We start from the raw sequence: 57,671 nt of genomic DNA, 5'->3' as shown, positions 1-57,671 counted from the left end.
TGATCAAGATGACCGGGGTGGACCGGGAAGTGATCGAAAAATGGCTTTATGTCATTGTGTCGCTTAGCCTGTTTACCGGCATTCTTGGCACCGGCCATCATTACCTGTGGATCGGAACACCCGGTTACTGGCAATGGATTGGCAATGTATTTTCCACCCTGGAAATTGTGCCGTTTTTCGCCATGGTTGTGTTTTGTTTTTACATGGTGTGGAAAGGGGGCCGGGATCATCCCAACAAGGCGGCCTTGCTGTGGGCACTGGGATGTTCGGTAATGGCCTTTTTCGGGGCCGGGGTGTGGGGTTTTATGCACACCATATCTTCGATCAATTATTACAGCCACGGCACCCAGATTACAGCAGCACACGGGCATCTGGCCTTTTACGGGGCCTATGTAATGCTTAACCTGGCAATCTTTACCTATGCCATGCCGTATTTGCGGGGCCGGGCACCCTATAACCAGCAGCTTAACATGTGGGGTTTCTGGATTACGACCAGTGCCATGGCCTTCATGACCTTTACCCTGACTTTCGCCGGGATCGTCCAGGTGCATTTGCAGCGGGTTCTGGGCATGGCCTATATGGAAGTACAGGACCAGATTCAGTTGTTCTACTGGATGCGGCTGGGGGCCGGGGTGATGGTTTTGATCGGTGTCACCCTGATTATCTGGTCGCTGGTGGTTGCGCCGCGCGTGCAACCGGCACGAGGTACGGTCCGCCAATCGGGCATATGACCGTAAACAAGGCAACGTGTCGCCGTCCATGCTCCCCTTGGTGATAGACACGTCGCAGACAATGGCCGGTTAACATGGGGAACCGGCCATTGTCTTTTGATCCCCCCTGCTTTGTCGGATAAATGCAAATGTCTGTTATTCTTAAAGACAGCCCTGTTGCCGATGATATTCCGTTTTATCATGTAACGGGCAACGAAGAACGCCTGTTTGAAACCGCTTTTGCGCAACATCTTCCCTTGCTGTTAAAAGGGCCGACCGGGTGCGGGAAAACCCGGTTTGTCAGCCATATGGCAGCCCGGTTGGGCGTGCCACTTTATACCGTTTCCTGCCACGATGATTTGACCGCCGCCGATTTGACCGGGCGATTTTTAATCAAGGGTGGCGAAACCGTGTGGGTGGATGGCCCGTTAACGCGCGCCGTGCGCACCGGCGGTATTTGTTACCTTGATGAGGTCGTCGAGGCCCGCAAGGATGTAACCGTGGTATTGCATCCCCTGACCGATGACCGGCGTATTTTGCCGCTGGACCGCACCGGCGAACTGTTGCAGGCCCCGCCCGGTTTCATGCTGGTGGTATCGTATAATCCCGGTTATCAAAATCTGTTAAAACAGCTTAAACCCTCCACCCGGCAGCGTTTTCTGGCAATGGAATTTGATTTCCCCGACCCGGAAAGCGAAACGGTGGTGATTATGCGCGAAACCGGGATCGACCGGGCCCGGGCCACCACGCTGGTGCGCATTGCAGGTAATATTCGCAAACTTTCGGGCATTGATCTTGAAGAAGCCGCATCAACACGCCTGTTGGTTTATGGCGCAACATTGCTGATGGCAGGGGTTGATTTTGATACTGCTGTTGGCGCTGCCATTATCGAACCCTTGTCAGATGATGCCGACATCAAGGCCGGGCTGCGTGAAGCGATCGCCATTATCCGGGGTTAGGAGGCGAAAATGAGCTTTGATTTTCTGGAATTTGAAGAACAGATCGGCATGATCTGGCACCGGCTGGCTTCTCGCAATCAGGAAAGCTATGTCGAATATAAATCCTGCGCAGTAACATTTGCCGAAATGCGTGGATTTTTACCAGTCATATTTCGTGCTCTTGGCGGTGATCCGGCACTTGAATTTGCCCGGATCGACAAACGGGTGTCGGCCCATCGCCTGAACTGGCGCCAGAAAATCGGCCTGGTTGACGAACAGATCGCAATGGCCGAAATGACGGAAATGGCCGTGAAGCTGCCACCGGAACTGTCGTTATTTCCGGCACAGGCGCTTAATCGCGATCTTTATATCTGGTTGATGGCGTGGTTTGCCGCATCGGCACGTCATCCGCTTCCTGTGCAGGCCACATCGGACGCGCTGGCGATGGATATTTTGCGGTTGCGTCGCGTCTGGCATATCGATAAGGCGATTTGCATTTTGTTTCCCGGCATTTTGGCAATGCGTAACCGGTTATATGATGCCTTTTTGCAGGTCCGTCCTGCCCGGGTTTTGCCAAAGGTTGAACAACAGGTTGAAGAATGCGTTTTAGCGATTTTACGCCCGGCCCGGACAAGCGTAAAACCTGATTTATGGCATTTTGTGACCTGCCCGCTGAATGAACTTGACGATATCGGAATGCTGCCAAAAACAGCGGAACGCCTGCAAAGCCGATATGCACCGTTTTTGCCGGTTCCGTTATGGGGTGATGTGTTTTTTACCGGCACGACGGTGCGAAAACACAATAATGATGACGAAGACGATATGGAAGCAGCCGACGGCGACCAGGACCGGAAAAAAAGTGCTCGCCGCCGTAAGAACGACCAGGCCGGGCGCGATGATCCGCTGGCACTTAACCGGTTCGAAAAAATTCTGTCGATTGCTGAAATGGTCAATGTGAACCGTCCGATGGACGATGAAGATCCTGACGATGCCAAAAAGGCCGCGAACGAACTGGAGGAAATGGAAGTTTCCGACTGCAAGCGTAAAACAGCAACCAGATTGCGTTTTGATCTGGATTTGCCGCCAGCAGGGGCCGAAGACGGGCGGATTAATGGGGAATGGGTTTACCCGGAATGGGATTATCGCCGTCAGGCGTATCGCCCGGATTATTGCAAAGTTATCATGCAGGGTGCCAGTGACGTACAGGATGATGCCAATCTGTGGTATCCCGATGAAACTGAACGCCGCCAAATCAGCCGTGTTCGTCGTCAGTTCGAGGCATTTCGCCCCCGAAACGAGATTTTGCGCGGCCAGTTGGAAGGCGCGGAGCTGGACCTGGAAGCTTTGGTGCGGGCCCGGTGCGACCAGAATGCTACGGGCGAATTAAACAGCCGCGTTTATCTGGATCATGTGCGTCGCGCGCGTGATTTGTCGGTTGCGGTATTAATTGATGTGTCATTATCCACCGACGCCTGGGTTAAGGATCATAGGGTGCTTGATGTTGAAAAACAGGCATTGTCGGTTCTGGCAAGCGGGCTGGATGCCTGTGGTGATGAATTTGGTATTTTCAGTTTTACCTCGCGCCGTCGCGACTGGGTGCGCATAAATGCCATCAAGGAATTTGCCGAGGAGTGGTCCCCCCGGTGTCAAAAACGTATTCAGGGATTGCGGCCAGGATACTATACCCGGTTGGGTACGGCGGTTCGCCATATGGGAAAGCTGTTGGCGGATCGGCCGCATCAGAACCGTTTGTTGCTGGTGATTACCGACGGCAAACCCAACGATGTTGACCATTATGAAGGGCGCTACGGGATTGAAGATAGCCGCCGGGCTGTCCGGGAATGCCGACGTGCCGGGCTGGGTTTGTTTGGGGTGACGGTCGATCACCAGGCGCAGGATTATTTCCCTTATATTTTCGGGGCGGCGGGCCATGCCATTGTTGGTGCACTTGAAAATCTGCCCGCCGCCCTGCCACGTATCTATCGGCAGCTTGTGCAATGACCCGCGATATGGAGAGCCCCCAACCGCCCGAACCGGAAACAGACGCAGATACAGGCAATTGGGGCGGTTTGGAATTTTTGCCGGGCCATCCGCTAATGTGGGTTCTGATTTTATCGGAACTTGTAGTGTTCGGGGCGTTTTTGCTGGTTTTTTCGGCGGTGCGGATATCGGATCCGGGTGGTTTTGCCGCTGACCAATTGCATTTAAGCCCTGTGGTCGGCGGGATAAACACAATTGTTTTACTGACCAGCGGGTTAAGTGCGGTTTTTGCCCTGCGTGCGGTCGAACAGGGAAAAATTGCATATTGCCGGTTATGGCTGGCGCTAACGGCTGTGTTGGGGCTGGTTTTTCTGATTGTAAAGCTGGCTGAATACGGGGCGAAAATTAATACCGGCTTCACGATCGACACCAGCACATTTTTCACCCTTTATTTTCTGATTACGGGGTTTCACGCCCTGCATGTCGTGCTGGGATTGGGGATTTTGGGGGTGGTCGCTTTGTGGCCCAGCCGGATCAATCTCGAAACCGGTACGGCATTCTGGCATATGGTTGATTTGATCTGGGTACTGGTTTTTCCAGTGATTTATCTGGTGCGGTGATGGCACATAAAATCATTTCTGTACGGATGGCGACGTGGGTCTGGGCGGTGGCAAGTGTTGCCACGATGATTGCCCTGGGGGCCAGCCTTGATCATTTACCCGGTCAGCATATGCTGCCGCTTTTTTTGCCTGTCGTCATTATCATGCTGGTGGCAAGTATCAAGGCCTGGCTGATTTTACGGTTTTATTTGGGGTTGCGAAATGCCCAGGGTAGCTGGGCAGGATTATTCGTCGCCTTTTTAACGGTGATTGTAATGGGTGTTGTTTCGGCACAGGGCGCAATCATTTTGATCGGCCAATAGGGGGGATCGTTATATTCCCTCAGCCGAAATAATATGGCGATTATCATGCCTGAAACCTGCGGCAAGGTCTTGCCAATTTGACATGGAACAAGTTTGCGGTGCCCGAATGATGTTAGACTAATTTTAGATTGCTTGTCGTCGTTTTCGCATCACGGACCATGTCATGACAAATAATATAGCGCGTATCGCCGATGTTCTTGGCGCAGCGCCTTATTTTCGCAGTTGGCCGACGCAAGATATCCTTGACCTGGCCGGTCTGTGCCAGTGGGTCCGGCTTGAGGCCGGCACTGCAATGATTGCGTCGGGGCAACCGGCTGAGGCCCTGTATCTGATTGTGAATGGCCATGTTGAGCTGTCTTTTGAAGATCGTGATGGCAAAAATGGCCTGATCGATCTTCTGGGCAATGGGCAACTGGTTGGTGAATGTGCGTTGGTCCCGGGCGGACTTTACGAGGTTTCGGTTCGGACTCTTGATGCGACCACCGCAATTCGCATTGACGGGCCTGGTTTTTCCAATTATTTGGCCGATCATTTTGACCGTGCCCTGACCATCATGACGGCAATCACCGAACGGTTATGTCAGATGTTACGACAGGCCGAAGAATTGAAATGCCGTTCAGCCGCCCAGCGCCTGGGGATTTATTTTCTGGCCGATGCCGTGGCAATTGACGGTGTATATGAAACGCCGCTAACCATTGAAAAATCGGCCTTGGCGCGCAAACTGGGCATGACCAGCGAAACCATATCACGGGCCTTGAAAAAACTTGCCGATGTCGGGGTGTCGCAGCATTCCAATGGGCATATTATCCGGATCGCCGATGCCGAAATGTTGTCGGAATGGTGCGGGCTTGCAGGCAACAAGGGAGACGAAAATGCGTTCAAGACCGCTGTCTGAAACGGAATATGATCTTGTTGCAACGGCACCGTTATTTACCGCCCTTGGCGATGACCGTTTTCGGGAACTTGCAGGTAAATGCCGGATCGAACATCGCGCTGCGGGCGATCATTTGTTTCGCGCAGGTGATATTGCGGCCAATTTGTACTTTTTATTGTCCGGTCAATTGCGCCTGGTCAAGATTTCGGCCCAGGGTGACGAAACGGTTATGCATTTCCTGACCCTCCCTGGTGCCTTTGCCGAGGCAATTTCGCTGGCCGGGCGGGCGTTTCCGGTAAATTGCGAAGTGATGGAAGAATGTGAAATTGTCGTCGTCCCGCGCGACGCCTGTATTGCACTTTTGCGCAGTACACCGCGGGTGGCAACGGATGTTCTTATTCGCCTGATTGAATGGGAACGTTTCCTGTTGGGCGAAATTTATCAGCTTCGTCATGCAAAACCGTTACAGCGGATTGCATCTTTTCTGATTGATTTTGAAGATCGTAGCAGTGAACAGCGACCGGATGATAATCTTACCGCTTATCCGGAAAAACGTCTGATCGCCAGTCGTATCGGTGTTACACCCGAAACATTTTCCCGGTCCCTGCGCAAGCTGGAGGCCGCTGGCGCAATTGCCAAGGGCCCGCATCTGAAAATTCTGGATCGCCGGGTTCTGGAACAGGCCGCCTGCAATACCGCGCCCTGAAATTCACCCGCCATCCTCTTGTCAGGTGAGGATGGCGGGGTAACCTTGCCGATATTGGCGGGCTTTAGTTGGTTACAAGGGCCTTGTGCGCCAGACACCAGTCCATAATATCATTCACGTCATTTGCCAATGGCTGGGCAAGGCCATCGGTAAATGTCTCAAATGCTTCGCGGTTAAGCGCATTTATCCCGGTGATTACCGGAATGCCGCGCATCAGCGCGTCGCCAATCAGGGTGCGAAAACCACGTCCTTCGGCTTCGTGTTTGCCAAATTTGTTCAGAACCAAAAAGTCAATCGGCGACCCGTCGGCAAACATGGTTTCAACGCTGGCAACTGCTGTTTCAAGCGCATTCGGGTCAAGACGGCACCCGTGCGATTCTGCCCCCAGATTTTGCGAAATACGCACGACCGGCCCTTTGGGCAGAACACGGACATCCATATCGCAATGATGGGTGCCGGGGCGATCAAAGTTGGTTTGAACAACGCCAGCCAGCCGAAAACCCTGTTTTTCAAGTTTGGTGGCAACCTGGGCCAATACCCTGTCCGTCCCCCCGCGTTCGCTGGAACTTATGAATGCGATTTCCATAATATCATCCCTTTTCTGACATCGTTATTCCGGGCGCATATCGATGCCCGAAATATCGGCATGGCTGACAAGATCGGTGACAAATTCGTTGGCGGCACGCGTCCATGCAGCTTTTTCTGTGGCTTCGGCAATGCGGGGTTTGGCATTTTCAAATGGCAATATGTCGCCCGGTGCTTTGGCATCAAGCCGCAATATGTGAAAGCCGAAACGGGTTTCAATCGGTTCCGGGGCGATGGTGCCCGGTTCTAACTGGTCGAGCATCCGGTCAAATGCTTCGACGGTTTCCCCCCGGCTGATTTGCCCCAGGCGACCGTCTGACTGGCGCGATGTACAGTCGCTTTCGTTGCGGGCCAGGTTTCGGAACTGGTCGGGGTTATGCGTAAGGATGCCCAATGCGGCAACCGCCCGGATGCGGGCTTTTTCGCGCGCAGGGGCTGTTTCATCGGCTGCAAACAGAATATGCGACGCCTCGTATAAGGCCGGTGCCCGGAACCGTTCGGGGTTGGCATCGTAATAGGCGCGTAACGCTGTTTCGTCCGGGGTGGTTTCGGGCAGGGCCTGTTCAAGCAAGGTCCGGATCAGCGCTTCGGTCTCGGTCTCGTTTTTACCGGGGCCAATATCGTGGGTGTTTGCATCAAGATTGCGCTTTTTTGCTTCTTGCAACAGCAAAGCCCGGATGGCCAGGGCCCGTGCGGCCCGACGCCATGCCAGGGCCTGTTTGCCCTGTGGGACATTGTGATTTTGCAGTTCTGCCGATACGTCACTTGCCGGAATCGTATCGCCATTGACCACGATATCGGGAAAAAATGCGTCGCTCATGATTTTACTCCGCCGGTTTGGTCAGATTGGAACGCGAAGGCCGTGGTGTGGTCGCGCGGCGCGGCGGCAGGGGAGTTTGACGGCGTGACCGAACCACCTGATAACCGGGACGCCAGAAAAACCGGACCGGCACCGACAGCATGTGCACCAGCCGGGTGAAGGGGAACAAAACAAAGATCGTCAGCCCCAGCACCAGATGAATTTTAAAGATCCATGCCACATCGGTAATATGGCTGGCAGCATTGGATTGAAGGGTGAAAATACCCTGTGCCCAGGCCATGAATTTGGTCATTTCATGACCATCAAGATGTTGTAGCGACACGAAAATAGTGCTGATACCCAACACAAGCTGGATAAGCAAAATGACCAAAATGCCCGTATCGGCAAAACTTGACGTCGCGCGAATGCGCGGGTCGGTCAGGCGGCGGTGCAACAGCATGGCACCGCCGCTCAGGGCCATAATTCCGGCAATGCCACCCGCAGCAACCGCCAGTATCTGTTTGGCACCATGGCTGATGCCCAAGGCGTCAAACAGTGCAATCGGGGTTAGCAAGCCCACAAGATGGCCGGCAAAAATCGTTAGCACCCCGACATGAAACAGAATTGACCCGGCAATCAGTTGTTTGCGGCGCAATAACTGACTGGAGGACGATTTCCAGGTGAAAGGATCACGTTCATACCGCGCAACGGAACCCACGATCAGCACGGTTAACGCGATATAGGGATAAACACCGAAAAGAAAATTGTGCATTGTGTTTTCCTTTACTTCAAACCGGTTGTCGCGTGCTGGGGCGAAGCGCGATCATCCATGCGGTTCAATATGTCGCGGACCTGGGGGCAATCCCCGTTGGGATCCGGCCCAAAGACGACTTCGCTTTCTTCCCAAACCGCATCAAGGGCGGCGAGATCATCGGGGTCGTCTTCAGTGATCGCCAAAAGTTCGGCAAGGGCGGTTTTGTTGGTTTCGCCAAGGGCAAGTTCGTTCAGGGCCTGAAAAACCCCGGCATAGGGACTGTCGCGCCGGGAAAGACGGTCGTGCAGGGCTTCAAGGATATGGGCCGCATCGGCCAGGGTTTCGCGCCCTTCATTTAGCGGACGGGTTGCCAGAAATTCCAGCAATACCGGTAAATGGTCGGGCAGTTCGGTGGTGGCGGGTTCAAATCCGCCCGCCCGATAGGTTTCAAGCAAATCAACCATTGCCCCGCCGCGGTCACGGCTTTCGCCGTGAACATGCTCGAACAGATTAAGCGACAGCGTGCGGGAACGATCAAACAGGGTCACAAAACGTTCCTGAAGGTCATAGATATCGGATGTCGCAAGCTCGGTTAACAGCGGCTCGATCTGGCTTATGGTGGCAGGCGACAGCAGTTTTTCATTGCGCAAAACAGGCACAATCTCTGCGCACGCGTCCTGAAGCTCCCGACCGGGATATGTTAACAGCGCCGAGAGGACCTTGAATGTCATGATCATCAGAATGCCTCCGAGGGAAGGGTCATCGTTTTCTTTTTGCCGCCACCAAACAGCGACGCCTGGCTGATCCCGCCCGAACAGCCATTGCCATCGGTAAAGCCGCAGCCTCCGCGCAGGTCATAGGCTTCTTCAACAACTTCGCGGTGCGTGGTGGGAATGACAAAACGGTCTTCGTAATTGGCCAGCGCCATGATTTTATACATGTCTTCTATCATCGCCGGGCTAAGGCCGACCCGGTCGGCAACGCCGGTATTGATAACGCCGTCAATGGTTTTGGACCGCATATAGGTGCGCATCGCCAACATGCGTTCCAGGGCCGAAATGACCGGGGCTTCGTCACCTGCCGTTAGCATATTGGCAAGGTAACGCACCGGAATGCGCAGGCTGCGGACATCGGGCATTTCGCCGTCATGGCCAATTTGGCCTGCTTCGGCGGCATTTTGAATGGGCGAAAGGGGCGGAATATACCAGACCATTGGCAAGGTGCGATATTCCGGATGCAGCGGGAAGGCCACTTTCCAGTCCATCGCCATTTTCCAGACGGGCGAGTTTTTGGCCGCTTCTACCCATGCCGCCGGGATGCCATCGGCAAGGGCCTGTTTTTGTATTTCCGGATCGTTCGGGTCGAGGAAGATATCAAGCTGGGCCTGATACAAATCTTTTTCGTTTTCAGTGTTGGCGGCACTTTCGATGGCGTCGGCATCATAAAGCATGACACCAAGATAACGGATCCGCCCGACGCAGGTTTCCGAACAAACAGTGGGATTGCCACTTTCGATGCGCGGATAGCAAAAGGTGCATTTTTCCGACTTGCCGGTCGACCAGTTATAATAAACTTTTTTGTAGGGGCAGCCTGAAACGCACATGCGCCAGCCCCGGCATTTTTCCTGATCGATCAGGACAATGCCATCTTCTTCGCGTTTGTAAATTGCACCTGACGGGCACGACGCCGCACAGGTCGGGTTCAGGCAATGCTCGCATAACCGGGGCAAATACATCATGAAGGTGTTTTCGTATTGTCCGTAGATTTCCTTTTGAATGCCTTCAAAATTGTAATCCTGCGACCGTTTGGAAAATTCGCCGCCCAGGATTTCTTCCCAGTTGGGACCGGAGGTAATTTTTTCCATCCGTTCGCCGGTGATTTTTGAACGCGGGCGCGCAGTTGGAAATGCCTGCATTTCCGGGGCGGATTTCAAATGGTCGTAGTCGAAATCAAACGGTTCGTAGTAATCGTCAATTTCAGGCAGCGACGGGTTGGCGAAAATATTGGCAAGGATGCGCCATTTCGCCCCCTGTTTTGGCTGAAGCTTGCCCGATTTGGTCCGTTCCCAGCCGCCATTCCAGCGTTTCTGGTTTTCCCAGTCATGCGGATATCCCATGCCGGGTTTGGTTTCGACATTGTTAAACCAGGCGTATTCAACGCCATCACGGCTGGTCCAGACATTTTTACAAGTGACAGAACAGGTATGGCAGCCGATACATTTATCAAGGTTCAGCACCATGCCGATTTGTGCGCGAATTCTCATTGTGCGGCCTCCTCGATGGCGGCGGGCTGGTCGAGCCAGTCCACGCGGTTCATTTTGCGAACGATGACAAATTCATCGCGGTTGGAACCAACGGTGCCGTAATAGTTAAAACCGTAACTTTGATGGGCGTAACCGCCGATCATATGGGTGGGTTTAAGGGTGGTGCGTGTCACCGAATTATGGATGCCACCGCGTTTGCCGGTTTTTTCCGACCCCGGGGTATTCACAATTTTTTCCTGCGCGTGATACATGAACAACGTGCCGTCCTTGATGCGCTGTGACACCACAGCCCGCGCCGTTAGCGCGCCGTTGATGTTGTAAACTTCCACCCAGTCATTATCGACAATCCCTGCTTTCACAGCATCGGTTTCGCTGATCCAGACAACAGGGCCGCCCCGGTTGAGCGTCAACATCAGAAGGTTGTCGGTATAAGTGGAATGGATGCCCCATTTCTGGTGCGGGGTAATAAAGTTCAACACCACATGGGGTTGCCCGTCACGCGCATCGGAATTGACTTCCCTGGTGACGCTCATGAGATCGACCGGCGGGCGGTAACAACACAAACCTTCGCCAAAGGCCCGCATCCATAAATGATCCTGATAAAGCTGCTGACGGCCCGTCAGGGTGCGCCACGGGATAAATTCATGGACATTTGTGTAACCGGCATTATAGCAAACGTCCTCGCTTTCGATCCCCGACCAGGTCGGGGACGAAATGATTTTACGCGGTTGGGCCGCAATATCGCGGAAACGTATTTTTTCGTCTTCCTTGGCGCGTGCCAGATGGGTGTGATCGCGCCCGGTAAATTTACCCAGGGCTTCCCATGCCTTGATGGCGACTTCACCATTGGTTTCCGGTGCCAGCATCAGAATGACTTCGGTGGCATCAATATCGGTGACGATTTTGGCGCAGCCTTTGGCCGGGCCTTCGGTCCATTCGCCGTTAAGGTCGCGCAGATGCTGTATTTCGGTTTTGGTCGGCCACGAAATACCTTTGCCCCCATTGCCCATTTTGTCGAGCAACGGGCCAACGGCCACGAACTGGTCATAAAGGGCGGGATAATCGCGTTCGACAGTAATATAGTTGGGGGCTGTTTTGCCTGGAATAAGGTCGCATTCGCCTTTTTTCCAGTCGCGAACCTGGTCCTGTGCGATTTCGGCCGGGGTGTCGTGCAGGATCGGCAAGGCAACGACATCGGTTTCCACGCCCAGAATTTCCGGCGCAACCTCGGAAAACTTTTTGGCAATGGATTTAAAAATTTCCCAGTCGGACTTTGATTCGTAGGCCGGATCAACCGCCGCCTGAAGCGGATGGATGAAGGGATGCATGTCTGATGTATTCAGGTCGTTTTTTTCGTACCAGCTGGCCGTTGGCAAAACGATATCGGAATAAACGGCCGTGGTGGACATGCGAAAATCAATGCAGACCAGAAGGTCAAGTTTGCCTTCCGGGGCTTTGTCATGCCAGGTGGCTTCTTTGGATTCAACGACGCCCTCTTGCCCCAAATCCTTGCCGAGAACACCATGATCGGTGCCCAGAAGGTGCTTGAGGAAATATTCATGTCCTTTGCCCGAAGATCCTAAAAGGTTCGAGCGCCAGACAAACAGGTTGCGCGGCCAGTTTTCCGGGGCATCGGGGTCCTCGCAGGACATTTTCAAATCGCCCGATTTCAGATTCTGGACGATATAGTCCTTAACATCGACCCCGGCGGCCTTGGCCAGTTTTACCACTTCAAGCGGGTTGGTGCGCAATTGCGGGGCGGATGGCAGCCAGCCCATGCGTTCGGCCCGGATGTTATAGTCAATCAGGCTGATATCCCAATCCCCGGCAGGGGCGGTTGGCGACAGGATTTTATCAGCCTTAAGGGTTTCATAACGCCATTGGTCAGTATGGGCGTACCATGCCGATGTCGCGTTCATATGGCGCGGCGGGCGGGACCAGTCCAGCCCAAATGCCAGCGGTTGCCAGCCGGTTTGCGGGCGCAGTTTTTCCTGGCCGACATAGTGGCTCCAGCCACCGCCAGACTGCCCGACACAGCCGCACATCACCAGCATGTTGATGATGCCACGATAATTCATATCCATATGGTACCAGTGGTTCAGACCGGCCCCCAGAATGACCATCGATTTGCCACGGGTCTTTTCTGCATTCAGGGCGAATTCGCGGGCAACCATCGTAATTTTTGCCGCCGGAACGCCGGTAATTTTTTCGGCCCAGGCCGGAGTATAGGGTATATCATCGTCATAGCTGTTGGCGACCCAGCCCCCTCCCAGCCCGCGATCCAGGCCATAATTGGCACAAAACAGATCAAATACCGTGGTGACTTTGGCCGTGCCATCGGCAAGCTCAACGTTTTTGACGGGAATGTTGCGGGTCAGAATATCGGGATGTTCGCATTTGACAAAGCTGTCGCTGGCGGCTCCGCCGAAATAGGGGAAATCAACCGCGGCAATTTCGTCATGATCCTGGTCGAGAATCAGCGACATTTTCAGGTCGATTTCGCGACCATCGGCACGGTTTTCCAGGTTCCAGCTACCGTCTTCGCCCCAACGAAACCCGACCGACCCATTCGGGGCAACAATGTTTCCCGATTTTTGGTCAATCGCCAGGGTTTTCCATTCCGGATTGTTGGTCGTGCCAGCTTTATTGCTTAGGTCATCGGCGCGCAAAAAGCGCCCGGCGATCAGTTTGCCGTCTTTTTCCTCCAGGCGGACCAGCATTGGCATATCGCTGTAACGGCGGCAATAATCTTCAAAATATTCGGCCTGCCGGTCCAGATGAAATTCACGCAAAATCACATGGCCCATTGCCATAGCCAGGGCGCTGTCGGTTCCCTGCTTGGGGGCAAGCCAGATATCGCCAAATTTGGCGGCTTCCGAATAGTCCGGGCAAATAACGGCCGACTTTGCCCCGCGATAACGGGCTTCAGTATAGAAATGGGCATCGGGCGTGCGCGTTTGCGGCACGTTTGATCCCCATAACAGCAAAAAGCCGGCATTGTACCAGTCGGCACTTTCGGGAACGTCGGTTTGTTCGCCCCATGTCATCGGGCTGGCCGGGGGCAGGTCGCAATACCAGTCATAAAAGCTCATGCACACACCGCCCAGTAACGACAAATAGCGTGAACCAGCGGCATAAGACACCATCGACATTGCCGGGATGGGCGAAAAGCCGAACACCCGGTCCGGGCCGTATTTTTGGGTGGTATAGGCGTTGGCGGCGGCAATAATTTCGGTGGCTTCGTCCCAGGTGGCGCGCACCAGACCACCCTTGCCGCGCATTTTGACATAAGATGCGCGCAAGATAGGATCATTTTGTAATGCGGCCCATGCCTGGGTGGCATTCATGGTCTGGCGCATTTTACGCCAGGCCCGCAAAAGCCTGCTGCGGATCAGCGGATGTTTGACCCGGTTGGCCGAATATAAATACCAGCTATAGCTGGCACCACGCGCACAGCCGCGCGGTTCGTGGTTGGGCAGGTCGGGGCGGGTGCGCGGGTAATCCGTTTGTTGGGTTTCCCAGGTAACAATGCCGGATTTAACATAAATTTTCCACGAACACGACCCGGTGCAATTTACCCCGTGGGTCGAGCGCACAATTTTGTCATGGCGCCAGCGATTGCGATAGGTATCTTCCCAGTCGCGGTTTTCACGGGTGACCTGGCCGTGACCATTGGCAAATGTTTCGAGTTCTTTGGACTGAAAAAAGTTCAGCCTGTCGAGCAGATGGCTCATTTTTCTCTCTCCTGTAGGCGGGGGCGTGGCAAGGCGGGATTTGCCAGCGCAGCATCAGCAGGGAACCGATGCCCCTTTGCGGGCATAGCAGGCCCAGGTAATGACGACGCAAATCGCGTAAAAGGCGGCAAACAGCCAAAGGGCAGCTTCGGGGCCACCGGTCAGCCCGATTGACGTGCCATAGGCCTTGGGAATGAAGAATGCGCCGTAAGCGGCAATCGCCGAGGTGAAGGCAATAATCGCGGCACTTTCGCGTTCGGCCTGTTTCAGGGTTGCTGCCTCGTTAAGGGTGGGCATCAAACGCGGGATTTCCTGGCGCATGATCGACGGGATCATTTGAAAGGTGGAGGCATTGCCAACCCCGGTCAGGAAAAACAGCGCCATGAAGCATATGAAAAAGCCCCGGAAGTCACCTGGTACATTTCCGGACGGCAGGTAGTGCAAAACGCCGATTACTGCCACGATCATGGCAATAAATGTCCATAAGGTGACACGCCCGCCGCCAAAACGATCCGAGATCCAGCCGGTGGCAGCGCGTGACAGCGCACCAACAAGCGGACCTAAAAAGGCAAAAGCCAAAACATCGACGCTGGGAAACTGGGTTTTCATCAGGAGCGGGAAACCGGCAGAATAACCGATGAACGAGCCGAAAGTGCCCGTATAAAGGATGCACATGATCCAGTTATGGCGGCGTTTAAGGATCACTGACTGTTCTTTGAAGCTGGCTTTGGCATCGGCAATATCGTTCATGCCAAACCACGCCGCGATAGAGCCGATAATTAGAAATGGCACCCAGATAAAACCGGCGTTTTGCACCCATAGCTGCCCGCCATCGGGAAGCGGTTGTCCTTCACCGCCCAGCACGCCAAAGACACTGGTGGTAATGGCCATCGGTACGGCAAACTGCATAACCGATACACCCAGATTGCCCAGTCCGGCATTTAAGGCCAAGGCATTTCCTTTGCTTTTTTTAGGGTAGAAAAAAGCAATATTGGCCATTGACGAGGCAAAGTTGCCGCCGCCCAACCCGCAAAGCAGGGCGAGGATCAAAAAGATATAATAAGGCGTATCGGGGGATTGCACGGCAAAACCAATACCGATTGCAGGCAGTAACAGCGAGGCGGTTGACAGGGTTGTCCACAAACGGCCACCGAAAATCGGAACCATGAAGCTGTAAAAAATACGCAAGGTCGCGCCAGACAAGCCGGGCAGGGCTGCCAGCCAGAACAATTCGCCTGTGGTGTAGTTAAATCCGATGGCAGGCAATTTCGCCACGACCACGGACCAGACCATCCAGACGGAAAAGGCCAGCAGCAGACAGGGAATGGAGATCCACAGGTTGCGAGTGGCAACAGAGGCCCCGGTTGTATGCCAAAAACCGCGATCTTCCGGGCGCCAGTCGGTCAGGACATAGCGACTTTGGCGGGTTTGAGTATTCATGATAATTTTCCTTTTAGCGCGCAGTTGGCCGCCCCGTGGCCGTGCTGGTGGAAACAGGGTTTGATCCGGAGGGGGAGACCGGAGCGTCCAGGGGACGGTCGGGCAGGTCGGAAAGATATATTTCGTCGGCAAGGGCCGGGTGACGGCGATGTTCCATCTTGCGGATCACGACATGCATCCACACCGTTGAAATTGCGACGATGGCAAATAACAGCATGAAAGGTGCCGTCCAGACCCCGGTCGCATCAAGCAGCATTCCAAAGGCCACCGGCAGAAAAAAGCCGCCCAGCCCACCAATCATGCCAACCAGACCACCAACGGCACCGACATGGTGCGGGTAATAAACCGGTATATGTTTGTAAACGGCAGCTTTGCCCAAACTCATGACAAAACCAAGCACGACGGTAATGGCGACAAAAACGGGCAAAGACATCCCGAATTCAAACGCGATCGGCCCGTGAATGCCCGAAATTGTATAGGCGGTTGTAGGATAGCTTAGAAAAAACAGGCAGATTAACGAGACGATGAAGGTAAGATACATCACCGCCCTGGCACCCCATTTATCCGACATCCAGCCGCCAAGAGCCCGAAACACAGACCCCGGCAGGGAATAAAGACCGGCAAACACGCCAGCCATTGTCAGTTCAAGGCCATATGCCCCGACATAATAGCGCGGCAGAAATGACGCCAGCGCCACAAAGCCGCCGAAAACGAAGAAATAATAGATCGAAAAACGCCATACCTGCATATTTTTGAGAGGGGCGAGTTGAGCACTGGTCGATACAGGGCCTTCACCGGAGCGTTTGCGTGCCTGGTGTATCGGGTCTGTTTTGGCAAACACGAAAAAAAGCACCGCGATGATTGCCAGTACAATGGCATATACTTTGGCCGTACCTTGCCAGCCTAAAGCAACGACAAGGAAGGGGGCGGCAAAATTGGTAACGGCGGCACCGACATTGCCTGCGCCAAAAATACCCAGTGCGGTGCCCTGATGTTCTTTGTCAAACCAGCGCGAAACATAGGCCACACCAACAATGAAAGATCCACCGGCCAGCCCAAGGCCAAGGGCGGCCAGCAAAAATACCGCATAGCTGTGAACGGATGTTAACAGCCAAACCGCAATGGCCGTAATCAGCATTTGCAACGGAAAAATGATCCGGCCGCCAAATTGTTCGGTCCAGATGCCCAAAAAAATGCGGCTGATCGACCCGGTAAGGACCGGCGTTGCCACCAGCAGACCAAACTGGGTATCGGTCAGGCCAAGTTCACCTTTGATTTTGACACCAATGATGGAAAAAATGGTCCAGACGGCAAAACATGCAGTAAATGCGAAAGTGCTTAGTCCCAGGGCGCGGCCCTGATCGGTGCGGGTTACTCCGTCGAGAGTATGCATTTTGATCCCCTCTTGTCCGTTGGCGCGATGTCTGTGCGCCCGTCGGAATGCAGTAATGCGTCAGAGAGAGGTGAAAAACTTGATCAGTATCAATTAATAATTTTCGATTTACAAAATAATTGATGATATGAAACATGACATGCCAAAGTAATCATAGCGTGATTTACTGTTAAATATATTTCGTGTACTTGATTGAATTATTTGTTATTTATACTTGATAATTATCAAGTTATAAGGAGGACGACCCCATGCGCCCCTCGGATGTGCCCGATTTACGGGATCTTGAATTGTTCCGCGAAATGTCGGAGGAACGATTCGATGAATTGATGCGCGGGGCTTATGTGCAGACATTTCCGCCAATGGTTGATCTGATCACCGAGGGCGACATGAGTGATTTTTTGCATGTGGTGTTGGAAGGGCGGGTTGAGCTGTTTGCCTCCTGGAATGGCCGTGAAACCACAATTGACACAGTGGAACCGATCTCGACCTTTATTCTGGCTGCAACGATCAAAGATGCCCCTTATCTTATGTCGGCACGAACATTGGAAAAATCGCGATTGATTTTATTGCCCTCGTCAGATGTGCGCCGGGTATTTGATGCTGATGGTGCCTTTGCGCGCAGCGTGGTGAGCGAATTGTCCGCCCGGTATCGGGCCGTTGTGAAAAATATAAAGAACCTGAAATTACGCAGTTCGATTGAACGGCTGGCAAATTACATTTTGCACCAATATGAAATACACGGTCAGGCCCCGGTATTTGATTTGCCAATTGAAAAACGCAAGATTGCGTCATTCCTGGGAATGACGCCGGAAAACTTATCCCGGGCCATTCGCGGCCTCAGGCCTTTTGGCGTTGAAATCGAGGCCCAGCATGTCACGATTGCCGAGCCTGATACCCTTCGGAACCTGGCAAAACCCAGTGCCTTGATCGATGAATCCGATGCCCCGTCAATGAGATAACCTTGTTCGCTGGTTCATTCTTGCGGCGGCAGGATGTTGTTTTATGTGGTTTCAGGCAGTCTTGTTGAAGGAAATATGTTCTAGCCGACGTCGGAAAAATGGCCAAAGTCAAGTGATACCATTTCGCGTGATCGATGACGGATAGGGGATTCCCAAACGGTCAGATATTTGATTCAATAGCCGCCAACCATAGGGAGGTTGGTGACGGCATCAGCAATTGCGCTTCGAGGTGATTTTACGGCGGCGGGGGTCCGGACAAGGACAGATCAAACAAAGCCCGGCAGGAGATGACCCGCCGGGCTTTGTGAATTGATTGGCGCTGACGGATCAGACGCCCGGTTTAACCGACGCACCGGTCTTAAGCGATTGAACCGCCGCATCGGCCAGTTCAAGGGCCTTCAAACCATCATGCCCGCTGGGGAAGGCAACGTTTTCGCCGCTCAGCATATTGCAGAAGGTTGTCAGTTCAAAGCGGTAGGCATCGGCATAACGCTGCATGAAAAAGTCCAGCAGTGGTTCGGTGGTATAACCATCGCCATTGGCAATCGTTACCGATGTTGCCCGGTGGTTTTCGGCCTGCACCATGCCCTTTGACCCGTGCACTTCAACGCGCTGATCATAGCCATAAGTTGCCCGGCGCGAATTGGTAATGACAGCCATTTTGCCGCTGGCCGTGCGTAGCGTTGCGGTTGCCGTATCGACATCGCCGGTTTCCTTGATCGCCGGGTCGGTCAGAACGGCACCAGTGGCAAAAACGTCGGTCACTTCTTCGCCCAGCAGAAAACGCGCCATGTCAAAGTCGTGGATCATCATATCGCGAAACAGGCCGCCAGAGCGTTTGATATAATCAACCGGCGGTGCCCCTGGGTCGCGCGAGGTGATTTGCACCAATTCAACATCGCCAACATTGCCAGCGCGGATTTCGGCATGTACACGGGCAAAGCTGGGGTCGAAGCGGCGGTTGAAACCAACCATCAGTTTGGCACCGGTTTCTTCCACCACCTTCAGGCACGCCCGGACACGTTCGGACGAAAGATCGACCGGTTTCTCGCAGAAAATCGCCTTGCCAGCCCTGGCGGCCAGTTCGATCTGATCGGCGTGAAGGTCGGTCGGCGTGGCAATAATGACGGCACCAATGTTGGCATCGTTCATAATTTCCTCGACCGAGGCGCGTTTGGCCCCGGTCAGGGCAATGGCAGCGTCGGCCGCAGCATCCACCGGGTCATATACCGCAGCGATTTTCGCATTGGGTACGCCCAGTACGGCTTTGGCATGGGTGATGCCGATACGTCCGGCACCGAGCAGTCCGATATTAAGCATGGCTATTTTCCTTAACCAAGGGTCGGCATGGTGAATTCAGGGTCGGTCCGCTGGCCGGTCGGCCACCGGGTGGTGGTGGTTTTAAGGCGGGTAAAGAAACGAACGCCTTCCATGCCATGCATGTGGTGATCGCCAAAGATTGATGATTTCCAGCCGCCAAAGGAATGGAACGCCATCGGCACCGGGATCGGTACGTTAATGCCCACCATGCCGACTTCAATATCCTGGCTAAAGGCACGGGCAACATCACCATCGCGGGTGAAAATCGCTGTGCCATTGGCATATTCGTGGCTGTGGATCAAATCAACCGCCGACTGGTAATCCGCGCGACGGACGATGGACAAGGCCGGGCCGAATATTTCCTCGCGGTAAATTTTCATATCGGGGGTGACGTAATCAAACAGGGTGCCACCAATATAATAGCCATTTTCATAGCCTTGCTTGTCCTGGCGGAAGGTGCGGCCATCAACAACAATTTTGGCCCCTTCGGCTTCGCCACTATCGATATAGCCACGTACCTTTTCTAAATGCTGCTTGGTGACCAGCGGCCCCATATCCGATGCCTTGTCCGACGCCGGGCCAATTTTAAGGGCCTGGATTTTCGGCACCAGTTTTTCGACCAGCGCATCGGCAACCGCATCGGTTACGGGCACAGCCACCGAAATCGCCATGCAGCGTTCCCCGGCCGAGCCATAGGCTGCCCCCATCAGGGCGTTCACGGCCATATCAAGGTCGGCATCGGGCATTATCACCATGTGGTTTTTCGCCCCGCCCAGCGCTTGGACGCGTTTGCCATTGGCCGTGCCGGTTGTGTAAATATATTTGGCAATCGGGGTGGAACCAACAAAGCTGATCGCTTTGACATCGGGGTTGTTCAACAGTGCATCCACTGCTTCCTTATCACCCTGAACCACGTTGAAAACACCGGCAGGCAAACCGGCTTCGGTTAACCAATCGGCCATCAAAAGCGATGCCGACGGGTCCCGTTCGGATGGTTTCAGGATGAAAGTATTGCCGCACGCCAGGGCGACGGGGAACATCCACATCGGCACCATGGCCGGGAAGTTAAACGGGGTAATCCCGGCAACCACGCCCAGGGCCTGACGGACGGAATGGCTGTCAACACCGGTGCCGACATTTTCGGTAAATTCGCCTTTGAGCAGGTGCGGGGCACCGGTGGCAAATTCCACCACTTCCAACCCACGGGTCACTTCACCCAGGGCATCTTCGTGGGTTTTGCCGTGTTCGGCACTAATGGCTTGTGCCATTTGGCCGGCGCGTTCCCACAAAATGGTTTTGAACCGGTCCAAAATGCGTGTCCGGCGCAGCGGCGGGGTTTTAGACCAGTCGCGCCATGCCGCTTTGGCGGCGGCAACGGCCTGATCAATTTCGGCGGTCGATGCCAGGGCAACGGTTTTTTCAGCATCCCCGGTGGCGGGGTTAAAAACATCCTGCGACCGGCCCGATGTGCCAGCAACATGTGCGCCATTAATGTAATGGGCAATCTCGGTCATGGGTAAAATCCTTTGGTTTTGGGCATTCGCGCCAGCTTATTTGCTGTCGCGCTGATAGATCCAGTCATGATCGGGGTGGTTCTGGAACCGCCATTTACGCATCGGCCCGGCCATGACATTAAGGTAATACATCTCATAGCCATAAGGTGATCCGCACGGGTGATGTCCCTTGGGCACCAGCACCACATCACCGCTTTGCACGGCCATGGTTTCGTCAAGCGCGCCGTCTTCGGTGAAAACCCGCTGAAAGCCAAAACCCTGTTCGGGGCTCAAACGGTGATAATAGGTTTCCTCAAGATAGGTCATCTCGGGGAAATTATCTTCATCGTGGCGGTGCGGCGGATAAGACGACCAGTTGCCTTGCGGGGTGAAAACCTCGGTCACCAGCAGGCTATCGGCCACATCCGATTCCTCCATCGCAATCGGATGGATATATCGGGTATTGGCCCCTTTGCCGCGTTCCACCATTTGCACGTCGCGAATAACACGGGCAGGGTAATTGCCTTTGCCCGGTGCCGTGCAAACCGCAAGGGTGCATTTGGTGGTGGCCTGTGCTGTCCAGTTACTGTCATTAGGGGCATAAACGCAGTGGGGTGATTTGCGTTCAAACACACTCATGCGCTCGCCAAGCTCGCCAAAGTTTTGGTCATTGACCGAAATATCGGCTTTGCCCTCCACCAGTACCAAAATAACTTCGCGATCATTGGTGGGCTCAGAAGCGGTTTCGCCCGGTTCAAGGTGATAAAGCCCAAAACCGACATAGCCCCAATTGGCTGATTGCGCGGTAATGTCATGCACCTTGCCGTGGGTGCCGGTGGGTTTGCGTAGAAGGTCGGCCATCAGGCGTCTCCTTTGTCCAGTCCGGTTTCTTTGGCCATCGCACGCAGTGATTTAAGGCCAAGGGTTTGATATTTCAGCGGGTTGCGTATCGCAGGGTCCTGTTCTGCTTCAATCACCAGCCAGCCGCTATAGCCATGTTCGGCGGCAATTTTCAAAACCGGTTCAAAGGCAACTTCGCCTTCTTCGTCACCCGGAACGGTAAATACGCCGCGGCGCACCCCTTCAAGGAAGCTCAGTTTCTCGCCTTCAACTTGCTTGCGAATGACGGGGCGTACATTTTTGCAATGAATATGCCCAACGCGATCCATGTATTTTTTTGCCAGTTCTTCGGGGTTCGCACCGCCAAACAGGGCATGGCCGGTATCAAGCAGCAAATGGGTAGCAGGGCCGGTATGGGCCATGAACGCGTCAATTTCATCGCCACTTTCAACAATGGTGCCCATATGATGATGATAAACCAGCGTCACACCCTGATCGGCGCAATATTGGGCAATGGCCTCAACATCGGCGCCAAATTTCGCCCATTTCTCGGCAGGCAAAACCGGGCTGTTGGCAAGGGGCATGTCATCATTGCCGTGAATGGCATTGGATGTTTCGCACACAATGCACACCTTGCAGCTCATGGCCTTTAACAAATCAAGATGCGGTTGAATGGCCTTTTTTTCGTCTTCGACCGAATGGGCCAACAGGTTTAACGAATGCCATCCCGAAACAAATTTCAGGCCGTTTGGCACTAGCACGGCTGCAAGGGCGGTGGGGTCGGTCGGCATTTTGTGGCCTTTTTCAATGCCGTCAAAGCCGATTTCCCCTGCTTCGCGCAGGCAGGTTTCCAGCGAAATATCTGCGCCGAGGGTCTGGTCGTCGTCGTTGGACCACGCAATAGGGTTGGTGCCGTAAAGGATCATGGGGGCTTAATCTCCGGGGCGCTGGTTTTTCAGCGCGTTTTGGTAATTTTTGTGGGCTTCATTTACACTGGGGCGCACCGAAACCTCGGGTATGGCAACGTCCCACCAATTGCCACCGGCCTCGGTTGAGGGCAGGGGGTCGGTATCAATGACAATGGCATAGGATTTATCCGCCGCACGCGCGCGGACCATTGCCTGTTCCAGTTCGGCAATCGAGGAAACCTTTTCGGCAATTGCCCCCATTGAGGCGGCATGGGAGGTAAAATCAATCGCCGATGGTTCAACATGGCGGGCGGTATCAAGCAGGTTGTTAAAACTTGCACCACCCGTTGCCATTTGCAGGCGGTTGATGCAGGCAAAACCGCGATTGTCCAGAATGACAGTGATAATTTTGTGGCCCAGCATCACGCTGGTCGCCAGTTCGGAATTCATCATCATGTAGGACCCGTCGCCAACCATCACGACAACATCCTGATCGGGCCGGGCCATTTTAACACCCAATCCCCCGGCAATTTCATAACCCATGCAACTATAACCATATTCAACATGGTAGCCATTCGGTTTTGCCGTTTTCCAAAGCTTGTGCAATTCGCCGGGCAGGCCGCCTGCGGCACAAACGATAATGCCGTCTTCATCCAGGCTGCGCTGAACCGCACCAATGACTTGCGCGTCGGTTGGCAGGGCATTGCCCTTTGGCGTTGTCGTTGCGGCATCCACGGCGGCAATCCATTCGGCTTTCAGATGTGCATCAGGGCGTTTTGCACAATAATCACCCAGCGCGTCTGAAAGGTCGCTTAGCACGATTTTGGCGTCGCCGATCAGGGGCAGGGCATTGTGTTTGCTGCCATCAAAACCGGTAATGTTTATGCCCAGAATGCGGCGGTCGGGGTTTTTAAACAGCGACCAGCTACCGGTGGTGAAATCCTGCAAACGCGTGCCAATGGCAATGATCAGATCGGCGTTTTCGGCAACGCTGTTGGCACTGCTGGCCCCGGTCACACCAATGGAACCAAGGTTAAGATCGTCATCCCACGGCAAGGCCGATTTACCGGCCTGGGTTTCACCAACGCCCATGCCATGTTTGTGGGCAAAGTCGCGAAGGGTTGCGCAGGCATCGGCATAATGCACGCCGCCCCCGGCAATGATCATGGGGTTTTTTGCGGCCTTGATGGCGGCAACCGCAGCGGCCAGCTCATCCAGATCGGGGCGCGGGCGGCGCGGCTTCCATGTTTTGGGGGCAAAGAAACTTTCCGGCCAGTCATAGGCTTGTGCCTGCACATCCTGGCAAAAGGCCAGTGTTACCGGGCCGCAATCGGCGGGGTCGGTCAGGGTTGCCATGGCACGGGGCAGGGCGGTTAATAAATGTTCGGGCCGCGAAATGCGGTCAAAATAACGGCTGACGGGTTTAAAACAATCATTGGCGCTGATTGTCGCGTCACCAAAATCCTCGATCTGTTGCAAAACCGGGTCCGGGGCGCGGTTGGCAAATACATCGCCGGGGATCAGCAAAACCGGCAGCCGGTTGACATGGGCCAGGGCCGCAGCGGTCACCATATTGGTGGCACCGGGGCCGATGGAGGTCGTAACTGCCATTGCGCGTTTGCGGTTCGATGCCTTGGCATAGGCAATGGCGGCATGGGCCATGCCTTGTTCGTTATGCGCGCGCCATGTTGGCAAGGCATCACCAATGCCGTGCAGGGCTTCGCCAATACCCGCCACATTGCCATGGCCGAAAATCGCCCAGCAACCGCCAAAAAATGGCACGTCATCGGCGTTATATTGTACAGTCAGATACCGCACCATGGCCTGGGCGGCTGTTAAACGGATGGTCTTCACGCCGTTCCTCCGATGTTTTTGCGTGCCTGGTCCCATGACTGGCACAGGGCACGGTATTTGTCCGCCATCTGGGTGGTGGCGGTTGCATCATCTATGGTGCCGGTCAGCCAGTCGCGCGCGGTGGCGGTAAAAATCGTCCGTCCCACGGCAAACCCGCGTACCAGCTTGTGGCGGGCGGCGGCCTCGAAACTGGCGGTCAGTTCCTCGGTCGGGGCTTCAAGCCCCAAAACAACCACACCACGGCAATAGGGATCATTGCGCGAAATGGTGTCACAAGCACGACGCCATGCCGCATCGCTTTTCATCGGTTCCAGTTTCCACCAGTCGGGATAAACGCCAATGTCATAGAACCGTTGAATGATTGTTGCCGTTGTCTGATCATCGCATGGCGCAACCTTTGAGGGAATGATCTCGAGCAAAAATTCCAGCCGATTTGCGCGTCCGGCATCAAAAAGGCGTAAAATGGTTTCTTCCTGCTGGGCTTTCATGTCGGCATCATCATCGGGATGATAAAAACACAGAACCTTGATCACGTTTTCCACCGGCCATTCTGCCAGTTTGCTGCCAAGGTCCGGGCCGATTTCAAGCTGCAACGGGCGCGATCCGGGCAGTTCAACCGGTCGGCCAATCCATAATCCTTGCCCGGCGGCGGCATAAAGCGCATCGCGGCCCAAACGGCCATCGCATAACAGGCCATAACCGGATTTGCCTTTGGCTACGGTTTCAACCGCGCTCAGGCACAGTTTCTTAAACGGACCAATTTTATCACGTGATACGCCCAGTTCATCGGCCATGTCTTCCAGTTGCATGCGGTGGTCAAAGGCAAATACCCGCATTTCGGGCCAGTCACTCGTGCGGTTGGTGGCCCAATGAACCTGTTCAAGTTCCGCATCATGGCGCAATGCCGGGGTTTTCATGCCGCGTTTAAAGAAAAACTGCAATTCTTCCCAACTGGGATAGGCCGGGGTGCAGCCGTGGCGCGACACGGCAAACGCCCCGCAGGCATTGGCATATTTAAGGCTGGTTTGCCAATCCTCGCCGGTCAGCCAGCCTTTTAACAGGCCCGACATAAACCCGTCGCCCGCCCCCAATACGTTAAAAACATCCACCGGAAAGCCGGGGCCGGAAATACCGTCATCCAGACTGTTGCCTATATCGCCACTAAAGGCCGAAGCCCCCATCGGGCCGCGTTTGCACACCAGCGTTGCGGTTGAAAGGGCGCGAACGGCGCGCAACGCCGCCAGCGTATCGGTGGTGCCGCCAGCAATGTGAAATTCTTCCTCGGTGCCGACGATCAAATCAAACAGGGCCAGGGTGGCCTGCAATTCGCTGGTGACCTTGGCCGAGGCGATAAAACGGTTTTCCCCGTCGCCATGCCCCGAAAGCCCCCACAGATTGGGGCGATAGTCAATATCAAGGGCGGTTTTGGCCCCGTTGGCCCGGGCCAGCTTCAGGGCCTTTAACACCGCAGCGCGCGTGCGCGGATGTGATAAATGTGTGCCGGTAACGGTTACACAGCGGCTGCTGGCAATATAGTCCGGGTCAATATCGTCTTCGCACAGCGCCATGTCGGCACAGTTTTCGCGGTAAAATATTAGTGGAAACTGTTCCTGGTCGCGAATGCCCAGTAACACAAGGGCGGTCAGGCGTTCGGGGTCGGTAATCACCCCTTGCACATCAACGCCTTCGGCCACCAGTTGTTCGCGAATGAACCGGCCCATATGTTCGTCGCCCACCCGGGTGATCAGGCCCGATTTAAGGCCCAGCCGGGCGGTGCCGCACGCCATATTGGTGGGGGACCCGCCAATATATTTGTTGAAGGATGCCATGTCCTCCAGGCGGCCGCCAATTTGCGCTCCGTACAGGTCGACCGATGATCGGCCGATGGTAATGACATCCAGGGTCATCAAATGGTTCCTCCCAGCGATCCTTCAAGTTCGGCCAGTTCCTGCCCGCCTGCCATCAAATCCTGCAATTCTTCGGGTTTGATGTCGCCGCGCATGGCGGTGCCATGGGTTTGCCCGCGATTAAGCACGGTAAACCGGTCGCCAACGGCCATGGCATGGCGCACATTGTGGGTAATAAACACAACGCCGATCCCGGCTTTGCGCACCCGGTCAATCGTGGCAAGAACGTTTGATGTTTGTCGCACGCCAAGGGCCGATGTCGGTTCGTCCAAAATCAACACTTTGGCCCCAAAATGAACGGCACGGGCAATGGCAACACTTTGCCGCTCGCCGCCCGAAAGGGTGCCAACCGCCTGGTCGGCTTCGCGCAGGGCTATACCCATGCGGGCCATTTCTTCAAAGGTAATGCGGTTTGCTGTTTTGAAATCGATCCATTTAAACGGGCCAAACCCCTTGCGCGGTTCGCGTCCCATCCAGAAATTGCGGGTGACCGACATCAGCGGAATCATCGCCAGATCCTGATACACCGTAGCAATCCCGGCGGTCATGGCATCGCGCGGGTTGTTGAAAATGGTATCCTGACCATTAACGCGGATCACACCGCCGGTCGGCTTGTGCACGCCCGACATGGTTTTAATGAAGGTCGATTTCCCGGCACCGTTATCGCCCAGCAGGCAGTGGCATTCACCGGCATAAATATCAAAGGACACACCACCCAGCGCAATCACGGGGCCAAAATTCTTTTTGATGTTGTCCATTTCCATCAAGGGTGTTGCCATCACCGTTCTCCTGTAATCATGCGGCGGATATAGGTGTTCATAATCACGGCCAAAATCAGGATCGTGCCCAGAAACACCCGGAACAACGAACTTTCGGCCCCGGCAAAAAACAGTCCCTGCTGCACAACCCCAAATATCAGGGCCCCCAACGCCGCCCCGATGACAGAGCCATACCCACCGGTCAAAAGGGCGCCGCCGATAACCACACAAATGATGGCTTCAAATTCCTTAAGCAAGCCACGGTCTGCCGCGGCCGAGCCAAATTCCATCACCTGGCAGGTGGCAAAAACAGTGGCGCAAAAGGCGGTGAACATGAACATCAGGATTTTAACCCGGTCGACCGGCACGCCAACATAACGGGCTGCTTTGGCGTCCCCGCCTGCGGCGAAAATCCAGTTGCCAAAACGGGTACGGGTCAGCAGGAAGTGGCCAAAAATAACCAGCACAATCGCCCAGACCACCAGCATCGGAATGCCTTCAACAATCGGCTGTCCGGTGCGTGTGCCACGGGTAAAGGTGCCAACCCAGCCCATATCGCCAAACCACTGGAACAAATCCTTGAAAATCACACCGCCAAACAAAAAGGCCAGCGGGTCGCCCACGGCGGCTTCTTTGACGCCGCCAATAATGGTTTGGCGGGTGGTGGTGATCGATAACCAGATCGTTAGGCCACGCAGAATATATAAAAATGCCAAGGTCACGATAAAGCTTGGCAAGCCGGTTTTGATCACCAAAAACCCGTTTAATGCGCCAATTGCCATCGCAACGACAAAGGCAGCAATGATGGCGGCCCATACCGGCCAGCCCATATGCACGGAAAGAATGGCGATGACCACACCGGAAAAACCGATCATGGAGCCGACCGAAAGATCAAATTCGCCGGCAATCATCAACAGGCAGGCACCCACGGCAATGATGGCAAATTGTGCCGAAACCACGGTCCAGTTTTTGATGCCTTCGGGCGCGAACATGCCGCTGTCGCCTGCAATCATCAAAAAGAACACAAAAACCAGAATTGCGCCGCAAATCGCGCCCAGTTCGGGCCGGATCATGGCACGACGAAGGCTTGAGACTTGCTTTAATCGCTCGTCCGTCATGGCATTACTCTTGTATTTTGGGAAGGGAGAGTTGCCAGGGGGCGGTGGCGTGCACGCACCCCCTGGCGGGAAGAAGAAGGTTCAGGTCTTAGCGATATTCGCCCGCATATTTTTCCACCAGACCGATATTGTCTTTGGTGATGAAACCCGGGCCTGAATTGATGTCGCCTGACGGCAGAACCCCATAACGGACATAGTTGGTCAGGATCACAACTGGCAGATAGCCTTGCAGGTAGGGCTGCTGGTCAATCGCAAAGTCGATATCGCCTTTTTTAATGCCATCGGCAATTTTGGCCGACAGATCGAAGGTGCCAAACGGAATGGCACCGTTCATGCCCAGTTCACGCAGGGCATCCAGGGTCGGTTCAGCCGAATTCGGGCCAAGTGCTAAAACAGCGCCAACATCCTGATGGGCATTAAGATAGGCCGAAACTTTGTTTTTCACTTCCGACGGGTCCATGCCGGTATCAATCATCTGGTCGCCCAGTTTGGTGCCAATGGCATCGGCAAAGCCACGGCACCGTTCAACCGATGCCGGGTTGGTGATGTAATGGTTCACACAAACAAATGATTTAACACCTTTGGCGGCCATGCGTTTGCCTGCGCCAAAACCGGCATCATATTCGGGCTGGCCGACATGCATCAGCGCGCCAAGCTCGTGCGATTGTTCGATCGTACCGGAATTAATCGTGATAACCGGGATGCCTTTGGCAATCGCATCTTCAACCGGGCCTTTCAGCACGTTAAAGTCGGCGATGGTCACAATGATGCCATCGGGGTTGGATGCAGCGGCCTGCTGAACAATGCGGGCCATATCGGCAAGGTCGCCGGTCGGCGGGTTGCGGTATTCAACATTGACGTCCATCTGGTCGCCAGCAATTTTGATGGCGTTTTTGATCACGTTCCACCAGCTATCGGAATCCGGCGCGTGGCTGATCAGGACAAAATTTTCCCCTGCGGCCTGCGCGCTGGTGGCAGATGTGGCCAACCCGGCAAATGCCACGGTTGCGGCGGCAATCGCGGTCAGTGTCTTTCTCATTTTCATCTTGGTCTTAGCCTCCCTATCGGCTTTTGGTCGAAACACCTTGGTAGGATCGGTGCGATGGTTCTGTGCCGTTGTCTCGGCATTTTGCTTTACGGCTTCTTGTTGCGGCGGACCGCTTGGCAAAAAAGGAAAGCGGTTGGCTTGCCCTTTCATGTTTTCAGATAGAATTTTTATTCCATTAAAAATGAAATGCAACAGAATTTTCTATTTTTCTGTTTGATCACGTCGCGCCCCAATTGCAACGGCAAGGGAAATCGCCAGCGACAGCGTGGCTGAAAGGGCGCGGAACGCCCCGACATCGACCTCGGTGACATGCAAGGTCAGGGCGCGTAATTTCTGAAGCGGGCTGGTGATGGTATCGGTTATGGCAATGACTTCATTGCCGAGTCCGCGGGCATATTGTGCCAGTTCCACGGTTTCCTGCGAATAGGGGGCAAAGGTAATGGCAATGAGAACATCGCCTTTGCGAATGGTGTGGCGGTGGTTCAGCTTGCCAACCCCGTCGTGGAAAACGGCGGGAATATCCATTTTTTCCAGCGCATAGGACAAATAGGACGCCACCGGAAATGCCCGGCGCAGTCCGATGATGTGGATCATGGGCGCATGGGCCAGCAAATCTACGGCCTGTTCCAGTGTTTCGGGGTCAATCGAGGATGCCAGATTTTCCAGCGACAGCCGCCCGGCCTCGACAAATTCGGCCAGCAAGGCCGACGGGCTGTCGGCCCCGGATGCCTTTAAATTATCCAGCCTTGTGGCGTAATCCGGCCATTTCAGGGCATAGGTTTCGCGAAACATTTTTTGCATGTCGCTAAAGCCTGCAAAGCCCATCAACTGGCAAAACCGCATAAAGGCCGATGGTTGCACACCGGCAGCAGCCGAAAGTTCGGCCACGGTTGAAACCGCAATGCGGTCGGTGTTTTGGGCAATGTAATCGGCACATTGGCGCAGGCGTTTGGGCATGGATTCGGAAATGTCGAGCAGGCGGTGATTAAATTCTTCCAACGAAACGGGGGCGGTTTGATCGCTCATGGCGTGCCTTTTTTGTTTTTTCTTGACGAATGACATGTTCCATGGTCATCCAGATTATAGAACAAAAATTCTATTTTTATTTGGGCGAGGAGTCTAGGAAAATGAGCAGCATTGGCGTAGGCCTGATTGGAACCGGTTTTATGGGCAAGGCCCATGCGCTGGCTTATGGGGCCGCAAAGGCGGTTATGGGCGATGTTCCCGACATTCGAATGGAAGTTTTATGCGAAACGCCGCTTGATAAGGCACAAAAAATGGCCAACCAGTTTGGCTTTGCCCGCGCCACCGATAACTGGCGAGATTTGCTGTCGGACCCGGCAATTGATGTTATGTCCATCACCACGCCCAACATGCTGCATCACGAAATGGCGCTGGCCGCCATTGCTGCAGGCAAACATGTGTATTGCGAAAAACCGCTGGCCTTAACGCTGGATCAGGCGCGCGAGATGCGCGATGCCGCCGCCAAATCCGGGGTGAAAACCATGGTCGGCTATAACTATATCCATAATCCGGCCTTCACCCATGCCTGCCGATTGGTTAAATCCGGCGCGATTGGCCGGGTGGTGCATTTTCGCGGCTGGGTGGATGAAGATTATCAGGCCGACCCCAACCTTACCTGGACATGGCGCAGCACCATTGCCGATGCCGGTCTGGGGGCCTTGGGCGATATGGGCTGCCATTTGGTATCGATGACCTATGGTTTGCTTGGCCCGGTCAACAGCCTGATTGGCGATATGCAAACCGTGCATGAAACCCGCCCGCTGGCCGATGGCACCGGCCATGCCCGTGTTGAAAACGAAGATACCGCAACGGCGCTGATCCGCTTTGAAAGCGGTGTGCAAGGCAGCATTTCAACATCACGTTCGGCCTGGGGGCGAAAAAGCCGCCTGGCTTGGGAAGTTCACGGCAGTGAAGGCATGATCTGTTATGATCAGGAACGCATGAACGAATTGCAGCTTTATCAAAATACCGGCAACCCGGCCGAGCAGGGCTTTAAAACCATCCTCACCAGCCCGCATCACGCCCCCTATGGCAATTTCTGCCCCGCACCGGGCCATCAGCTAGGCTTTAACGACCTGAAGGTTATTGAATGCGCCACCTTCCTGTCCGCCCTTGCCAAGGGCGAGGATGCCTATCCCAACTTCAACGATGCCTTTGAATTTGAAAAACTTATTCATGCGGTGGCGGTGGCGGCGCGCGAAGATCGCCGGGTCATCGTTGCTGAATTTGGCTAACGGCAAATATCAGATGGGGTGACGTAAAAGAACACCCCGTCTGTTTTTCATGCACATTCATTGCACGGCCAACCCTTCAAAATCCTTCAGCACGTTTAAAACGATCGATGTTTTAACGTGCTGAACCGAATCATGGGGCAACAGCACATCATTCACAAAGCGCGATAAATCGTTCAAATCGCGGGTGACGACTTTCAAGTGATAATCCATTTCCCCGGTCAGGGCATAGGCCTCTAACACCTCGGGCAAATCGGCCAGTAACTCGCCAAACCGTTTGGCGTTATCGCGGTTATGGGTCGCCAGTGTTACCGAAATCACCACCATCAGGCCCAGCCCCAGCTTTTGTCGGTCAATCGCGGCGTGGTAGCCCGAAATATAGCCTTCGGCCTCCAGCCTTGTGCGTCGGCGCGAGCATTGCGAGGGTGACAGGGCAATGCGATCTGATAGCTCGTTATTGGTCAGGCGGCCATCCTTTTGCAGTTCAGCCAGTAATTTCAGGTCCATTTTATCGAGATGCGTCATATATGCGCCATTTGATATTTTGATGCGTGTTTCGTGCAAAATACTGACAAATCACTCCAAGAATGCAAGCACATTGTGCGCCATTACGGGCAAGATTGTGAGAACTTCATAATTAGACAAATACAAAATCAGGAGACTTCCCATGGGTCCGTTCCCGCACGATGCGCCGCGCGCCACCATTAGCGATGAAAACCCGGCTGGCACCGACGGGTTCGAGTTTGTAGAATTTGCACATGATGACCCGGAAAAACTTGCAGTGCTGTTTGACCGCATGGGCTATGTGCCGGTTGCCAAACATAAAAGCAAAAACATCACTGTTTGGCGGCAGGGTGATATTAACTATATCGTTAATGCCGAACCCGGTTCGCATGGCATGAAATTTGTTGAAAAGCATGGTCCGTGTGCGCCCGCGATGGCATGGCGTGTGGTGAATGCGCAACATGCCTTTGACCACGCGGTGGCCAAGGGCGCCGAACCTTATTTGGGGGATGATAAAACCCTTGATGTGCCGGCCATTGTTGGTATTGGCGGGTCGCTTTTGTATTTTATTGACCGATATAACGATACCGGTTCGGCCTATGGCGCCGAATTTGACTGGATCGGCGAACGTGATCCGAAACCCGAAGGGGTTGGTTTTTATTTCCTCGACCATCTGACCCATAATGTCTATCGCGGCAATATGGACAAATGGTGGGATTTTTATCGTAATCTGTTTAACTTCAAACAGATTCATTTCTTTGACATTGCCGGTAAAATGACCGGGTTGGTCAGCCGCGCCATTACCTCGCCCTGCGGCAAAATCCGCATTCCGTTAAATGAATCGACGGATGATAAAAGCCAGATCGAGGAATACCTTAAAAAATACAATGGCGAGGGTATTCAGCACATTGCCGTTGGCACCGATGGCATTTACGAAGCCACCGATAAACTGGCCGCCAATGACCTTAAATTCATGCCCGGTCCGCCGGAAGTGTATTACGAACAATCGTTTAACCGCGTAAACGGCCATGACGAGCCGATAGAGCGCATGAAGAAACACGGCATTCTGATTGATGGTGAAGGCGTGATTGACGGCGGCATGACCAAGATTTTGCTGCAAATATTCTCAAAAACCGTGATCGGGCCGATCTTTTTTGAGTTCATTCAGCGCAAAGGCGACGAAGGCTTTGGCGAAGGCAATTTCCGCGCCTTGTTTGAAAGCATCGAGGAAGACCAGATCCGCCGCGGTGTTTTGAAGGTGGATGCGGCTGAATAAAACCATTCATTGTGGTTCCAGAGGTGCGTGAACAGGTGCGCCTCTGGCTTTTTGTTTTCGTGTTTATCTCACGTAACGTCCATTTTTATCAAAGTACAGTACGTCACCATCTGAAAATTCGACCCGGGCAAGTCCCTTTTCAAACGGATCGGCGTCTTTCGCCTCTATGGGGGCAAAGGCAAACTGGCCGTCAAAATCGTAATACCCAAACAAATACTCGCCATCATCATTTCGGTCGGCGTTGGATCGAAGCACGAATAACCCTTCCGAATAACCCTGATAGTGCCAGTTCTCGGGCAGGGACATTTTCAGCTTCATCCGGGTATCGTAAACAAAGTCCTGTTCTACGTCATTTTCTTTCCGGGTCAGAACCAGATAACCGTCATAGAACCTGAAACGGTAGGGTTCAAAGCCAAAGAAGTCTGCGGCATTGCCTTCCTGTGCCAGGGTCTCGCCGCGCGAATTAATGATCGTCCATTTTGTGATATTTTCTGTGTGTGTCGTGTGTGAGACGGTGCCGCCAGAACAACGCCCGCTGCAAAGTCCAAACATTGGGACGTTTATTTCCCGCGTGCCGACAATTTTGTTAACAAGGCCAATCCCGTTCAGGCTTGCGCTACAGTTTGTATATTCCGCCTCCAGCACAACCTTGCCCTGCTTATCCTTGTACCCACAGCGATAGTCATTTCCTTCGCCAACTGAAAAATCAACAAGTTCATCAAGCGGCGAGGGCAGGCAAGCACGATAGCTGACAAGGGCTTCGGGGGCGTCTTCAAACCCGTCGGGTTGATGAAAAGACGGGCAGCTTGCAATTTGTTGTTTTAAATTTTCCGCACGTGCAAGCAAATCCTCATTCACCGGTATATCGGTTGGAAAACGGTCCTGTATTTGTTCAAGGCGTTGTGCGCGAAACGTGCTTTCAAACAGGTTTTGGATGTCTGCTTCGCTGATCTCTTTTTCCGGGTCGTCTGGAATGTCGTTTTGGCGCGTACGGGCCTGGTCGAGTTTGTCCTGTGCTATTTTCTGGTCACGCTTCGCAAGCCATTCTCCAACTGCATACAGATTAATGTGCGCCTTTTGCACTTCATGCAGTGCGTTAGTTTGGACTTTGCCGGTTTTTAGCAGGTCGCGATAATAGGATTTTGCGCGTTTTGTGGCGTCTGAAATCTCAAATCCGTTACTTTGGAAAAGATCGTCCCAGCTTGGGCTGCCGGGGATGTTAAAGCTGACGTTCGGGTCGCCCGAGGCCCCAAAAATACCGGGGTCACATTCGACCCATACATTCTCAAAAAGGCTCGGGGAAAATTTCAGGTCAACGCTGTAAAGATCAATCTTTTCGGCAATGTCATCAGGCACATAGGTGCCAACACCTTTTATGGTCGAGACAAAACTGTTGTTGGTTTGGGCTTTTTTAAAAGTCCAGTTTGCCGTGCAATAAACAACAGGTTCCCCCCATAGGGTATAAACCAGCAGCTTTGCCCGAATATCGACCCAGGCCGTTCCTTCCCCTGTTGCTTCCCATCCGTCTAACATCGGCGCGGGGAAACGAACCTGCACATCTTTAAAGGTAATGACGTCGGATTCCACTTTGTCAATGCGGGCGATGTCCTCATCATCGGCAAAGGCGGGGGGATGGAGCGATAAAATCAGGGCAATGATTAAAAATACAAACCGGATTGATGCAAATTTCATAATTCGCTCCCCTGCGCGAGAATCCGGGCCTCGTTCTTAAAAGCAGCGCAGTCTCCCGACAGGGCGAGATAGGTATTGGCATAATCTTTGGTGTATTGTGCAAAAAATTCGGTTGACGTTGAATATCGTTCCGAATGGGAAAGTTTTTGCACCATATAGGCGTAATAGAAATAATAGCTGCCCGGCAGATCGCGGGTTTCTTTGCGGGCTAATCCCATATATTGCAAGCCCAGTTCGAAGTCCTGTTCTTTAAAGGCGTGGGCCGCATATCGCAGCAAGTTTTCGGCCATCGTCTTTTTATCGTCATAAAGGATTTTTTCGGCTTCGCGAGCGTGGGCAATCTTTTTGTCGGATAGGTTGAATGTAAGGTATTTGGGTAAATCGACTTTCGGGGGTTTCTTTTGCAACAGACCCAAACGCTGCATCAAGGCGGGAAGGGCCTTTGGTGCGCAAGATGCGCCTTCTGTGTCTGAAACAACATTCGAGACCATGGCCGTAAGGTTTTTACGAAAGATCTTTGCGTCCCAGATGTCAGAATAAACAAGGGTTGCTATCGATAGAAGCGGAACGGCAACCACGCAAGAGACCTTGAAAAATCCGCTGACCCGTGAGGCATCCTTGTCGCGACCGGTGATTAACCGCAAAAGCCCATAAAACGCCAGCAAGATGGCAAAGGCAGCCAATATTTGCTCGATAAAAAGCCAGTTCCCCTTGCCAAGCCATTTGGTGGCCAGCATCAAACCGACAATTATTGCCGCCCAGCTGATGTTTTCGTTTCGGCTGAGCAGGAAATTACCGCTCACAATGACCGCAATAAAGGCGATGATGCGAATACTGGTATCCAGAAACGTATCTGTGCCAAATTGCGAGATCAGCCACCCGTTTGCCACAACGACAAGCCACAGCGCGCCCGGCAATATGAGATCGGTTACCTTGTTTTCATGTCTTGGCTGATAGGCTTTGGCCTTTGGCGCGACAGGTTCTTCGGTTTCTGTATCGTCCGGTGTCTCGCCCGTTTCTGTTGCGGGGGCAATAAAACCGGTACTGGCAGAATAGTGAAAATCGCTTTTGCATGACGGGCAAATGATTTTCAGGACCGTCTCCCTGAGAGGTATTCTGGTGGGTCCACCGCAAACCGGACAGTTAATAACGATCTTCTGCTCATCCATAACCGATATCCGACTTTTACTATAGGGTTGTATAATCCTATATCTCGGTATGTTTGATTTTGGGAAGAATTATTATGATTGAAACAATATGTCAGGTATCCGACTTCTTGTACCCACAAGCCTCAATGAACCCCGAATTTAACATAGGAAACCCCGGCGTTCAGAGCAGGCAGTGCGTGGATTATCACCATAAATGTGCGGCTTGTGATCCTTTAAGACGATTAAGACGATCCGCTTTTGGGCGGGATAAGAGGCTGCGAATCATTGGGCTTATGGACGTAGCGATGGAAAATTATTCTCAATAAATTGTCCGGTGCGGCGGTAGTGTTCTGACAGAAGTTGGGTGGCAAGGGTCGTGTCGCGCGCCAGGGTCGCATCCATGATGGCTTGATGTTCACCCGGGACATTGCGTTTGGTTATCGCTTCTTCGTCTCCGCCCGCGACGATCAATCGGCGATAACGCTCTGTCTGGTCGTAGAGCTGAGCCGAATATGTCGTGAGCCATTTCGAGTCATTCGCCGAAATCAGCGAGACATGAAAGTCCCGATGGCGCGCTTCGAGTTCCCGATAGTCCGCAGTTTCTTTGCCCGATTCATTCGCCATAATCCGTCGAGCATGTTTTGAAAGGGCGTGAAAAGCCCCTACAACGCTGGCTTCCCAGTCGTCATCACCCTTGAGGATAGAAAGTTCAAGAGCTGCGGTATCAATCAGAACGCGCGTTTCGATCGCATCCCACATTTCATGCACAGAAATTTCGGCAACTCGGAAACCTCTCAGAGCGGTCAATTGGACCAGTTTTTCGCTGTTCAGGCGATTTAGGGCTTCCCTGATCGGTGAAAAACTCTGCCCGTAGCGCTCTTTAAGGACCTCTAAACGCAAGGGAGTTCCCGGGGCCAGTGCGCCTTCGATTATTTCGTTGCGCAAAAGATTATAGGCGCGTGATGCCATCGTCGTCGTTTGCTTCTCGCCGGCGTTTCGCTTGTGATTGTCGGCTTTTGCAGAAGATTTTGCCCGTGCTGCAAGTGTGGCTTGCTCCATGATGTCCTCCAAAGTGTCAGCCAGGTCCCCAAGGCCGCCCGACCATGTATGACGGTCAAACCTGGGATATTTGCGCGAGCTTGTATAACGAGTACCATTTCGAAAATATACCATTCTATATAAAAATACACGCCTTTCGATGAGGCAAGAGCGGATTTCTGGTCGCCTGTTCTGCGTAATTAAGAACAACATTTTCCATGTAAACGACCACATCACGGGCAATTAATAACTTGAAAAATCGCGAATATTGAGCGGATGAGAGGTGACGGCATCTGATATATAAACGAAAAAGATCATATTTTCGAAAATAATGGTTTACAACGAAAATGTGCGGACTATCCTGTCTTCATCAAAAAAAGAGGGAGTCAGAACATGTCTTTAATCAGGGAAAATTATCGCGAAGACGTGGCCGGGCGTGCCAATGTTGAAGATACGCCGGAGCTATTATCTTACTATGATGAGCTTAAAGCGTTGGACATAGGGGCGCTTTGGACCGTTGCCAACAAGATTGAACCGTGGCAGCCAAAATCAACATCGCATCCGATGATCTGGCGGTACCGGGATCTTCGCGCACATGTTTTACGGTCAACTGAATTAGTTGTCCCTGAAAAGGCAGGTCGGCGTGTTCTTTATCTTAACAATCCCGGCCGTCAGGATGTTGCTGCCGCGGTAGGCTGGCTTTATTCGGGCTTGCAAGTAATGAATCCTGGCGAAAAAGCGTCGGCACATCGGCATTCGGCCTGTGCCTTACGTTTTATTATGGAAGGCGCAGGGGCCTATACCATTGTAGATGGTCATAAAATGAGCCTGAATGCGAATGACTTCGTCCTGACACCCAACGGAACCTGGCACGAGCATGGCGTAGAAGAAAGTGGCAAACCCTGTATCTGGCAGGATGGCCTTGATATTCCTCTGGTTAATGCTTTGGAGGCCAATTTTTATGAGGTTCATCCGGATTTAACCCAGGCGGTAGGATATGCCGTTGATGATATGGTCAAGACATGGGGCAATTCGGGGTTGTTTCCGGGGGGCGGGGCCTGGGAAAAGGGTTATTCACCCCTTTATAAATACGAATGGCACCGAACCTATGAGGCACTGAACCGCTATGCGGAGGTCACTGACGGGTCCCCCTATGATGGTGTCCTGATGGAATATGTGAACCCGATTAATGCCGGTCCGGTAATGCAAACCATTGGCGCGAGCATGCAGATGCTGCGTCCGGGTGAGCGGACCAAAGCCCATCGCCATACCGGAAGTTTTATCTATCAGGTTGCGAAGGGCAAGGGTTATTCCGTGATCGGAGGTCAGCGTTTCGATTGGCAGGAACGGGATATTTTCTGTGTTCCCTCCTGGGCGTGGCACGAACATGGCAATCGTTCTGATGATGAGGATGCTTGCCTTTTTTGCTTCAATGATCTGCCGGTCATGCGTGCGCTTGGCCTTTACCGGGAAGAAGCGCTAGCCGACAACGGTGGGTATCAACCACAAAACTAATCAAGGAATTATCTGATGCGTTTGGTTACTTACAGAGCCTCAATCGAGGCCTCTGCGCGCCTTGGTGTGCTTGAAGGCGATAGTGTTGTTGATGTTCAGGCGCTTGGTGCCGCGTTTGGGGAAGATTTTCCGGCCTCTATGCTGGACCTTATTGACCTTGGTCCTGATGGATTGGCGGCCCTGAAGCGTTTGCTCGATAAAACGCGTGGTGCATGGCCGGTTCGCACAACCGTGCCATTTGTCAATGTTAGGCTTCTGGCCCCTATTCCACGGCCTCGCAAAAACATTTTTGGCATCGGCCTGAACTATGTAGAGCATGTTGCTGAATCCAGTCGCAGCCTTGATACGTCAAGTGATTTGCCGACGCAGCCGGTTATTTTCAGTAAACCCCCAACGACAGTGGTGGGGCCGGGCGACCCGATTGAGCACAATGCTGCAATTACCCGGAACCTGGACTGGGAAGTTGAACTTGCGGTTATTATGGGGCGGACAGCCTGTAAGGTAAGCGAAGACGCTGCGATGTCGCATATTTTTGGGTATAGCATTCTTATTGATGTCAGTGCCCGGGATAATCGCCGGGCAGGTCAATGGATATATTCCAAGGGCCAGGATAGCTATGCCCCCTTTGGACCTTGCATTGTAACGGCTGATGAAGTCGAAAATGTTCACGATCTTGACTTGTGGCTAACCGTTAATGGAGCGCGCAAACAAGGCTCGAATACCAAACATATGCTGTTCAAAATCCCGACATTAATTGCCGATATTTCCGCCGCCATCACGCTTGAACCCGGTGACATTATTGCGACAGGTACGCCTGAAGGCGTTGGTGCAGGTCGCACGCCTCAGGAATGGTTGTGGCCGGGCGATGTGATTGAGGCTTGTGTTGAGGGGGTCGGATTGATCCGCAATCCGGTGGTGGCCATTGGCAATGATTTTTCTCACGCCCGGAAGTTCGACTGAAGAAAACTTCGCACACAACGATTGTGCATTATCAGGGAGACATTTTAACAATGAAAAACGCGGTTAAACTGGTTTATACGGGTATTGTTGGTACCATGATCGGGTTTGCATATGTTGCTTCTGCAACTGCGGAACCGGTGCGTATCGGATTTATCACCACCTTGTCGACCCCGGCTGGCTATATTGGCCAGGATATTCGAGATGCCTTTGAACTTGCCATCGGTGACGATGGCAAGCTGGGCAACACAGCTGTAAAGCTCGAAATTGAAGATGATGGCCTGAAGCCTGCCAATGCAAAGCAGATAGCGGATCGTATGGTGCAGTCTGGTATCAAGCTTTTTACCGGCATCAATTTTTCCAATGTTCTGTCCGCTGTTCAGCCCACAGTGATGCAGTCGGGCGGGTTTTATATTAGCCTTAACCCTGCACCGTCTGTTTTTGCCGGTGCCAAATGTAATCCCAATTATTTCGTCGCCTCTTATCAGAATGATTCTTTTCACGAAGCCGGTGGCCTGGCCGCCAACGAGCTGGGTTATCAGAAAATCGTCATCCTGGCACCGAATTATCAGGCTGGCCGGGACGCGCTTAAAGGTTTCAAGCGGACCTATCAAGGCAAAGTTCTTGAGGAAATTTATACCAAGTTGAACCAGACTGACTTTTCGGTGGAACTGGCCCGTATCCGTGACCTTGCTCCGGACGCAATTTACCAGTTTCATCCGGGAGGTGCGGGGATTAATTTCGCCAAGCAATATGACAATGCAGGCCTAAGAAAAGCCATACCTATGGTAATTCCTGCTTTTTCACTTGATGCGCAAATGGTTAAGGCAACCGGTGATGCGGCAGAGGGGGTTTATGCTGCTGCGTTGTGGACACCTCAGTTCGACAATCCGGCTTCGCGCGATTTCGTTGAAAGCTTCAAAAAGGCTTATGGTCGCACACCAACCATGTATGCCGAGCAGTCTTACGATACGGCCAATCTGATTGCGTCGGCACTGGATGCGGTCAAGGGTGACATGTCGAATGCGGATGGTTTTCGGGCGGCGATGCGAAAGGCCGATTTTAAACCAATCCGCGATCCATTCACATTTGGTCCGAACCAGCATCCGATCCAGAACTACTATCTTACCCGGTTTGATAAAGAGCCGTCTGGCGAAATTGTCCAGAATATCGTCGGGCGTATCGCCGAAAACCGTCAGGACGCCTACGCTAAAGAATGCAAAATGACGTTCTGACATCAAAAGAACGTTCTCCATCGCTCGATAACGGATGCGTCATGAACCTCTTTATTGAACAATCGCTGAATGGCCTGCAATATGGCGCATTCCTCTTCCTGCTCGCCTCGGGTCTGACCTTGATTTTTGGTATTATGGGTGTGATTAATCTCACTCATGGCACCTTTTATATGATCGGCGCTTATATCGGGGCGTTGGTCTTTGGCTCGACCGGTTCTTTTTTCGCGGCCATTGTTGCGGCTATGGTGGGGGCCGGTTTATACGGTGTTCTGGTTGAAAGTACCGTTATTCGCTGGCTTTATGATCGAGACCATCTCTATCAGGTTCTTGCGACCTTTGGCCTGATTCTTTTCACGAACGAAGCCACGACAATCATTGTCGGGCGGTCGCCAATTTTCATGAATATACCAGGTTTTTTGCATGGTTCGTTCATGTTGCTGCCAAACCTTGCCTATCCTTATATGCGACTGTCGCTGATCATTACCGGTTTGTTGGTGGCCCTGTTTTTATGGGTGCTTGTCAATCATACACGGTTCGGCATGCTGATAAGGGCAGGTGCCGATGACCGGCAAATGGTTGATGCCCTTGGCGTCAATATGCGGTTGCTTTTCTTAAGTGTTTTTGGTCTTGGTGCCATGCTTTGCGGTTTGGCAGGCACGATGGCGGCCCCTTTGCTTGCTGTTGAAATCGGCATGGGTGAACGCATTTTGATCACAACTTTCGTCGTTATCATAATCGGCGGGGTGGGGTCTGTGCGGGGTGCCTTTGTGGGGGCCATGCTGGTTGGTATGGTCGATAGTATGGGGCGTGCCTACGCCCCCCAGATCCTGAGTGCGATATTACCGGCGTCAGTTGCCGATACGCTGGCGGCAGGTCTTGTTTCAGCAAGCATTTACGTTTTGATGGCGCTTGTTTTGCTCATTTGGCCCTACGGCCTGTTTCCGGCCAGGAGCTGATATGATGTTTAAACGTAACCGATTTATCGGAACAGGTATCATCTTTCTGGTGGTTCTGTTCATTGCACCGCTTGTTCTTGCGCAGGTTGGCTGGCATGGCGGCTTGTCTTTGTTTACCCGGATTGTGATTTATGCGCTGGCGGCCGTCAGTCTTGACCTGATCATCGGCTATGGCGGCCTGGTAAGTTTTGGTCATGCCATGTTTTTTGGCACGGGTGGTTATGTGGTCGCCATTATCGCGTTTCATACCAATACGGGACAAACGCTATTTGGATGGGAAGGCAGTAATTCTGCTTTAATTCTTTGGCCTCTAGCCCTTCTTGTGTGCGCAATTCTGGGTTTGATTACCGGTTATTTGGCGCTTAAGACACGCGGTGTCCAGTTCATCATGATCACCCTTGCCTTTGCTCAAATGGTCTATTTTGTTTTTGTCTCGTTGCAATATTACGGTGGCGATGATGGCTTGATGATGGACATGCGCAACACCATGCCAGGTATCGACTTACGTGATCCTTGGACATTTTATTATCTGGTGCTTGGCGTGCTTGGCATTTGGGTGGTTTTTTGTCGCATGGTTGTAAATTCACGTTTTGGCATGGTGCTTCAAAGTTTATGTCAAAGTGAAATTCGGGCGGTCAATCTCGGCATCAATCCGGTGCCCTTCAAACTGGCGGCTTTTGTTCTATCTGCGGTCGGGACGGGGCTGGCAGGTGTTCTTTGGGCTAATTACGCCGAATTTACCACACCAGACATGGTTGCATGGACAAAGTCCGGCGAATTTATGGCGATTGTTACGGTGGGGGGGCTTGGCACCTTGCTGGGCCCGATCGCCGGCACGGTCGTTTTTATCGGGCTTGAGCAGATCCTGGCAATGTGGACAGAACACTGGATGATTGTGATGGGGCTGGCGCTGGTGCTGATCGCTTTGTTCGGTCAGCGAGGCATTCTGGGACGTTTTCTGAAAGGCAATCCTCATGACTGATGCACCAGTAGCGGTACTTTCACTTGATCATTTATGTAAATCTTTTGGTGCCTTGCAGGTGACCAATGATGTCACGATTGACCTTCGCGAAGGCGAGGTTCACGCGCTGATCGGGCCAAACGGTGCGGGAAAAACCACCCTTATTTCACAGATATGCGGGGATTTGCGGTGCGATAGCGGCCATGTTCATTTTAAAGGACAAGACATTACCGCTTTTAAAGCGCATCGGCGTGTTCGGATGGGGCTTGGCCGTACATTTCAAATAACGCAGCTTTGCCTTGAATTTACGGTGCTTGATCATGTCATTCTGTCCCTTGATAGCATCGGGGGTGGTTCGTTTAATATTTTCTCCAATCCGCGTAAAAATCCGTCTTTACGCGAACAGGCATGTCAGTGGATTGCCGAAGTAGGCCTGGGCGAGCGCGAAAACAGTTTGGTCGCTAATCTTGCACATGGCGAGCGGCGTCAACTTGAACTGGCTGTGGCGCTGGCACGAAACCCCGGCGCACTTGTTCTTGATGAACCCATGGCGGGCATGGGCTCAGAGGAAACGGCACGCATGATTGGTTTGCTTCAGGGGCTTAAGGGGCGTTATCCCATGTTGCTGGTAGAACACGATATGGACGCCGTATTCACGCTTGCCGACCGGATCAGTGTGCTGGTTTATGGTCGGGTGATTTTTACCGGAACAGCGGATGAAATTCGCCGCCATCCTGAAGTGCGCTCAGCCTATCTGGGAGACGAAGCATGCTGAAGATTTCCGGTCTTGAGGCAGGTTACGGGGTTAGCCAGGTTTTGTTTGGCATGGAGTTCGACGTGCCCCACGGAACGGTTGTTTCCTTGATTGGCCGTAACGGCATGGGAAAAACCACGACCGTTCACACCATTATGGGAATGGTCCGCGCCAGTTGTGGTGAGATCTTGTTTGAAAATCAGGATATTGTTGCGCTGCAACCCAACGTGATTGCCCGGCGGGGCATCGGTTTGGTTCCGGAAGGTCGGCGTGTGTTTTCCTCTTTGACGGTTGAAGAGAACCTTGTTGCCACGATGCGCGCAAAAAAGGGGGCAACCGGCACGACCTGGGACTTGCCGCTTGTCTATGATTTGTTTCCGCGCCTGCGAGAACGTCGCCGACAATATGCGGGGACACTTTCTGGCGGTGAACAACAGATGCTGGCAATTGGCAGGGCGTTGTTAACCAATCCGGCCTTGTTAATTCTAGATGAGGCAACGGAAGGACTGGCACCGGTCATACGGGCCGACATCTGGTCAACATTGCACGCGCTTAAGCGGTTGGGTCATTCGATTTTGGTGGTCGACAAAAACCTCAAGGAAATGAGCTCCCTTGTCGATAGGCATCACATCGTTGAAAAGGGCAAGGTCGTTTGGCGCGGAACACCGCAGGAACTTGCTGCAAACAAGGTGTTGATGCAACAGTATTTGGGGGTCTGAGGTGAACGATAATTTTAATACCTGTTTTTATCGTGGTATGGACCGCGCAATGCTTGAGCGCGAATATAACGCGCGCGAAAGTGTGGCCTCATTTGATGCTGAAATGGCAGAAGACAGAGCCGAAAGTGCCCGCGTTCAGAAAATGCACAAACGGATCGCCGATATTGTTTACGATCCCCAAAGTGGGCAAACCCTGGATCTGTTTCTGGCGGGGCCCGACAGCCCGATTTTCATCTGGATACATGGGGGCTATTGGCGGGCCGGAACAAAGGAACATAACAGCTTTGCCGCTGGCGGGTTACTTGCGCAGGGCGTTTCTGTTGCTGTGCTTGACTACGCATTGGCACCAGAGGTGAAAATTGGCGAAATTGTGCGCCAGGTGCGTACGGCTACAGCCTGGATCAAAAATAACAGCGTAACTTACGGCTATAATGCGCAAACCATTCACGTCGGCGGATCATCGGCCGGGGCGCATTTGACCGGCATGTTGCTTGTCGATGGCTGGACAACGCAGATGGGGTTGCCCGATGACATGTTTGGTGCGGTGCTTGCCCTAAGCGGCTTGTACGAACTTGAGCCATTACAACATATTCAGGTGAATGAATGGATGCGTTTTACTGCCGAAGAAATCGCCGCAAATTCACCTGTTCGGCATATTCCTGATCGCAGTAAGGCCCGGTTAATTGCCTCGGTCGGGGGTTTGGAAACGGCCGAATTTCAGCGGCAAACAAACGCTTTTGTTGATGGTTGGCGTGCCGCTGGTCATCAAACAGATCGGGTTGAGATGCCAAACTGGAACCATTTTAATCTGGCCCGCAGTCTTAGTGATCCGAACGGCGATCTGGTTGGCGTACTTCATGCTGCAATCATGAATGGCAAAAAGGGAAATTTCGTATGAAGAAGTTCAAAGCAGCCGTTGCGCAACTTGCGTCACTTCCCGCTGACGCGCCGGGATCGGCAAAAAAGGCGGTGGCTTCAATTTATGAGGCGGCGGGTAAAGGCGCTAAACTTATTGTCTTTCCCGAAGCTTTTCTGGGCGGGTATCCTAAGGGCGCTTCTTTTGGTGCACCCGTTGGCATGCGCAAACCGGAGGGACGAGAGGCCTTTCGGATTTATCATGACCATGCGATCGACCTTGATGGCGACGAAGTCAGGCTGATTGCCGACGCAACGGCGCAAACCGGAATTTTTGTTGTTATTGGCTGCATTGAACGTGATGGCGGCACGCTTTATTGCACGGTGCTGTTTTTTGACGGCGATCAGGGATTGATTGGCAAACACAGGAAATTGATGCCAACTGGCGCCGAACGGCTTATTTGGGGGTTTGGCGACGGCGCGACGATGCCCGTTTTTGAAACCTCTCTGGGGCGCATTGGCGCGGTAATCTGCTGGGAAAATTATATGCCTATGCTACGGATGCATATGTATAGTCAGGGTATCAGCCTGTATTGTGCACCGACAGCAGATGATCGCGATACCTGGATCCCGAGCATGCGACATATCGCCCTTGAAGGCCGCTGTTTTGTTTTAACGGCCTGCCAGTACATTACTCGCGGGATGTTTCCGAAAAGCCATGAAAGTGCGCTTGGGGACGATCCGCAAACAGTCATGATGCGGGGTGGAAGCGCTATTATCGACCCAATGGGCCAGTTACTGGTTACGCCTGATTTTGAAGGCGAGACAATTCTTTACGCAGATATTGATATGGATGCCATCGTGCGCGGCAAGTTCGATTTTGACGTATCGGGTCATTATGCCCGGCCGGACATCTTTCAACTGAGTGTTGATGTGCGACACAAGCGGCCCGTGACAGCCATTGGCGATGATAGCGAGTAAAAGCAATGCGATTTAAGCTGGACGAAATTGATCCGCAGATCGGCTATAAGGTGATGACAGCGACAATTGTGCCGCGTCCGATCGCATGGGTGACAAGCCTGTCTTCTGAAGGTGTCGTCAATGCTGCGCCCTATAGCTTTTTTAACGTTATGGGCCATAAGCCGCCAACAGTGGCGATCGGAATAATGGCGGACCCTGTTCACGGGTTCAAGGACACGTCACGCAACATTGTTGCGGGTGGCGAATTTGTCGTGAACCTTGTAAACGAGGGACTGGCCCCGCAGATGAATATCACATCGATGGATGCGCCGTCCGATATAAGCGAGCTTGAATGTGCGGGCTTAACCCCGTTGGCCTCACACAGGGTCAAACCGCCTTGTATTGCCGAGGCTCCGGTTTCGATGGAGTGTGTCAGCCATACTGTGATGTTTACCGGGCCTCATCAGGCGTTGGTCGTTGGCCGGGTGCTGGAAATTCGCGTTGCAGACGAATTTGTTCTTGATGCAGAAAAAGGGCATATCGATACACCCGCCATTGGTTTGATCGCACGAATGCACGGTCGCGGTTGGTATGCCCGTACAAATGACATGCTGCAAATGGACAGACCGAGCTATGAGGACTGGCGGGTAAACCAGGATACTGCCAGGTAAAGCCAAAGCGGATGCGTTTTGGCGTTGGGAGATTCAAGGTTTAGAGCAGGCAGCGGGTAAATTATTACCCGCCCAGCCCTAACAGTTGCGGTAACCACATGATCAAACCGGGAATGGCAATCATCAGCACAACACGGATGAAATCGGCAGCGATGAAAGGTAAAATGCCGCGTGACAGGGTCGTGAGGGTCATTTCAGGCGCAACACCCTGAATAATGAACAGGTTCATGCCGATCGGCGGGGTGATCAGGCCAATTTCAACCACCGAAACCAGCAGCACGCCAAACCATATCGGGTCATAACCCACACCGGTAATGACGCTATAGGCAGGAACAACCGTTAGCAAAATCATGGAAAGGCTATCCATGAAACAGCCCAGCACCACATAAAAAACCAGCAACGAGATTAAAACCGCAAGCGGTGAAAAACCCTGGCTGGTAATCCAGCCGACCAGGGTTTGGGTCAGCCCGCTGGTTTCGATGAAAAAGTTAAACAGGGATGCCCCGATCAGGATCAAAAAGATCATGCCGGTCATGCTTGCGGTTTCGCGAATGCCGCTGCGCAGCACGGCCCAGGTCAGTTTTTTACGAATGAATGCGAATAATAACGCTCCGCCCGCGCCGACGGCGGCGGCTTCGGTGGGCGAAAACAGCCCGGCATAAATGCCGCCAATCACCAGCGCGATCAACACAATCGCATCCCACATGCACAACAGTGCGCCCCAGCGTTGCGACCACGGGGTATAGGCGCTAATCGGCGCCAGTTCCGGCTTGCGCATCACCTGCAGGCGGATCGAGATGATATAAAGCACAGTCGCCAGGATGCCAGGAATCATCGCGCCGGCAAACAGCGCGCCAATCGACTGTTCGGTCATCAGCGCATAAATCACCAGCAAAATCGAGGGCGGGATCAACACGCCCAACGTACCGCCAGCGGCAATGGACGCCCCGGCAAGGCTTTTTGCATAACCCCGGCTTTGCATTTCCGGCAGGGCCACGCGCCCCATTGTGGCACAGGTCGCAAGCGATGATCCGCAAATGGCACCAAAAATGGCACTGGCACCAATGCTGGATGCGGCAAGTCCACCGCGATGATGCCCGGCAAAGGCGGTAATGCCGCGAAACAGATTGCCTGACAGGCCGGAATGGGATGCAAACACCCCCATGAAAATGAACAGAGGCACCACCGACAGGCCATAGGGAAATATCGCCTCGAACGGCAGGCTTGCCATAACGTAACTGGCCGATGTCCAGTCCATCAGCATCAAGGTGCCGCCAATACCCACCAGCGCCATAGCAACCGCGACAGGCACGCGCAGTAATGCCAGGCCAAGGGCAACCACAAAGCCGATTAATCCTGCCCATTCCGTCGCCATCAAATCGCCTCGCCCGTCACGATAAATTTCAGAAATTTCACAAAGCAAACCAGCCCCGAAAGGGCGAGGCCGCTTAGCAGGAACACCCAGAACAAAATCATCGGAATGGCAAGGTTTTGTGACACATCGCCATAGGCAAGCTGTTCCATTGCCCGTTCCCAGGAAAGGTAAAAAAGAAACGCCATCAAGGCGGCACCTGTAAGCGGGATCAGGGCATCGATGATTTTGAAAAAGGCGCGAAACTGTTTTTTGCCAAACAAATCGACCGTGACATGCGCCCCGGTGCTAAAAGCATGGGGAATGGCCCAGGATGCCGCTGCCATGACGCAAAACTGGGTTAAATCAACCGCGCCGATAAAGGATTGCCCGCCAATCCTGCGCCAGACAATATCAATCACCACCACTGCAATGGCGCCAATCAGGGCGGACATACCGGCAAAGGCGAATATGTCGGTAATGCGGCTTATGACGCCATCAAGGCGGCGAACCGCAGCACGTAGCTGCGATTCATCGTAAGGATTGCGCGATTGGATCATTTGCCGTCCGCGTGATATTTGGCGTCAAATTCCGCGACCAGTTCCTGGGCGCGCTTGTAAATGGCGTCGGGGTCTTTCACACCTTTGGTTTTCAGACCTTCAAGGTAATCCTTGATCATGGGCTGAACGGCGTCTTTCCATTGTGCACGGGTTTTATCGTTAATTTCGATAATTTCATTGCCATGCTTAACGGCATCGGCCTTGCCTGCGGCTTCCCATTTATCCCACCAGTTGCCAAATTTTGCCACCAGCGGATCGCCTGAAATTTCATCAATCGCGTGCTGAACATCTTTGGGCAGCGAGTCATACTTTTTCTTGTTCATGACAAAATAAAACCCGGCAACATAGGCCCCGGCATCGGTATGGTATTTCAAAAGTTCGTTGGCCTTGACCGCATTGACCAGATCCCAGGTCGTTACCAGGCCATCAATATTGCCCTTTTGCAGGTTTTCATAAATGGCCGAAGGCGGCAGACCGACCGGCGATGCGCCATAGGCTTCCAGCATCGCTGAAACCGCCGGGCTTGGCGTGCGCAGGCGCAGACCTTTCAAATCGTCAAGGGCGCGAACGGGTTTATCAAGGGTGTGGATCAACCCGCCTTCATGGGTAAACAGCGCCAGAACCTTGAAATCCTGATAATCGCTGCCCAACATGCCTTCTTTATAAAGGTTCCACAGGGTTTCGGACCCTGAATCGGCATATTTGACCAAAAATGGCATTTCAATAATCGATGCAGCGGGGTAACGGTCGCGTGGAATACCATTCAGGCCAACCGCCATGTCAATCACACCGGCACGAACCTGGTCGGCCTGGCGGTCCACTTTGCCAAAGGCCGATGTCGCGTCGTAAATTCTGACCGCAACCTTGCCATTGGTTTTTTCTTCCAGCTGTTTGGCCCAGGGTTCCAGAAAATCCTTTTGGAAGCCATGGCTGGGCGGCAGATAATGGCTGATTTTAAGGGTAATATCGGCGGCATTGGCACAGGTCGCCCCGGCAAGGGCGGTGGCACCGGCCACAAGGCCGATGATGATCTTTCGCAAACTCGGTTGTTTCATGTTTCTCTCCCTATTGATTTTCTGTGTTGTTATTGCGGTACGGCAGCAGCAAAGGCAGGCAGGCTTTGGCAATGTGCATCAATGGTGCAAATTGCCGGGTAGGCGGCAAGGTCCACGTCAAAGCGGCGGGCATTGTAAACCTGTGGCACCAGGCAAATATCGGCCAGTGTTGCCTGGGTGCCCAGGCAGAACGGCCCTTCATCGCGGTGAGGTGCGATCAGGGCTTCAATTGTATCAAACCCGGTTTTGATCCAGTGATGATACCAGGCACGCTTTTCATCTTCCGATGCACCCAGCGTTGCGGTGACATATTTTAAAATGCGCAGGTTATTGAGCGGATGAATATCGCAGGCGATAGTATGGGCGATTTCGCGCACCGCAAGGGCGGCCAGCGGGTCCTGCGGGATCAGGCGCGGGGTCGGGTATGTTGCATCGAGCCATTCAATCAGCGCCAGGGACTGGCCAAAGGTTTTGCCACCAAATTGAAAGGACGGCACCAGCCCCGATGGCTCCACGGCCTTATAGGGGCTGGCGGATTGTTCGCCGGTGCGAAGGTCGATGGTCGTGATGGTTTCGGGCTGCAACCCCTTCAAATTCAGGGCGATGCGCACACGATAAGACGCCGATGACCGGAAGTAATCGTAAAAGGTTAGGTCGTTCAGTTTCATCCCTGGCTCTTTTTTTGATGTGGCCTTGGCAGCGTTGGATTTTCGCCCGCTCCGCATGGAAAAACCGCATTTCAGACGTTACCCCGGCGCACACGCAAAAGCGGTGCGTTTGCCAACGGCATGTCATGATACGCGATTTCCTCTTTCAGATTGGAATTATGATATATATAATGAATTACGCAATATGAAATTTTCACAGGTTTTTGTGATTGTGACTTCAGTACAGCCCTACGACCCGACCGTGATTGATCTGGCGGACGACGAAACGAGCGATACCCGCAAGGGCATTCAGTCCATTGAGGTGGGCGGGCGCATCATTTCGGCCCTGTGCGATTTTCAATATCCGGTGCCGCTCAAAGATCTGGCGGCCGCGGTGGGGATGCCAGCGGCAAAGGTGCATCGCTATCTTACCAGTCTGGTGCGCATTGGCCTTGCCTGTCAGGATGACCAGTCGGGTCTTTATGGCTTGGGGCCTATGGCCTTGCGCATGGGGCTTTCGGCGATTGAGCGTAATGATGTGGTGATGCGGGCCGGGCGGCTTTTGCGTGTGTTAACGCTGGATTGGCGATCTTCGGGGCATCTTGCCATTTGGGGTGAACGCGGGCCGGTCCTTATTCGAACCGAACATGGCGGGCCACCGGTGATTTCGACGATGGGGCTTGGCACCGTCATGCCGCTTTTGCGCTCTGCCACCGGGCAGGCCTTTTTGGCAACCATGCCGCGTTCGGCTATCGAACATGTCATTCGTGCCGAACAGGAAATTCTGCATTGGGATGATCAACAGGTCGCTGATTTGATTGAAAAAAACCGCTTGCGTGGCGCTGCCGTGATCGAAGGCAATATTGTGCCGGGGCTTTCCGCCATCAGCGCGCCGGTTTTCAATTTGGATGGCTCGGTTGCCTGTTGTGTCACCCTGATGAACCCGCAGGCCAATTATTTTCAGCCCGGCCATCCGGCCTTTGCGGCGTTTTTGCGCGAAATTGCCCGGTTTAATCACGATTGGGGCGGGCGCGAACGTGTTGGATCATAGGTTCGGTATTGCATGTTTCACATGGTTTCAAGCTTGCCAAGGAGGTTCATCAGCGCATCGAAATCCTGCCCGCCCAAATGGGCGCGCGCTTTTTGGTTAAAGGCGTTACCCGCCGTGGCAAGGGATGCAAAGGCGCTTTCGCCCTGTCTGGTCAGCGAGATCAGTGCAATGCGCCGGTCATTTTCATCTTGCTGGCGTTTCAGCCAGTGGCGCGCTTCGATGGAGGCAACGGCACGTGAAACCTTGGTTTTATGCAGGCCGGTGCGGGTGCCAATGCCGGTTGCGGTTTGCGGGCCATATTGGCCGAGTGTTGCCAGCACCCGCCATTCCGAGCGGGTCATGCGGTAACGGTCCCGGTAGATGTCGCGAAAACCGAAACTGACTTTTTCGCTGGTGTGATGCAGCACAAAAGGCAGGAAACCATCCAGGTCAAATTTTTCTGTCATCACATTCGATCGCTGTTTGATAGTTACAAAAATTATAGTTACGTTTGTAACTATATCAAATAAAGTTAGGGAGAAGACAATGGCCGATCACATTGTTTCTGCAAAAAAGAACCCGGTAAACAGCCTGGGCGGCTTGCAGTATATGTCAGGCTTTGGCAACGATTTTGAAACCGAATGCCTGCCCGGTGTCTTGCCACAGGGGCAAAACAGCCCGCAAAAATGCGCTTATGGTCTTTATGCCGAACAGCTTTCAGGGTCGCCCTTTACCGCACCACGCGGCAGCAATGAACGGTCCTGGCTGTATCGTATTCGCCCCGGCGTGCGCCATAATGGACGGTTTGAAAAATTCGACCTGCCCCATTGGAAAACCGCGCCCTGCCTGAACGTTCACAGCCTGGCGCTGGGGCAGTTGCGCTGGGACCCGGTTGAAATGCCGTCTGATGCAACCGATTTTATTGCCGGTATCCGCACCATCACCACGGCGGGCGATGCGCTGGGGCAGGCGGGCATGGCCAGCCATGTTTATGTGTGTAATGCCGACATGGTGGATGATTACTTCTTTAATGCCGATGCCGAATTGCTGGTGGTGCCGCAAATTGGCACGCTGCGTATTTTTACCGAACTGGGCATTATGGATGTCGCCCCGCTGGAGGTCGCCCTTATTCCGCGCGGCATGATGTTCAAGGTTTCGATATTGTCTGCCGGGCCGGATGGCGGGGCGCGGGGGTATGTGTGCGAAAATTACGGGGCTAAATTTACCCTGCCCGAACGTGGGCCGATTGGGGCGAACTGTCTTGCCAATCCGCGTGATTTTAAAACACCTGTTGCCGCTTATGAAGACAAGGAAACACCGTGCCGGGTGCGGGTTAAATGGTGCGGCCAGTTTCACGTTACCGAAATTGGCCATTCCCCGCTCGATGTGGTGGGTTGGCATGGCAATTACACCCCGTTCAAATATGATTTGCGCACCTTTTCGCCCGTCGGGGCAATTTTGTTTGATCACCCGGACCCGTCGATTTTTACCGTTCTCACGGCGCCATCGGGCGAGGCCGGTACGGCGAATATCGATTTTGTTATTTTCCCGCCGCGCTGGATGGTGGCGGAAAACACCTTCCGCCCGCCCTGGTATCATCGCAACATCATGAGCGAATTTATGGGCCTGATCGAAGGCCGGTATGATGCCAAGGAACAGGGGTTTGTCCCCGGCGGCATGAGCCTGCATAACATGATGCTGGCCCATGGCCCCGATACCGAAGGTTTCACCAAGGCATCGGAAAGCGAGCTTGAACCCGTCAAGCTTGATGGCACGATGGCCTTCATGTTTGAAACCCGCCTGCCGCAGCAGCTTACCCGTTTTGCCGCCGAACTGCCCGGCCTGCAAAACGATTATCAGGATTGTTGGCAAGGGCTGGAACGCCGGTTCGATGGCACCCCGGAAGGGCGTTAGAACTGATGCCCAAATTTCATTATTGGAAATATGATTTTAAATAAAGACCGGACATACCCGGCAAGGAGACAGGACCGATGAAATTTGCCACCCTGAAAGACGGCAACCGCGATGGTAAACTGGTTTTGGTATCGCGCGATTTGCGCCGCTGTGCTCCCATTGATGGGGTGCCAACCTTGCAATATGCGCTGGATAACTGGTCAGTGCTGCAAGGCAAACTGGCCGACATTGCAGTGCTGCTGGAATCCGATGATGCATTTGGTGATGCGTTTGACCAGAAACGGACCCATTCGCCTCTGCCGCGTGCCTATCAGTGGGCGGACGGGTCGGCTTATGTCAACCATGTGGAACTGGTGCGCAAGGCGCGTGGGGCCGAAATTCCCGAAAGTTTCTGGACCGATCCGTTGATGTATCAGGGCGGATCAGACAGCTTTTTGGCCCCGACCGACCCGATTGTTCTGGGTGACGAAGGCTGGGGCATTGATATGGAAGGCGAGGTTGCCGCGATTACCGGCGACGTGCCGATGGGCGTTACACCAAAAGAAGCCCGTAAATTCATTCGTTTGCTGATGCTGGTTAATGATGTGTCCTTGCGCGGGTTGATCCCCGGCGAACTGGCAAAAGGATTCGGCTTTTTCCAGTCCAAGCCGTCATCGGCCTTTTCCCCGGTTGCAGTAACACCTGATGAACTGGGCGATGCCTGGGACGGCGGCAAGGTGCATTTGCCCTTGAATGTGGATTTGAATGGCAAGCCGTTTGGTCGGGCCAATGCCGGGATCGATATGACCTTTGATTTTGGGCAGCTTGTTGCCCACGCGGCCAAAACCCGCCCGCTTTGCGCGGGCAGCATCGTTGGGTCGGGTACGGTTTCAAACAAACAAGATGGCGAACCGGGCAAACCGGTGGCCGATGGCGGGGCGGGTTATTCCTGCATTGCCGAAATCCGCATGATCGAAACCATCCGCGATGGCAAACCGGCAACGCCTTTCATGCGGTTTGGTGACCGGGTTAAAATTGACATGTGCGATGCCAATGGCCAGTCGATTTTTGGAGCGATTGATCAGACGGTGCAAAAATTCAGCGGTTGAAACGATAGCCAGGCCCCTGCCGTGGCAAAATGTCAGGGGTCTGGTTGTCGGATCATTATGACACGCTGTTATGTCAAGTTGGATCGCGGTCCAGTAACATCCCGGCGCGGCAGCCCTTGTTTGTCCCTTCGGCCCAGCTTTCGCGGCCATTCACCCAAACACTTTTGATCCCAAGGGCCGGGGTTTTGGGTTTTTCATAGGTCGCGCCCGATTCAATGGTTGCCGGGTCAAACAGCACCAGATCGGCAAAGGCGCCTTCGCGAATTTGCCCGCGATCCTTAAGGGCAAACCGGCGTGCGGGCATCAGCGTCATGCGTTTGATGGCTTCTTCAAGGGTGAATAATCCGACTTCACGCACATAATGCCCCAATACCCTTGGAAATGTGCCCCAAACACGCGGATGTGAATGATCACCGCGCGCAATGCCGTCAGAACAAATGATGGTATGCTCGAACGACAAAATGCGCCTTACATCGCTTTCATCCATGATGAAGAAAATACCGGTGGCGGGCAGCAAACGCTCCATTGCGGTGTCGAGGTCGGTGTTCCATTCTTTGGCAATATCGGCCAGATCGCGGCCGGCCATTTTGGGATAAGCCAGTGATTCCGCCACAATCACGCGGGTTGCCTGGCGATGACGACCGGAATTAAGCATGGTCGAGGACGCGGTCCAGGGTGTGGTGTCAAGGCTGACATCGTGTTGAAGCATTGCCTTGCGAAACATTGGCAGCGTGATTTCTGACTGGCCGTGATTGGCAAGACCCGCACATTTATGATGACTGACATGTACCCCGCAACAGGCTTCGCGCCCGATCTCAAAGGTTTCCTCAAGGGCTTCAATGCCCCGGTCGCCTTCATCGCGCATATGGGTGACGTAAAGTTTGCCATGCGCCTTGGCAATACGGGCCATGGCAATAGCTTCTGCGGTGGTCGCTGCCCGCGCGGGTGGATAAAACAGGCCGGTTGAAACGCCAATCCCGCCTTCGTCCAGGGCCTGATCAAGCGACTTTTCCATCGCCTTTAGTTCTGCGGCATCGGCCGGGCGGCCAAGGTCGGCAACTTCGTTGATGCGCAATGTGCCATGCCCGATCAGGCAGGCGGAATTGACCGCCGCCGGAGACTGGCGCAATTGTTCGCGATAATCGGCAAAGCGGGCAAAGCGCGGGCGGCTGGATGTCAGGATCATGCCCAGCGGTTGCGGCAAAATCTCCATCGTTGCCTTCAGCGGAGCAATTGAAAACCCGCAATTCCCGGCAATGATTGTCGTTACCCCCTGGCTGAGCATGCAATCCATGCCCGGATCGGTCAACAGGGCTTCGTCGTGATGAACATGCGGGTCAATGAAACCGGGGGCAAGTGTCAGACCGTTACAATCGATTTCACGCCCGCCCTGCCATTTCGCAAGGGTGCCAACGGCCACAATCCGGTCATCACGGATGGCGACATCGCCGCGTTTGCGGGGCTGGCCTGAACCATCCACAATATCGGCGTTGCGAAAAATGACGTCAGCTTGCATTGTCGGAAACTCCAGAAGACTTCTAATTTTTTGTTGTTCAGGCATGTTTGTGGATGCTCCGTAACCTGAAGGCGGGTTCCAACGGGTGCCGGTAGGGGTTATTTGGGCTCAGGTAAAAGTGTCGGCCTTGGCCGGTGCCGGTGCCGAGGGTTGACCATCATCGCCCGCCCAGCGGGCAATGAGGTGAACCAGAATGATCACAATCATGACCGGCACTGCAATCGCGACCCATAATGTTGAAAAATCAAGGGCATCGGCTGTCGTTCGGCTGTGGCGCAAAAGAAAACCGCGTGCCGGATTGTTGCCCGGGCCAAAGAAACAGTACCAAAGAACAGGTGTGAGATAGATGATGACGACAGCAGACTGGACCGTGCCGGTTATGACGGCCATTAATCCGCCCCCGGTGCTGCTGCCTGTGAAAAGGGCAGGGTCAAAACGGCGCTTGAAGCTCATGGTTGCGCCGATCAGACCCGCCCAGATCATGGCATAACGTGCCAGTTCTTCTGTCCAGGATGGCGGTGAGGCAAAGACATAACGGGCGACAACCTGTAACAAGACCGAGCCTACCAGCACCGATAGCGCGATGATGGCAATGATACCTGCAAGTCGATCAAGGCCAAGGCTGATTGCCAGGGCTGTTTTTCGGATCGTGTTCACCTTCACCGCCTCCTGCCTAGTTGCGTACGATGTTGAGGGCGTCGAGATATTTCTGCAAATCATCTGCCGCCATAATTGACGGCCAGGTCTTCGCCGTTGCCGCGACCATTTTTTCGCGTTCGCCCGGTTCAAGTTGGGAAATGGTCACCCCGGCTTCCTTCATCCGGGCCATGACCTTTGTGCTCCAGTCGGCCAGCCATGCACGATTGGCGGTCATGCCCGCTTCCAGCGCCTTGTCGATTTCAGCTTTTTCATCGGCCGACAGGGTTTCGTACCAATCGTTGGAAACAAAAACAGCCCGGGTCGAGGGGGAAATATTGGCCGGTGTAAAGTGTTTTAGAAAGGCGGTGTGCCCGGTTCTGAGCGACGAGTTCGGCGGATTGAGATAACCGTCGGCAATGCCGACCTGAATGGCATTGGCAACTTCGGACCATGCGATGATGGTGCCGTTGGCGCCCAGGGCTTGTTCATATTCAAGCTGTTCCGGGTTGAGGGCCCGTAAACGCAACCCTTTGAGATCGGACATTTTGGTCACGGCATGCTGGCTGTTGTGAATGCCAATCCCGACGCCGATATAATTAAAACCGGCCAGGTGAATGCCGTTTTCAAGCAGGGGTTTGTTCATTTCTGCAAGAAGGTCGCTTTTGGCGATGACAGCGTCAAATTCGTCGCTGTCTTTAAACAGGAATGGCAACAAAACGCCCTTTAGCAGCGGGCTCATGCCGACACCGGTTGAAACGGTCGCGAGGTCAATTTCGACCAACCCCTGGGCGGTGGCATCAAAGCGTTCTTTTTCGCTGCCCAACGTATCAGACGGAAAAACGACCACCTTGAAACCCGTACCTTTAAGGGCATCGGCAAAACCATGCACAAAGGCGGCTTCAGCGTTGGTGACCGGATCGTCGGTGCCGTTCATGGCAATTTTGACCTCGGCGGCAAAGGCTGGTGTGATGATGGATGTGGATAACACAATGGCAAGGGAGGCAAGTGTTCTCCCCGACTTTGTAAACGTCATGTTACGTGATCTCCTCTGTTGTGCCCTTTTGTTTGTTAT

General features: G+C 53.4%; 54 protein-coding genes (2 of these 54 cut by a window edge). 23 read left to right on the top strand and 31 right to left on the bottom strand.

Features of this window, described 5'->3' with window-relative positions; genetic code table 11:
* The 7 genes from AAC086_RS03705 to AAC086_RS03675 form a co-directional block, all read left to right on the top strand.
* A protein-coding gene (locus AAC086_RS03705) for a cbb3-type cytochrome c oxidase subunit I (RefSeq protein WP_339775434.1) crosses the window boundary here: on the top strand, positions 1–731 show its 3' portion. The gene continues 613 nt to the left of window position 1, outside the view; the window shows 731 of its 1,344 coding nt (coding positions 614–1,344); its start codon lies off the left edge, out of view; the stop codon is at positions 729–731.
* 128 nt (positions 732–859) lie between these two features.
* Positions 860–1,669: a CbbQ/NirQ/NorQ/GpvN family protein gene (locus AAC086_RS03700; protein WP_339775433.1), complete on the top strand. Its 810-nt coding sequence runs from the start codon at positions 860–862 to the stop codon at positions 1,667–1,669.
* Positions 1,670–1,678: 9 nt separating this feature from the next.
* The gene (locus AAC086_RS03695; protein WP_339775430.1) at positions 1,679–3,649 is read left to right on the top strand and encodes a VWA domain-containing protein; all 1,971 of its coding nucleotides are present in this window, start codon (positions 1,679–1,681) and stop codon (positions 3,647–3,649) included.
* A complete protein-coding gene (locus AAC086_RS03690) occupies positions 3,646–4,248 on the top strand; it encodes a cytochrome c oxidase subunit 3 family protein (RefSeq protein WP_339775427.1) in 603 nt (200 codons plus the stop codon). The genes AAC086_RS03695 and AAC086_RS03690 overlap by 4 nt, the downstream gene beginning before the upstream one ends.
* Positions 4,248–4,550, top strand: coding sequence for a cytochrome C oxidase subunit IV family protein (locus AAC086_RS03685; RefSeq protein WP_339775425.1), 303 nt, complete (start codon positions 4,248–4,250; stop codon positions 4,548–4,550). The genes AAC086_RS03690 and AAC086_RS03685 overlap by 1 nt, the downstream gene beginning before the upstream one ends.
* 163 nt (positions 4,551–4,713) lie before the next feature.
* Positions 4,714–5,445 carry a Crp/Fnr family transcriptional regulator gene (locus AAC086_RS03680; protein WP_339775423.1) on the top strand — a complete coding sequence of 244 codons (732 nt, stop codon included), beginning with the start codon at positions 4,714–4,716 and terminating at the stop codon, positions 5,443–5,445.
* A complete protein-coding gene (locus AAC086_RS03675) occupies positions 5,423–6,130 on the top strand; it encodes a Crp/Fnr family transcriptional regulator (RefSeq protein ID WP_339775421.1) in 708 nt (235 codons plus the stop codon). The genes AAC086_RS03680 and AAC086_RS03675 overlap by 23 nt, the downstream gene beginning before the upstream one ends.
* 64 nt (positions 6,131–6,194) lie before the next feature.
* Here AAC086_RS03675 and AAC086_RS03670 read toward each other — a convergent pair whose 3' ends face one another.
* From AAC086_RS03670 to AAC086_RS03635, 8 genes are read right to left on the bottom strand one after another with little or no spacing between them, the layout of a single operon-like run.
* Complete coding sequence (locus tag AAC086_RS03670; protein ID WP_339775419.1) at positions 6,195–6,716, bottom strand: DUF2478 domain-containing protein; 522 nt, start codon at positions 6,714–6,716, stop codon at positions 6,195–6,197.
* Between the two features lie 24 nt (positions 6,717–6,740).
* Positions 6,741–7,535 (bottom strand): peptidylprolyl isomerase, encoded by a 795-nt coding sequence (locus AAC086_RS03665; protein WP_339775417.1) that lies wholly within the window; start codon positions 7,533–7,535, stop codon positions 6,741–6,743.
* 4 nt (positions 7,536–7,539) lie between these two features.
* Positions 7,540–8,286, bottom strand: a complete 747-nt coding sequence (gene narI, locus AAC086_RS03660; protein ID WP_339775414.1) for a respiratory nitrate reductase subunit gamma — start codon at positions 8,284–8,286, stop codon at positions 7,540–7,542.
* 11 nt (positions 8,287–8,297) lie between these two features.
* Positions 8,298–9,005, bottom strand: a complete 708-nt coding sequence (narJ, locus tag AAC086_RS03655; RefSeq protein ID WP_339775411.1) for a nitrate reductase molybdenum cofactor assembly chaperone — start codon at positions 9,003–9,005, stop codon at positions 8,298–8,300.
* Positions 9,005–10,531 carry a nitrate reductase subunit beta gene (narH, locus tag AAC086_RS03650; protein WP_339775408.1) on the bottom strand — a complete coding sequence of 509 codons (1,527 nt, stop codon included), beginning with the start codon at positions 10,529–10,531 and terminating at the stop codon, positions 9,005–9,007. The genes narJ and narH overlap by 1 nt, the downstream gene beginning before the upstream one ends.
* Positions 10,528–14,265: a nitrate reductase subunit alpha gene (locus tag AAC086_RS03645; protein ID WP_339775407.1), complete on the bottom strand. Its 3,738-nt coding sequence runs from the start codon at positions 14,263–14,265 to the stop codon at positions 10,528–10,530. Before AAC086_RS03645 ends, narH begins: the two co-directional genes overlap by 4 nt.
* 54 nt (positions 14,266–14,319) lie before the next feature.
* Entirely contained in the window at positions 14,320–15,705 is a 1,386-nt protein-coding gene (locus tag AAC086_RS03640) for a NarK family nitrate/nitrite MFS transporter (RefSeq protein ID WP_339775404.1), read from the bottom strand.
* Positions 15,706–15,718: 13 nt separating this feature from the next.
* Complete coding sequence (locus AAC086_RS03635) at positions 15,719–17,098, bottom strand: nitrate/nitrite transporter (RefSeq protein ID WP_339775401.1); 1,380 nt, start codon at positions 17,096–17,098, stop codon at positions 15,719–15,721.
* 248 nt (positions 17,099–17,346) lie between these two features.
* Between AAC086_RS03635 and AAC086_RS03630 the strand changes: the two genes are divergently transcribed.
* Positions 17,347–18,057 (top strand): cyclic nucleotide-binding domain-containing protein, encoded by a 711-nt coding sequence (locus tag AAC086_RS03630; protein WP_339775398.1) that lies wholly within the window; start codon positions 17,347–17,349, stop codon positions 18,055–18,057.
* A 327-nt stretch (positions 18,058–18,384) separates the two neighbouring features.
* Here AAC086_RS03630 and iolG read toward each other — a convergent pair whose 3' ends face one another.
* From iolG to AAC086_RS03580, 10 genes are all read right to left on the bottom strand, one after another.
* Positions 18,385–19,377: an inositol 2-dehydrogenase gene (gene iolG, locus AAC086_RS03625; RefSeq protein WP_339775395.1), complete on the bottom strand. Its 993-nt coding sequence runs from the start codon at positions 19,375–19,377 to the stop codon at positions 18,385–18,387.
* 11 nt (positions 19,378–19,388) lie between these two features.
* Positions 19,389–20,891 carry a CoA-acylating methylmalonate-semialdehyde dehydrogenase gene (locus AAC086_RS03620; RefSeq protein ID WP_339775392.1) on the bottom strand — a complete coding sequence of 501 codons (1,503 nt, stop codon included), beginning with the start codon at positions 20,889–20,891 and terminating at the stop codon, positions 19,389–19,391.
* 36 nt (positions 20,892–20,927) lie between these two features.
* The gene (iolB, locus tag AAC086_RS03615) at positions 20,928–21,731 is read right to left on the bottom strand and encodes a 5-deoxy-glucuronate isomerase (protein ID WP_339775389.1); all 804 of its coding nucleotides are present in this window, start codon (positions 21,729–21,731) and stop codon (positions 20,928–20,930) included.
* Positions 21,731–22,636 (bottom strand): myo-inosose-2 dehydratase, encoded by a 906-nt coding sequence (gene iolE / locus AAC086_RS03610; protein WP_339775387.1) that lies wholly within the window; start codon positions 22,634–22,636, stop codon positions 21,731–21,733. Before iolE ends, iolB begins: the two co-directional genes overlap by 1 nt.
* A gap of 6 nt (positions 22,637–22,642) precedes the next feature.
* A complete protein-coding gene (gene iolD, locus AAC086_RS03605; RefSeq protein ID WP_339775385.1) occupies positions 22,643–24,508 on the bottom strand; it encodes a 3D-(3,5/4)-trihydroxycyclohexane-1,2-dione acylhydrolase (decyclizing) in 1,866 nt (621 codons plus the stop codon).
* The gene (gene iolC / locus AAC086_RS03600) at positions 24,469–26,379 is read right to left on the bottom strand and encodes a 5-dehydro-2-deoxygluconokinase (protein ID WP_339775382.1); all 1,911 of its coding nucleotides are present in this window, start codon (positions 26,377–26,379) and stop codon (positions 24,469–24,471) included. Before iolC ends, iolD begins: the two co-directional genes overlap by 40 nt.
* Positions 26,379–27,158, bottom strand: a complete 780-nt coding sequence (locus AAC086_RS03595) for an ATP-binding cassette domain-containing protein (RefSeq protein WP_339775381.1) — start codon at positions 27,156–27,158, stop codon at positions 26,379–26,381. The genes iolC and AAC086_RS03595 overlap by 1 nt, the downstream gene beginning before the upstream one ends.
* Positions 27,158–28,255, bottom strand: coding sequence for an ABC transporter permease (locus tag AAC086_RS03590; protein WP_339775380.1), 1,098 nt, complete (start codon positions 28,253–28,255; stop codon positions 27,158–27,160). Before AAC086_RS03590 ends, AAC086_RS03595 begins: the two co-directional genes overlap by 1 nt.
* An 88-nt stretch (positions 28,256–28,343) precedes the next feature.
* Positions 28,344–29,294, bottom strand: a complete 951-nt coding sequence (locus AAC086_RS03585; RefSeq protein ID WP_339775379.1) for a sugar ABC transporter substrate-binding protein — start codon at positions 29,292–29,294, stop codon at positions 28,344–28,346.
* Between the two features lie 210 nt (positions 29,295–29,504).
* Complete coding sequence (locus tag AAC086_RS03580) at positions 29,505–30,329, bottom strand: MurR/RpiR family transcriptional regulator (RefSeq protein WP_339775377.1); 825 nt, start codon at positions 30,327–30,329, stop codon at positions 29,505–29,507.
* A 101-nt stretch (positions 30,330–30,430) separates the two neighbouring features.
* On the opposite strand from AAC086_RS03580, the gene AAC086_RS03575 reads away from it, so the two are divergent.
* Positions 30,431–31,561, top strand: a complete 1,131-nt coding sequence (locus AAC086_RS03575) for a Gfo/Idh/MocA family oxidoreductase (RefSeq protein ID WP_339775375.1) — start codon at positions 30,431–30,433, stop codon at positions 31,559–31,561.
* Between the two features lie 57 nt (positions 31,562–31,618).
* On the opposite strand, the gene AAC086_RS03570 is transcribed toward AAC086_RS03575, so the two are convergent.
* Positions 31,619–32,083 carry an Lrp/AsnC family transcriptional regulator gene (locus AAC086_RS03570; RefSeq protein WP_339775373.1) on the bottom strand — a complete coding sequence of 155 codons (465 nt, stop codon included), beginning with the start codon at positions 32,081–32,083 and terminating at the stop codon, positions 31,619–31,621.
* A 142-nt stretch (positions 32,084–32,225) separates the two neighbouring features.
* Between AAC086_RS03570 and hppD the strand changes: the two genes are divergently transcribed.
* On the top strand, positions 32,226–33,338 hold the full coding sequence (gene hppD / locus AAC086_RS03565) for a 4-hydroxyphenylpyruvate dioxygenase (protein ID WP_339775371.1): 1,113 nt from the start codon (positions 32,226–32,228) through the stop codon (positions 33,336–33,338).
* A 63-nt stretch (positions 33,339–33,401) separates the two neighbouring features.
* Here the strand turns inward: hppD and AAC086_RS03560 are convergent, their stop codons facing one another.
* The 3 genes from AAC086_RS03560 to AAC086_RS03550 all read right to left on the bottom strand — a co-directional run bounded on the left by AAC086_RS03560 (position 33,402) and on the right by AAC086_RS03550 (position 37,237).
* On the bottom strand, positions 33,402–35,030 hold the full coding sequence (locus AAC086_RS03560) for a WG repeat-containing protein (protein ID WP_339775369.1): 1,629 nt from the start codon (positions 35,028–35,030) through the stop codon (positions 33,402–33,404).
* Positions 35,027–36,199 (bottom strand): hypothetical protein, encoded by a 1,173-nt coding sequence (locus AAC086_RS03555; protein WP_339775367.1) that lies wholly within the window; start codon positions 36,197–36,199, stop codon positions 35,027–35,029. The genes AAC086_RS03560 and AAC086_RS03555 overlap by 4 nt, the downstream gene beginning before the upstream one ends.
* Positions 36,200–36,469: 270 nt before the next feature.
* The gene (locus AAC086_RS03550; RefSeq protein WP_339775365.1) at positions 36,470–37,237 is read right to left on the bottom strand and encodes an FCD domain-containing protein; all 768 of its coding nucleotides are present in this window, start codon (positions 37,235–37,237) and stop codon (positions 36,470–36,472) included.
* Positions 37,238–37,609: 372 nt separating this feature from the next.
* Between AAC086_RS03550 and AAC086_RS03545 the strand changes: the two genes are divergently transcribed.
* Genes AAC086_RS03545 through AAC086_RS03500 form a run of 10 tightly spaced genes read left to right on the top strand, consistent with a single transcriptional unit; the run spans position 37,610 to position 46,799 of the window.
* The gene (locus tag AAC086_RS03545) at positions 37,610–38,731 is read left to right on the top strand and encodes a cupin domain-containing protein (protein ID WP_339775363.1); all 1,122 of its coding nucleotides are present in this window, start codon (positions 37,610–37,612) and stop codon (positions 38,729–38,731) included.
* 15 nt (positions 38,732–38,746) lie between these two features.
* On the top strand, positions 38,747–39,691 hold the full coding sequence (locus AAC086_RS03540; protein WP_339775361.1) for a fumarylacetoacetate hydrolase family protein: 945 nt from the start codon (positions 38,747–38,749) through the stop codon (positions 39,689–39,691).
* A gap of 50 nt (positions 39,692–39,741) precedes the next feature.
* Positions 39,742–40,923 carry an ABC transporter substrate-binding protein gene (locus tag AAC086_RS03535; RefSeq protein ID WP_339775359.1) on the top strand — a complete coding sequence of 394 codons (1,182 nt, stop codon included), beginning with the start codon at positions 39,742–39,744 and terminating at the stop codon, positions 40,921–40,923.
* 41 nt (positions 40,924–40,964) lie between these two features.
* On the top strand, positions 40,965–41,879 hold the full coding sequence (locus AAC086_RS03530) for a branched-chain amino acid ABC transporter permease (protein WP_339775357.1): 915 nt from the start codon (positions 40,965–40,967) through the stop codon (positions 41,877–41,879).
* Position 41,880: 1 nt separating this feature from the next.
* Entirely contained in the window at positions 41,881–42,861 is a 981-nt protein-coding gene (locus tag AAC086_RS03525) for a branched-chain amino acid ABC transporter permease (RefSeq protein ID WP_339775355.1), read from the top strand.
* Entirely contained in the window at positions 42,854–43,615 is a 762-nt protein-coding gene (locus tag AAC086_RS03520) for an ABC transporter ATP-binding protein (protein WP_339775353.1), read from the top strand. Before AAC086_RS03525 ends, AAC086_RS03520 begins: the two co-directional genes overlap by 8 nt.
* A complete protein-coding gene (locus AAC086_RS03515; RefSeq protein WP_339775351.1) occupies positions 43,609–44,313 on the top strand; it encodes an ABC transporter ATP-binding protein in 705 nt (234 codons plus the stop codon). The genes AAC086_RS03520 and AAC086_RS03515 overlap by 7 nt, the downstream gene beginning before the upstream one ends.
* 1 nt (position 44,314) lies before the next feature.
* Positions 44,315–45,211 (top strand): alpha/beta hydrolase, encoded by an 897-nt coding sequence (locus AAC086_RS03510; RefSeq protein ID WP_339775349.1) that lies wholly within the window; start codon positions 44,315–44,317, stop codon positions 45,209–45,211.
* Positions 45,208–46,149 carry a carbon-nitrogen hydrolase family protein gene (locus AAC086_RS03505; RefSeq protein ID WP_339775346.1) on the top strand — a complete coding sequence of 314 codons (942 nt, stop codon included), beginning with the start codon at positions 45,208–45,210 and terminating at the stop codon, positions 46,147–46,149. Before AAC086_RS03510 ends, AAC086_RS03505 begins: the two co-directional genes overlap by 4 nt.
* Before the next feature lie 5 nt (positions 46,150–46,154).
* Positions 46,155–46,799, top strand: a complete 645-nt coding sequence (locus AAC086_RS03500; protein ID WP_339775343.1) for a flavin reductase family protein — start codon at positions 46,155–46,157, stop codon at positions 46,797–46,799.
* A 64-nt stretch (positions 46,800–46,863) separates the two neighbouring features.
* Here AAC086_RS03500 and AAC086_RS03495 read toward each other — a convergent pair whose 3' ends face one another.
* From AAC086_RS03495 to maiA, 4 genes are read right to left on the bottom strand one after another with little or no spacing between them, the layout of a single operon-like run.
* Positions 46,864–48,174, bottom strand: coding sequence for a TRAP transporter large permease (locus AAC086_RS03495; protein WP_339775341.1), 1,311 nt, complete (start codon positions 48,172–48,174; stop codon positions 46,864–46,866).
* Positions 48,174–48,710: a TRAP transporter small permease gene (locus AAC086_RS03490; RefSeq protein WP_339775338.1), complete on the bottom strand. Its 537-nt coding sequence runs from the start codon at positions 48,708–48,710 to the stop codon at positions 48,174–48,176. Before AAC086_RS03490 ends, AAC086_RS03495 begins: the two co-directional genes overlap by 1 nt.
* On the bottom strand, positions 48,707–49,765 hold the full coding sequence (locus AAC086_RS03485) for a TRAP transporter substrate-binding protein (protein ID WP_339775336.1): 1,059 nt from the start codon (positions 49,763–49,765) through the stop codon (positions 48,707–48,709). Before AAC086_RS03485 ends, AAC086_RS03490 begins: the two co-directional genes overlap by 4 nt.
* A 29-nt stretch (positions 49,766–49,794) precedes the next feature.
* Entirely contained in the window at positions 49,795–50,433 is a 639-nt protein-coding gene (maiA, locus tag AAC086_RS03480; RefSeq protein ID WP_339775334.1) for a maleylacetoacetate isomerase, read from the bottom strand.
* A 184-nt stretch (positions 50,434–50,617) separates the two neighbouring features.
* Between maiA and AAC086_RS03475 the strand changes: the two genes are divergently transcribed.
* Positions 50,618–51,463, top strand: coding sequence for an IclR family transcriptional regulator (locus AAC086_RS03475; protein ID WP_339775332.1), 846 nt, complete (start codon positions 50,618–50,620; stop codon positions 51,461–51,463).
* A 17-nt stretch (positions 51,464–51,480) separates the two neighbouring features.
* Here the strand turns inward: AAC086_RS03475 and AAC086_RS03470 are convergent, their stop codons facing one another.
* Positions 51,481–51,909, bottom strand: coding sequence for a MarR family winged helix-turn-helix transcriptional regulator (locus tag AAC086_RS03470; RefSeq protein WP_339775329.1), 429 nt, complete (start codon positions 51,907–51,909; stop codon positions 51,481–51,483).
* Positions 51,910–51,988: 79 nt separating this feature from the next.
* Between AAC086_RS03470 and hmgA the strand changes: the two genes are divergently transcribed.
* Both hmgA and AAC086_RS03460 read left to right on the top strand, forming a co-directional pair.
* On the top strand, positions 51,989–53,356 hold the full coding sequence (hmgA, locus tag AAC086_RS03465) for a homogentisate 1,2-dioxygenase (protein WP_339775327.1): 1,368 nt from the start codon (positions 51,989–51,991) through the stop codon (positions 53,354–53,356).
* Between the two features lie 77 nt (positions 53,357–53,433).
* Positions 53,434–54,444: a fumarylacetoacetate hydrolase family protein gene (locus AAC086_RS03460; RefSeq protein WP_339775326.1), complete on the top strand. Its 1,011-nt coding sequence runs from the start codon at positions 53,434–53,436 to the stop codon at positions 54,442–54,444.
* Between the two features lie 73 nt (positions 54,445–54,517).
* Here the strand turns inward: AAC086_RS03460 and AAC086_RS03455 are convergent, their stop codons facing one another.
* The 4 genes from AAC086_RS03455 to AAC086_RS03440 form a co-directional block, all read right to left on the bottom strand.
* Positions 54,518–55,960 carry a D-aminoacylase gene (locus AAC086_RS03455; RefSeq protein ID WP_339775324.1) on the bottom strand — a complete coding sequence of 481 codons (1,443 nt, stop codon included), beginning with the start codon at positions 55,958–55,960 and terminating at the stop codon, positions 54,518–54,520.
* Between the two features lie 108 nt (positions 55,961–56,068).
* Entirely contained in the window at positions 56,069–56,617 is a 549-nt protein-coding gene (locus AAC086_RS03450; protein ID WP_339775322.1) for a TRAP transporter small permease subunit, read from the bottom strand.
* Positions 56,618–56,633: 16 nt separating this feature from the next.
* Positions 56,634–57,632 carry a TRAP transporter substrate-binding protein gene (locus AAC086_RS03445; protein ID WP_339775320.1) on the bottom strand — a complete coding sequence of 333 codons (999 nt, stop codon included), beginning with the start codon at positions 57,630–57,632 and terminating at the stop codon, positions 56,634–56,636.
* A gap of 38 nt (positions 57,633–57,670) precedes the next feature.
* A protein-coding gene (locus tag AAC086_RS03440; protein WP_339775318.1) for a TRAP transporter large permease crosses the window boundary here: on the bottom strand, position 57,671 shows a 1-nt sliver of it. The gene runs 1,286 nt beyond the window's last position; a 1-nt sliver of its 1,287-nt coding sequence is all that appears in the window; the start codon falls outside the window, past its right edge; only part of the stop codon is in view: it crosses the right edge, with 1 base visible at position 57,671.

It is taken from the genome of uncultured Thalassospira sp., from assembly GCF_963976115.1.
Taxonomy (GTDB): Bacteria; Pseudomonadota; Alphaproteobacteria; order Rhodospirillales; family Thalassospiraceae; genus Thalassospira.
This window is presented reverse-complemented; position numbering and strand designations above follow the sequence as displayed.

Bases quoted from the DNA above. Each gene is read 5' to 3' on its own strand.
- AAC086_RS03555 (WP_339775367.1), bottom strand. From the start codon at position 36,199: ATGGATGAGCAGAAGATCGTTATTAACTGTCCGGTTTGCGGTGGACCC.
- narI (WP_339775414.1), bottom strand. From the start codon at position 8,286: ATGCACAATTTTCTTTTCGGTGTTTATCCCTATATCGCGTTAACCGTG.
- AAC086_RS03585 (WP_339775379.1), bottom strand. From the start codon at position 29,294: ATGAGAAAGACACTGACCGCGATTGCCGCCGCAACCGTGGCATTTGCC.
- iolD (WP_339775385.1), bottom strand. From the start codon at position 24,508: ATGGGACCAGGCACGCAAAAACATCGGAGGAACGGCGTGAAGACCATC.
- AAC086_RS03445 (WP_339775320.1), bottom strand. From the start codon at position 57,632: ATGACGTTTACAAAGTCGGGGAGAACACTTGCCTCCCTTGCCATTGTG.
- AAC086_RS03590 (WP_339775380.1), bottom strand. From the start codon at position 28,255: ATGACGGACGAGCGATTAAAGCAAGTCTCAAGCCTTCGTCGTGCCATG.
- AAC086_RS03620 (WP_339775392.1), bottom strand. From the start codon at position 20,891: ATGACCGAGATTGCCCATTACATTAATGGCGCACATGTTGCTGGCACA.
- AAC086_RS03545 (WP_339775363.1), top strand. From the start codon at position 37,610: ATGTCTTTAATCAGGGAAAATTATCGCGAAGACGTGGCCGGGCGTGCC.
- AAC086_RS03530 (WP_339775357.1), top strand. From the start codon at position 40,965: ATGAACCTCTTTATTGAACAATCGCTGAATGGCCTGCAATATGGCGCA.
- AAC086_RS03680 (WP_339775423.1), top strand. From the start codon at position 4,714: ATGACAAATAATATAGCGCGTATCGCCGATGTTCTTGGCGCAGCGCCT.
- iolC (WP_339775382.1), bottom strand. From the start codon at position 26,379: ATGACCCTGGATGTCATTACCATCGGCCGATCATCGGTCGACCTGTAC.
- AAC086_RS03485 (WP_339775336.1), bottom strand. From the start codon at position 49,765: ATGAAACAACCGAGTTTGCGAAAGATCATCATCGGCCTTGTGGCCGGT.
- AAC086_RS03550 (WP_339775365.1), bottom strand. From the start codon at position 37,237: ATGGAGCAAGCCACACTTGCAGCACGGGCAAAATCTTCTGCAAAAGCC.
- iolG (WP_339775395.1), bottom strand. From the start codon at position 19,377: ATGCTTAATATCGGACTGCTCGGTGCCGGACGTATCGGCATCACCCAT.
- narH (WP_339775408.1), bottom strand. From the start codon at position 10,531: ATGAGAATTCGCGCACAAATCGGCATGGTGCTGAACCTTGATAAATGT.
- AAC086_RS03500 (WP_339775343.1), top strand. From the start codon at position 46,155: ATGCGATTTAAGCTGGACGAAATTGATCCGCAGATCGGCTATAAGGTG.
- hppD (WP_339775371.1), top strand. From the start codon at position 32,226: ATGGGTCCGTTCCCGCACGATGCGCCGCGCGCCACCATTAGCGATGAA.
- AAC086_RS03670 (WP_339775419.1), bottom strand. From the start codon at position 6,716: ATGGAAATCGCATTCATAAGTTCCAGCGAACGCGGGGGGACGGACAGG.
- AAC086_RS03460 (WP_339775326.1), top strand. From the start codon at position 53,434: ATGAAATTTGCCACCCTGAAAGACGGCAACCGCGATGGTAAACTGGTT.
- AAC086_RS03535 (WP_339775359.1), top strand. From the start codon at position 39,742: ATGAAAAACGCGGTTAAACTGGTTTATACGGGTATTGTTGGTACCATG.
- AAC086_RS03570 (WP_339775373.1), bottom strand. From the start codon at position 32,083: ATGACGCATCTCGATAAAATGGACCTGAAATTACTGGCTGAACTGCAA.
- narJ (WP_339775411.1), bottom strand. From the start codon at position 9,005: ATGATCATGACATTCAAGGTCCTCTCGGCGCTGTTAACATATCCCGGT.
- AAC086_RS03475 (WP_339775332.1), top strand. From the start codon at position 50,618: ATGAAATTTTCACAGGTTTTTGTGATTGTGACTTCAGTACAGCCCTAC.
- AAC086_RS03490 (WP_339775338.1), bottom strand. From the start codon at position 48,710: ATGATCCAATCGCGCAATCCTTACGATGAATCGCAGCTACGTGCTGCG.
- AAC086_RS03575 (WP_339775375.1), top strand. From the start codon at position 30,431: ATGAGCAGCATTGGCGTAGGCCTGATTGGAACCGGTTTTATGGGCAAG.
- AAC086_RS03665 (WP_339775417.1), bottom strand. From the start codon at position 7,535: ATGAGCGACGCATTTTTTCCCGATATCGTGGTCAATGGCGATACGATT.
- AAC086_RS03700 (WP_339775433.1), top strand. From the start codon at position 860: ATGTCTGTTATTCTTAAAGACAGCCCTGTTGCCGATGATATTCCGTTT.
- AAC086_RS03595 (WP_339775381.1), bottom strand. From the start codon at position 27,158: ATGGCAACACCCTTGATGGAAATGGACAACATCAAAAAGAATTTTGGC.
- AAC086_RS03675 (WP_339775421.1), top strand. From the start codon at position 5,423: ATGCGTTCAAGACCGCTGTCTGAAACGGAATATGATCTTGTTGCAACG.
- AAC086_RS03525 (WP_339775355.1), top strand. From the start codon at position 41,881: ATGATGTTTAAACGTAACCGATTTATCGGAACAGGTATCATCTTTCTG.
- maiA (WP_339775334.1), bottom strand. From the start codon at position 50,433: ATGAAACTGAACGACCTAACCTTTTACGATTACTTCCGGTCATCGGCG.
- AAC086_RS03560 (WP_339775369.1), bottom strand. From the start codon at position 35,030: ATGAAATTTGCATCAATCCGGTTTGTATTTTTAATCATTGCCCTGATT.
- hmgA (WP_339775327.1), top strand. From the start codon at position 51,989: ATGGCCGATCACATTGTTTCTGCAAAAAAGAACCCGGTAAACAGCCTG.
- AAC086_RS03470 (WP_339775329.1), bottom strand. From the start codon at position 51,909: ATGACAGAAAAATTTGACCTGGATGGTTTCCTGCCTTTTGTGCTGCAT.
- iolB (WP_339775389.1), bottom strand. From the start codon at position 21,731: ATGGCCGACCTTCTACGCAAACCCACCGGCACCCACGGCAAGGTGCAT.
- AAC086_RS03645 (WP_339775407.1), bottom strand. From the start codon at position 14,265: ATGAGCCATCTGCTCGACAGGCTGAACTTTTTTCAGTCCAAAGAACTC.
- AAC086_RS03515 (WP_339775351.1), top strand. From the start codon at position 43,609: ATGCTGAAGATTTCCGGTCTTGAGGCAGGTTACGGGGTTAGCCAGGTT.
- AAC086_RS03685 (WP_339775425.1), top strand. From the start codon at position 4,248: ATGGCACATAAAATCATTTCTGTACGGATGGCGACGTGGGTCTGGGCG.
- AAC086_RS03540 (WP_339775361.1), top strand. From the start codon at position 38,747: ATGCGTTTGGTTACTTACAGAGCCTCAATCGAGGCCTCTGCGCGCCTT.
- AAC086_RS03495 (WP_339775341.1), bottom strand. From the start codon at position 48,174: ATGGCGACGGAATGGGCAGGATTAATCGGCTTTGTGGTTGCCCTTGGC.
- AAC086_RS03635 (WP_339775401.1), bottom strand. From the start codon at position 17,098: ATGCATACTCTCGACGGAGTAACCCGCACCGATCAGGGCCGCGCCCTG.
- AAC086_RS03690 (WP_339775427.1), top strand. From the start codon at position 3,646: ATGACCCGCGATATGGAGAGCCCCCAACCGCCCGAACCGGAAACAGAC.
- AAC086_RS03455 (WP_339775324.1), bottom strand. From the start codon at position 55,960: ATGCAAGCTGACGTCATTTTTCGCAACGCCGATATTGTGGATGGTTCA.
- AAC086_RS03520 (WP_339775353.1), top strand. From the start codon at position 42,854: ATGACTGATGCACCAGTAGCGGTACTTTCACTTGATCATTTATGTAAA.
- AAC086_RS03695 (WP_339775430.1), top strand. From the start codon at position 1,679: ATGAGCTTTGATTTTCTGGAATTTGAAGAACAGATCGGCATGATCTGG.
- AAC086_RS03640 (WP_339775404.1), bottom strand. From the start codon at position 15,705: ATGAATACTCAAACCCGCCAAAGTCGCTATGTCCTGACCGACTGGCGC.
- AAC086_RS03630 (WP_339775398.1), top strand. From the start codon at position 17,347: ATGCGCCCCTCGGATGTGCCCGATTTACGGGATCTTGAATTGTTCCGC.
- AAC086_RS03505 (WP_339775346.1), top strand. From the start codon at position 45,208: ATGAAGAAGTTCAAAGCAGCCGTTGCGCAACTTGCGTCACTTCCCGCT.
- AAC086_RS03580 (WP_339775377.1), bottom strand. From the start codon at position 30,329: ATGAGCGATCAAACCGCCCCCGTTTCGTTGGAAGAATTTAATCACCGC.
- iolE (WP_339775387.1), bottom strand. From the start codon at position 22,636: ATGATCCTTTACGGCACCAACCCTATTGCGTGGTCCAACGACGACGAC.